The sequence below is a fragment of the Streptomyces sp. NRRL B-24484 genome, from assembly GCF_000717715.1.
In the GTDB taxonomy this organism is placed as follows: Bacteria; Actinomycetota; Actinomycetes; order Streptomycetales; family Streptomycetaceae; genus Kitasatospora.
Map to the genome: position 1 here is coordinate 1 of NZ_JOAI01000001.1, position 55,494 is coordinate 55,494.

Annotated in this window: 51 protein-coding genes (1 of these 51 only partly in view); 31 read left to right on the plus strand and 20 right to left on the minus strand. The window is 74.6% G+C overall.

Annotated features, from left to right (window positions below; translation table 11 throughout):
- Positions 1-507: 507 nt before the first annotated feature.
- Positions 508-2,133, plus strand: a complete 1,626-nt coding sequence (locus IE98_RS0100005; RefSeq protein ID WP_030261893.1) for an FAD-dependent monooxygenase — start codon at positions 508-510, stop codon at positions 2,131-2,133.
- Between the two features lie 104 nt (positions 2,134-2,237).
- Here IE98_RS0100005 and IE98_RS0100010 read toward each other — a convergent pair whose 3' ends face one another.
- The 3 genes from IE98_RS0100010 to IE98_RS0100020 all read right to left on the minus strand — a co-directional run bounded on the left by IE98_RS0100010 (position 2,238) and on the right by IE98_RS0100020 (position 4,364).
- Positions 2,238-2,915 carry a zf-HC2 domain-containing protein gene (locus IE98_RS0100010; RefSeq protein WP_234443354.1) on the minus strand — a complete coding sequence of 226 codons (678 nt, stop codon included), beginning with the start codon at positions 2,913-2,915 and terminating at the stop codon, positions 2,238-2,240.
- Positions 2,912-3,505: a sigma-70 family RNA polymerase sigma factor gene (locus tag IE98_RS0100015; protein ID WP_030261896.1), complete on the minus strand. Its 594-nt coding sequence runs from the start codon at positions 3,503-3,505 to the stop codon at positions 2,912-2,914. Before IE98_RS0100015 ends, IE98_RS0100010 begins: the two co-directional genes overlap by 4 nt.
- 289 nt (positions 3,506-3,794) lie before the next feature.
- A complete protein-coding gene (locus tag IE98_RS0100020) occupies positions 3,795-4,364 on the minus strand; it encodes a hypothetical protein (protein WP_030261897.1) in 570 nt (189 codons plus the stop codon).
- A 177-nt stretch (positions 4,365-4,541) separates the two neighbouring features.
- Between IE98_RS0100020 and trxA the strand changes: the two genes are divergently transcribed.
- Positions 4,542-4,937, plus strand: coding sequence for a thioredoxin (trxA, locus tag IE98_RS0100025; protein WP_030261900.1), 396 nt, complete (start codon positions 4,542-4,544; stop codon positions 4,935-4,937).
- A 77-nt stretch (positions 4,938-5,014) separates the two neighbouring features.
- Here trxA and IE98_RS0100030 read toward each other — a convergent pair whose 3' ends face one another.
- Entirely contained in the window at positions 5,015-5,617 is a 603-nt protein-coding gene (locus tag IE98_RS0100030) for a TetR/AcrR family transcriptional regulator (protein WP_234443355.1), read from the minus strand.
- A gap of 162 nt (positions 5,618-5,779) precedes the next feature.
- Between IE98_RS0100030 and IE98_RS0100035 the strand changes: the two genes are divergently transcribed.
- From IE98_RS0100035 to IE98_RS0100050, 4 genes are all read left to right on the plus strand, one after another.
- Positions 5,780-7,297: an APC family permease gene (locus IE98_RS0100035; RefSeq protein WP_052389943.1), complete on the plus strand. Its 1,518-nt coding sequence runs from the start codon at positions 5,780-5,782 to the stop codon at positions 7,295-7,297.
- A gap of 163 nt (positions 7,298-7,460) precedes the next feature.
- Positions 7,461-8,867, plus strand: a complete 1,407-nt coding sequence (locus IE98_RS0100040; protein ID WP_234443356.1) for a dihydrolipoyl dehydrogenase family protein — start codon at positions 7,461-7,463, stop codon at positions 8,865-8,867.
- Positions 8,868-8,969: 102 nt separating this feature from the next.
- Positions 8,970-10,058 (plus strand): WD40/YVTN/BNR-like repeat-containing protein, encoded by a 1,089-nt coding sequence (locus IE98_RS0100045; RefSeq protein ID WP_030261910.1) that lies wholly within the window; start codon positions 8,970-8,972, stop codon positions 10,056-10,058.
- Positions 10,059-10,097: 39 nt separating this feature from the next.
- A complete protein-coding gene (locus IE98_RS0100050; RefSeq protein WP_030261911.1) occupies positions 10,098-10,520 on the plus strand; it encodes a TOBE domain-containing protein in 423 nt (140 codons plus the stop codon).
- Between the two features lie 171 nt (positions 10,521-10,691).
- Here the strand turns inward: IE98_RS0100050 and IE98_RS0100055 are convergent, their stop codons facing one another.
- Positions 10,692-11,138: a molybdopterin-dependent oxidoreductase gene (locus IE98_RS0100055; RefSeq protein WP_030261914.1), complete on the minus strand. Its 447-nt coding sequence runs from the start codon at positions 11,136-11,138 to the stop codon at positions 10,692-10,694.
- Positions 11,139-11,460: 322 nt separating this feature from the next.
- Here IE98_RS0100055 and IE98_RS0100060 point away from each other — a divergent pair, with 322 nt between their 5' ends.
- Entirely contained in the window at positions 11,461-13,011 is a 1,551-nt protein-coding gene (locus IE98_RS0100060) for a PucR family transcriptional regulator (RefSeq protein ID WP_052389944.1), read from the plus strand.
- Between the two features lie 21 nt (positions 13,012-13,032).
- Here the strand turns inward: IE98_RS0100060 and IE98_RS0100065 are convergent, their stop codons facing one another.
- On the minus strand, positions 13,033-13,497 hold the full coding sequence (locus IE98_RS0100065) for a MarR family winged helix-turn-helix transcriptional regulator (RefSeq protein ID WP_030261926.1): 465 nt from the start codon (positions 13,495-13,497) through the stop codon (positions 13,033-13,035).
- 104 nt (positions 13,498-13,601) lie between these two features.
- Between IE98_RS0100065 and IE98_RS0100070 the strand changes: the two genes are divergently transcribed.
- Entirely contained in the window at positions 13,602-14,384 is a 783-nt protein-coding gene (locus IE98_RS0100070; RefSeq protein WP_030261929.1) for a dioxygenase, read from the plus strand.
- A gap of 25 nt (positions 14,385-14,409) precedes the next feature.
- Here IE98_RS0100070 and IE98_RS0100075 read toward each other — a convergent pair whose 3' ends face one another.
- A complete protein-coding gene (locus IE98_RS0100075) occupies positions 14,410-15,054 on the minus strand; it encodes an NAD(P)-dependent oxidoreductase (protein WP_030261932.1) in 645 nt (214 codons plus the stop codon).
- A 199-nt stretch (positions 15,055-15,253) separates the two neighbouring features.
- Here IE98_RS0100075 and IE98_RS0100080 point away from each other — a divergent pair, with 199 nt between their 5' ends.
- Positions 15,254-16,786, plus strand: a complete 1,533-nt coding sequence (locus IE98_RS0100080; RefSeq protein WP_030261935.1) for an AMP-binding protein — start codon at positions 15,254-15,256, stop codon at positions 16,784-16,786.
- A 22-nt stretch (positions 16,787-16,808) separates the two neighbouring features.
- On the opposite strand, the gene IE98_RS44095 is transcribed toward IE98_RS0100080, so the two are convergent.
- On the minus strand, positions 16,809-17,543 hold the full coding sequence (locus tag IE98_RS44095) for a helix-turn-helix transcriptional regulator (protein WP_052389945.1): 735 nt from the start codon (positions 17,541-17,543) through the stop codon (positions 16,809-16,811).
- Between the two features lie 96 nt (positions 17,544-17,639).
- Here IE98_RS44095 and IE98_RS0100090 point away from each other — a divergent pair, with 96 nt between their 5' ends.
- A complete protein-coding gene (locus IE98_RS0100090) occupies positions 17,640-18,425 on the plus strand; it encodes a TIGR03084 family metal-binding protein (RefSeq protein ID WP_030261940.1) in 786 nt (261 codons plus the stop codon).
- 18 nt (positions 18,426-18,443) lie between these two features.
- Here the strand turns inward: IE98_RS0100090 and IE98_RS0100095 are convergent, their stop codons facing one another.
- The gene (locus tag IE98_RS0100095; protein WP_043173166.1) at positions 18,444-19,025 is read right to left on the minus strand and encodes a GNAT family N-acetyltransferase; all 582 of its coding nucleotides are present in this window, start codon (positions 19,023-19,025) and stop codon (positions 18,444-18,446) included.
- 70 nt (positions 19,026-19,095) lie between these two features.
- On the opposite strand from IE98_RS0100095, the gene IE98_RS0100100 reads away from it, so the two are divergent.
- The 3 genes from IE98_RS0100100 (at position 19,096) to IE98_RS0100110 (ending at position 21,212) form a co-directional block, all read left to right on the plus strand.
- The gene (locus tag IE98_RS0100100; protein ID WP_030261945.1) at positions 19,096-19,893 is read left to right on the plus strand and encodes a DUF1963 domain-containing protein; all 798 of its coding nucleotides are present in this window, start codon (positions 19,096-19,098) and stop codon (positions 19,891-19,893) included.
- A 67-nt stretch (positions 19,894-19,960) separates the two neighbouring features.
- Complete coding sequence (locus IE98_RS0100105) at positions 19,961-20,650, plus strand: aspartate/glutamate racemase family protein (RefSeq protein WP_030261948.1); 690 nt, start codon at positions 19,961-19,963, stop codon at positions 20,648-20,650.
- A gap of 157 nt (positions 20,651-20,807) precedes the next feature.
- Positions 20,808-21,212 carry a VOC family protein gene (locus tag IE98_RS0100110; protein WP_030261951.1) on the plus strand — a complete coding sequence of 135 codons (405 nt, stop codon included), beginning with the start codon at positions 20,808-20,810 and terminating at the stop codon, positions 21,210-21,212.
- A 34-nt stretch (positions 21,213-21,246) separates the two neighbouring features.
- Here IE98_RS0100110 and IE98_RS0100115 read toward each other — a convergent pair whose 3' ends face one another.
- Entirely contained in the window at positions 21,247-22,368 is a 1,122-nt protein-coding gene (locus tag IE98_RS0100115; RefSeq protein ID WP_052390003.1) for a PP2C family protein-serine/threonine phosphatase, read from the minus strand.
- Between the two features lie 243 nt (positions 22,369-22,611).
- Between IE98_RS0100115 and IE98_RS0100120 the strand changes: the two genes are divergently transcribed.
- Both IE98_RS0100120 and IE98_RS0100125 read left to right on the plus strand, forming a co-directional pair.
- Positions 22,612-23,532, plus strand: coding sequence for an oxygenase MpaB family protein (locus IE98_RS0100120; RefSeq protein WP_078660707.1), 921 nt, complete (start codon positions 22,612-22,614; stop codon positions 23,530-23,532).
- Positions 23,533-23,581: 49 nt separating this feature from the next.
- Positions 23,582-24,178 carry a DinB family protein gene (locus tag IE98_RS0100125; RefSeq protein ID WP_052389946.1) on the plus strand — a complete coding sequence of 199 codons (597 nt, stop codon included), beginning with the start codon at positions 23,582-23,584 and terminating at the stop codon, positions 24,176-24,178.
- A gap of 20 nt (positions 24,179-24,198) precedes the next feature.
- Here IE98_RS0100125 and IE98_RS0100130 read toward each other — a convergent pair whose 3' ends face one another.
- Positions 24,199-26,496 carry a transglycosylase domain-containing protein gene (locus IE98_RS0100130; RefSeq protein ID WP_052389947.1) on the minus strand — a complete coding sequence of 766 codons (2,298 nt, stop codon included), beginning with the start codon at positions 26,494-26,496 and terminating at the stop codon, positions 24,199-24,201.
- 226 nt (positions 26,497-26,722) lie between these two features.
- Here IE98_RS0100130 and IE98_RS0100135 point away from each other — a divergent pair, with 226 nt between their 5' ends.
- The 4 genes from IE98_RS0100135 to IE98_RS0100150 all read left to right on the plus strand — a co-directional run bounded on the left by IE98_RS0100135 (position 26,723) and on the right by IE98_RS0100150 (position 31,242).
- The gene (locus IE98_RS0100135; protein ID WP_030261965.1) at positions 26,723-28,318 is read left to right on the plus strand and encodes an AMP-binding protein; all 1,596 of its coding nucleotides are present in this window, start codon (positions 26,723-26,725) and stop codon (positions 28,316-28,318) included.
- Between the two features lie 286 nt (positions 28,319-28,604).
- Positions 28,605-29,675, plus strand: a complete 1,071-nt coding sequence (locus tag IE98_RS0100140; protein WP_078660671.1) for an isopenicillin N synthase family dioxygenase — start codon at positions 28,605-28,607, stop codon at positions 29,673-29,675.
- 164 nt (positions 29,676-29,839) lie between these two features.
- The gene (locus tag IE98_RS0100145) at positions 29,840-30,844 is read left to right on the plus strand and encodes a hypothetical protein (protein WP_030261969.1); all 1,005 of its coding nucleotides are present in this window, start codon (positions 29,840-29,842) and stop codon (positions 30,842-30,844) included.
- The gene (locus IE98_RS0100150) at positions 30,829-31,242 is read left to right on the plus strand and encodes a GntR family transcriptional regulator (protein WP_052389948.1); all 414 of its coding nucleotides are present in this window, start codon (positions 30,829-30,831) and stop codon (positions 31,240-31,242) included. The genes IE98_RS0100145 and IE98_RS0100150 overlap by 16 nt, the downstream gene beginning before the upstream one ends.
- A 113-nt stretch (positions 31,243-31,355) precedes the next feature.
- On the opposite strand, the gene IE98_RS0100155 is transcribed toward IE98_RS0100150, so the two are convergent.
- The gene (locus tag IE98_RS0100155) at positions 31,356-31,826 is read right to left on the minus strand and encodes a PPOX class F420-dependent oxidoreductase (RefSeq protein WP_030261975.1); all 471 of its coding nucleotides are present in this window, start codon (positions 31,824-31,826) and stop codon (positions 31,356-31,358) included.
- 421 nt (positions 31,827-32,247) lie between these two features.
- On the opposite strand from IE98_RS0100155, the gene IE98_RS0100160 reads away from it, so the two are divergent.
- Both IE98_RS0100160 and IE98_RS0100165 read left to right on the plus strand, forming a co-directional pair.
- A complete protein-coding gene (locus IE98_RS0100160; protein ID WP_030261977.1) occupies positions 32,248-32,964 on the plus strand; it encodes a MerR family transcriptional regulator in 717 nt (238 codons plus the stop codon).
- Positions 32,965-33,020: 56 nt separating this feature from the next.
- Positions 33,021-33,602, plus strand: a complete 582-nt coding sequence (locus IE98_RS0100165; RefSeq protein ID WP_043173167.1) for a GNAT family N-acetyltransferase — start codon at positions 33,021-33,023, stop codon at positions 33,600-33,602.
- A 136-nt stretch (positions 33,603-33,738) separates the two neighbouring features.
- Here IE98_RS0100165 and IE98_RS0100170 read toward each other — a convergent pair whose 3' ends face one another.
- The 6 genes from IE98_RS0100170 to IE98_RS0100195 all read right to left on the minus strand — a co-directional run bounded on the left by IE98_RS0100170 (position 33,739) and on the right by IE98_RS0100195 (position 41,370).
- Positions 33,739-34,878 carry an ADP-ribosylglycohydrolase family protein gene (locus IE98_RS0100170; RefSeq protein ID WP_030261983.1) on the minus strand — a complete coding sequence of 380 codons (1,140 nt, stop codon included), beginning with the start codon at positions 34,876-34,878 and terminating at the stop codon, positions 33,739-33,741.
- A 38-nt stretch (positions 34,879-34,916) separates the two neighbouring features.
- Positions 34,917-35,426, minus strand: coding sequence for a GNAT family N-acetyltransferase (locus IE98_RS0100175; RefSeq protein WP_078660708.1), 510 nt, complete (start codon positions 35,424-35,426; stop codon positions 34,917-34,919).
- Positions 35,427-35,576: 150 nt separating this feature from the next.
- Positions 35,577-37,742, minus strand: a complete 2,166-nt coding sequence (locus IE98_RS0100180) for a 3-hydroxyacyl-CoA dehydrogenase NAD-binding domain-containing protein (protein WP_030261988.1) — start codon at positions 37,740-37,742, stop codon at positions 35,577-35,579.
- A 37-nt stretch (positions 37,743-37,779) separates the two neighbouring features.
- The gene (locus IE98_RS0100185) at positions 37,780-38,994 is read right to left on the minus strand and encodes an acetyl-CoA C-acetyltransferase (RefSeq protein ID WP_030261992.1); all 1,215 of its coding nucleotides are present in this window, start codon (positions 38,992-38,994) and stop codon (positions 37,780-37,782) included.
- A gap of 34 nt (positions 38,995-39,028) precedes the next feature.
- Positions 39,029-40,171 (minus strand): acyl-CoA dehydrogenase family protein, encoded by a 1,143-nt coding sequence (locus IE98_RS0100190; protein WP_030261995.1) that lies wholly within the window; start codon positions 40,169-40,171, stop codon positions 39,029-39,031.
- Positions 40,172-40,182: 11 nt separating this feature from the next.
- On the minus strand, positions 40,183-41,370 hold the full coding sequence (locus IE98_RS0100195; protein ID WP_030261997.1) for a CaiB/BaiF CoA transferase family protein: 1,188 nt from the start codon (positions 41,368-41,370) through the stop codon (positions 40,183-40,185).
- Between the two features lie 174 nt (positions 41,371-41,544).
- On the opposite strand from IE98_RS0100195, the gene IE98_RS0100200 reads away from it, so the two are divergent.
- The 3 genes from IE98_RS0100200 to IE98_RS0100210 all read left to right on the plus strand — a co-directional run bounded on the left by IE98_RS0100200 (position 41,545) and on the right by IE98_RS0100210 (position 44,343).
- The gene (locus IE98_RS0100200) at positions 41,545-41,808 is read left to right on the plus strand and encodes a DUF1876 domain-containing protein (RefSeq protein ID WP_030262001.1); all 264 of its coding nucleotides are present in this window, start codon (positions 41,545-41,547) and stop codon (positions 41,806-41,808) included.
- Positions 41,809-41,991: 183 nt separating this feature from the next.
- A complete protein-coding gene (locus IE98_RS0100205) occupies positions 41,992-43,464 on the plus strand; it encodes an endo-1,4-beta-xylanase (protein WP_199922846.1) in 1,473 nt (490 codons plus the stop codon).
- 201 nt (positions 43,465-43,665) lie between these two features.
- On the plus strand, positions 43,666-44,343 hold the full coding sequence (locus IE98_RS0100210; RefSeq protein WP_043173169.1) for a Pr6Pr family membrane protein: 678 nt from the start codon (positions 43,666-43,668) through the stop codon (positions 44,341-44,343).
- 106 nt (positions 44,344-44,449) lie between these two features.
- Here the strand turns inward: IE98_RS0100210 and IE98_RS0100215 are convergent, their stop codons facing one another.
- Positions 44,450-46,072 carry an ABC-F family ATP-binding cassette domain-containing protein gene (locus IE98_RS0100215; RefSeq protein WP_030262011.1) on the minus strand — a complete coding sequence of 541 codons (1,623 nt, stop codon included), beginning with the start codon at positions 46,070-46,072 and terminating at the stop codon, positions 44,450-44,452.
- A 443-nt stretch (positions 46,073-46,515) separates the two neighbouring features.
- Between IE98_RS0100215 and IE98_RS44100 the strand changes: the two genes are divergently transcribed.
- The 4 genes from IE98_RS44100 (at position 46,516) to IE98_RS0100235 (ending at position 50,154) form a co-directional block, all read left to right on the plus strand.
- Entirely contained in the window at positions 46,516-47,013 is a 498-nt protein-coding gene (locus IE98_RS44100) for a DUF4232 domain-containing protein (RefSeq protein WP_052389949.1), read from the plus strand.
- Between the two features lie 62 nt (positions 47,014-47,075).
- Entirely contained in the window at positions 47,076-48,713 is a 1,638-nt protein-coding gene (locus IE98_RS0100225; RefSeq protein WP_030262028.1) for an ABC-F family ATP-binding cassette domain-containing protein, read from the plus strand.
- A gap of 63 nt (positions 48,714-48,776) precedes the next feature.
- Positions 48,777-49,454, plus strand: coding sequence for a nitroreductase family protein (locus tag IE98_RS0100230; RefSeq protein WP_030262030.1), 678 nt, complete (start codon positions 48,777-48,779; stop codon positions 49,452-49,454).
- Positions 49,455-49,554: 100 nt separating this feature from the next.
- Entirely contained in the window at positions 49,555-50,154 is a 600-nt protein-coding gene (locus tag IE98_RS0100235; RefSeq protein ID WP_052389950.1) for a GNAT family N-acetyltransferase, read from the plus strand.
- 60 nt (positions 50,155-50,214) lie between these two features.
- Here the strand turns inward: IE98_RS0100235 and IE98_RS0100240 are convergent, their stop codons facing one another.
- Entirely contained in the window at positions 50,215-51,171 is a 957-nt protein-coding gene (locus IE98_RS0100240) for an aldo/keto reductase (protein WP_030262035.1), read from the minus strand.
- A 286-nt stretch (positions 51,172-51,457) separates the two neighbouring features.
- On the opposite strand from IE98_RS0100240, the gene IE98_RS45605 reads away from it, so the two are divergent.
- From IE98_RS45605 to IE98_RS0100255, 3 genes are all read left to right on the plus strand, one after another.
- On the plus strand, positions 51,458-52,993 hold the full coding sequence (locus IE98_RS45605; protein WP_043173170.1) for a carbohydrate binding domain-containing protein: 1,536 nt from the start codon (positions 51,458-51,460) through the stop codon (positions 52,991-52,993).
- Between the two features lie 154 nt (positions 52,994-53,147).
- On the plus strand, positions 53,148-54,044 hold the full coding sequence (locus tag IE98_RS0100250; protein ID WP_030262039.1) for an SCO6745 family protein: 897 nt from the start codon (positions 53,148-53,150) through the stop codon (positions 54,042-54,044).
- A gap of 199 nt (positions 54,045-54,243) precedes the next feature.
- Positions 54,244-55,494: the 5' portion of an SDR family oxidoreductase gene (locus IE98_RS0100255; protein ID WP_030262041.1), read on the plus strand. It continues 138 nt past the right edge of the window; the window shows 1,251 of its 1,389 coding nt (coding positions 1-1,251); it begins with the start codon at positions 54,244-54,246; the stop codon falls past the right edge of the window.

Here is a 55,494-nt window from a genome sequence, read left to right on the forward strand (position 1 = left end):
AGCGCAGCGCCGGAGACTTGCGCGACCCCTCAGCCGCACCGTCCGCGGCCGACTCCCACCCGAATCGCGATGAAGCCATTTTCCCTCCCGAAAACAACAGCCCCAGATTTGAGGCGTGCATGACCCTACCGAACACGAACGGACTGGGCAACTGAAAATCACCGCACGCTCCACCGTCACCAACTGTGCAAGATTTGTGGACTTCGGGACAAGCGGCCCACAGCAGTGACATAATCCCCCGCGGTCAAACTGCCCTAAATCGGCGCATTCTAAATCTCCCCACCCTGGCTTCGGTCACCGCATTCACGAACCACTCTCAGACGAAACGCCGCAATCGTTCGATCGGTGACAACCTGCCGCTGATGGCGTTTTCCCACCAAAAGCTCCGGAATGGCGACGGCGCACCGTGGATCCGCCGCACCGACATGCCCAGTGCGAGTGGCAGGGGACGCTGCCGGTGCGCACGCTGGTAGGCGAGGAGACGCCTGCGGCGGACGGGAGCCGGTCATGGTGGACACGGACGTGCTGGTGGTCGGGGCCGGGCCGGTCGGGCTCACCGCTGCGGCGGAGCTGCGGCGGCACGGTGCCGAGTGCCGGATCGTCGACCGGCTGGCCGCGCCGCACCGCTATGCGAAGGCCGTCGGCGTGCAGCCCCGCACCCTGGAGGTCTGGGACACCATGGGCCTGGCCCGGCAGGTGCTCGCCGAGGCCGTCCCGATGCACGGCCAGCTGAGCTGGGTCGACGGCGAGGAGAAGCCGCGGATCGAGCTGGCGCTGCCGCCGGACGTGCCGTACTCCTTCGCCGCGCTGCCGCAGTACGTCACCGAGGAGCTGCTCACCGCCCACCTGGAGACCTTCGGCACCCGGGTCGAGCGCGGCTGCGAGCTGCTCTCCTTCGTCCAGGACCCGGACGGTGTGGAGGCCGTGCTGCAGACGGCCGGCGGCACCGAGCGCGTCCGTTGCCGGTACCTGGTCGGCTGCGACGGCGCGCACAGCGCGGTGCGCAAGGGCCTCGGTCTGGACTTCGGCGGCGGTGCCTTCGGCGAGTCGTACATGCTCGGCGACGTCGAGATCGACTGGGAGATGCCCTCCGGGTACGGGGTGCGGGTGGTGCGCCACCGGCCGGACGGGGCGCCCGACGACGTGCTGGTGGCGATCCCGCTGCCGGGCCGCAACCGCTACCGGATGTCCACGGTGGCCGCACCGGAACTGGTCGGCGACGGCGCCGGCCGGGACGGGATCGCGCACGGCCTGGACGCCGGCGGCCTGCCCGGCATCGTGCACCTGCAGGCCGTCGTCGACCGGCTCTCGCCGCAGCCGGCGACCGTCTCCGCCCTGCGCTGGTCCTCCGTCTTCCGGATCAGCCACCGGCTGGCCGGCCGCTACCGGCAGGGCCGGGTGTTCATCGCCGGGGACGCCGCCCACATCCACCCGCCGACCGGTGCCCAGGGCATGAACACCGGCGTCCAGGACGCCTACAACCTCGCCTGGAAGCTCGCCCTGGTGCTGCGCGGCGCCGCCGGGGACGCCCTGCTCGACAGCTACGACGCCGAGCGGCGCCCGGTCGGCGAGGAGGTCGTGGGCCGCACCGTCCGGCACGCCCGCGGAGGCATCGGCACGGGCGGCGACAGCATGGCGACCCTGCTGCGCCGCGAGGCCCAGCTGCTGGTCGCCTACCCGGACAGCCCGCTGCTCGACCCGGCCGCCGCGGACGACGACGCCGTCGTGCCCGTCCGGCCGGGCGAGCGGGCGCCGGACTGCCGCGGTCTCGTCCAGCCCCTGGCGACCTTCCCGCAGCGGCTGTTCGACCTGCTCCGCGGCCCGCACCACACCCTGCTGATCCACCTCGGCCCGGACGCACCCGCCGACCTGGCGGCCGCCTGTGCCCGGGCCGGCCGCGAGGCGGCCCGCGGCGAGCTGGACGTCTACGCGGTGCTCGCGCCCGGATCCACGGCGGACACCCCCGGGGTCGCGGCCGTCCGCGACGGGCTGGACGAGTTCCGGGCCGCGTACGGGGCCCGCAGCCCCGAGGCCGTGCTGGTCCGCCCCGACGGCTACCTCGCCGGACGCGTCCACCCGGCCGACCCGGAGCGGATCGCGGCCCTGCTGCGGCGTACCTTCACCGCGCCCTGAGCGCGTCGCACCTTGAACGCACCGCGCCCCGATCGGCGGCGGGCACGCACGGGCCCGCCTCGGCCGGGTGGGCGCGGTACCGGCCGGGGCGGGGGCTGGGTGGTTCAGACGGTCTTCGCGGGGACGGAGACCAGCAGCTGGTTGCCGTCGATGGTGCGGACCTCGAAGTGGTCGATGTCGCCGGGGGCGAGCGCGGCGCCGCCGGTGGTCTGCAACGCGTCGGTGCCGTAGCCGGTCGGCGGCACCGACCAGGTGGTGACGGTCTGGCGCTCACCGGTGCGGGAGACCGCCACCAGGTCGCAGACCTGCGGCCCGCTCACGTGCGAGAGCGACAGGCTGATGCTGCTGCCCCACTTCTTCGGCTCGACGCCGACCTTCGCGGAGACGCCGGTGCCGGGGTCGGTGGCGGCGAACTGCGCGGTCGCGGCGGGCGGCGTGTGGGTGTCATCGCCGGTCGCGGCCAGGGTGGCCAGTGGGCCGCCGACCACCAGCACCGCCGCGGCGGCGACCAGCGCCAGTCGGCGCACGCGGTTGCGCCTCCGGGTCGCGGAGACCTCGTCGACCAGCCGGTCGAGCAGCTGCGGCGAGGGCGGTGCGGCGGCGACCGGGCCGGCCTCCGCGAGTTCCGCCAGCAGCGGTGCCACCCCGGAGAGTTCGTCGATCTCGGCGGCGCAGACCTCACAACCGGCGAGGTGCTGCTCGAAGAGTTCGAGGTCCTCCGGGTCCAGGACGCCGAGGATGTACGCGCCGACGTCGACGTGCTGCCCGTGGTGCGACGTCACGATGTCACTCCTCGCTCCTCCAGCGCGATCTTCAGGGCGCGCAGCCCGTAGAAGATGCGCGACCTGACCGTACCCGCGGGGATGCCGAGCTCCGCGGCGGCCTCGTTGACGGTACGCCCTTTGAGGTACGTCTCGACGATGACCTCGCGGTGCGCTTCGGTCAGGTCGTCGAGCGCGTCGGAGATGGTCATCAGCCGCAGTGCCTTCTCGAGTTCGTCCTCGGCGGGCAGCAGCTCCAGCGGCGCGGGGTCGACCTCGCGCGGCCGGGCCATGCTGCTGCGGTGGCCGTCGATCACGATCCGCCGCGCGACGGTGACCAGCCAGGGGCGCAACGACCCGGTGGCGGCCTCGTCGAGGCGGTGGATGTTGCGCCAGGCGCGGACCAGCGTCTCCTGCACCACGTCCTCGGCGCGCTGCCGGTCGCCGCCGACCAGGCGCAGCACGAAGCCGAACAGCGGGCCGGCGTGGTCCCGGTAGAGGGCACGCATCAGCTCTTCGTCGGGCGCCGGGGCCGGGCCGCCGGGCGGCGGACCTCCCGCGTCCGCCCTCCGTCGGTACGGATGCTCGGTCACGGCGCCATCCTTGCGCACGTGCACCTCCAGGTCGAGACGTTGCCGGGGTCGGACGGGTTGTGGGACGGGGTCGCGACCGGGCCGGGACGGCTTCGGGACACTCGGGCCCGGGGCGGGGTGTCCGCCGCGGTGTCCGGGGCCTCAAGTCGGGGCCGGATCCTGTCGATATCGGTGGTGGGTGCGGCGCGGGCGCCCGCGCCGCACCCGACCTGCGGGCCGCGCCGCCCCCAGCCGGCGCGGCGGTGCCGTCGGGCGGGGCCGCCGACGGAAGCCGGTGTCGGCGGCCCCCCGGCGGCTGCCGGACGGATCAGTAGCCGTAGCCGCCGGTGGCGGGCGAGGCGGCGGCCGCCTTGCCGCCGGTCGGGGTGACGGCCCACCACGTGCCCTTGACGCCCTGGCCCTTGGTGTCGCCGGGCTTGGTGTCGGGCGTGTAGCGGTAGAGCGGCCAGCCGTTCAGGGTGAGCTGCTTGCTCCCGTCGGCGCGGGTGACGGTGGAGACCAGCTTGGCGTCGATGCCCTTGAGCTGCGGGTTGTCGCTCGCCATCACGGGCGGCCAGAGCTTTGCGCAGTCGCCGTTGCAGTTGGACACCGGCGGCTTGGCGGTGTCCTTGTCGAAGCGGTACAGCGTGTAGCCGGTGCCGTCGGTGACGATCGTGCCGAGCGTCGCGGAGGCGGCGGTCTGCAGCCCCGTGCCGCCGCCGGCGGGTGCGGTCGGGGCGGACGAGGACGGCTCCGTCGGGTTCGCGGGCGTGCTCGCGGCGGGGGCGGTGGTGCCGCCCGCGTTGTCGGTGCCGCCGCTCGGGTCGCAGGCGGTGACCAGGGCGATCGCGGCGGCGGCCGAGGCGGCGAGCAGGGCGGTACGGCGGAAGTCGGGCATGGCTGGTTCCCCCACGGTGTGAGTCCGGTGTCGTCGGGCGCTCTCCCCGCGCCCACACCGAGGAGTACGGGCCCGGCGCCGGATCGACTCAACGCGGCGCGAAACTTTTTTTGGAATACCTCGGGGCCGGGCAGGGTTGACGCCACCGGACCACTCCCGAAGGGCAGGTAGGACACCATGAGCACGGTCGAACTGACCACGGCGAACTTCGACGAGATCGTTCCCGGCGCGGAGGGCAAGGACTTCGTGCTGATCGACTTCTGGGCGGCCTGGTGCGGTCCGTGCCGGATGTTCGGTCCGGTCTTCGAGAAGGCCTCCGAGCGGCACCCGGACCTGGTCTTCGCCAAGGTCGACACCGAGGCGCAGCAGGAGCTCGCGGCGGCGTTCGACGTGCAGTCGATCCCCACGCTGGCGATCATCCGCGAGGGTGTGCTGGTGTTCGCGCAGCCGGGCGCGCTGCCCGAGCCCGCGCTGGAGGACCTGATCGGCCAGGCCCGCGGGCTGGACATGACCGAGGTGCACGCCAAGGTCGCCAAGGCCCGCGCGGAGGCGGAGGCCGCCTCCAAGGCCTGAGTCCCCCCTCTCCGTACGACGGCTGCGCCCCCGGACCGGTGGTCCGGGGGCGCAGCCGTGTCCGTCCGGGCGGGTGCTCAGTGGGCGGCGCGGGCGGCGAGGCCGTCGAGCAGCAGGCGCAGGGCGAGGTCGAAGCCGCGGTCGTCGAGGCCGGGGCCGCGGGCGGCGGAGGCCTCCAGGGCTCCGGCGAGGGCGGGGTGGCGGGGGCGGTACTCGGCGGCGTCGCGGGTGAAGCCGGCGGTGAAGGTCTCCAGGGCGGAGCCGAGCACCAGGTAGTCGAGGGCGGCGGCGGCCTCGGCGGCGTCCGCGGGGTCGAGGCCGGCCCGGCCGAGGGCGGCGAGCAGGGCGTCGTAGGTGAGCAGCTGGCGGTCGGCCTCGACCCGGCGGCGGGCGAGCAGCGCGATGGTGTTGGGGTGGCGCAGGAAGACGGCCCGGTAGCCGTGGGCGTACTGCGCGAGGCCGCGGCGCCAGTCGGGGTCGTCGAGCGGGGCGAGGTCGATCTCGGCGTTGACGAGGGCGGCGAGGTCGTCGAGCAGGTCGTCCTTGCCGGAGACGTGGTTGTAGAGCGAGGCGGCCTTCACGCCGAGGCGGTCGGCGAGGGCGCGCATGGTGAGGCCGTCGGGGCCGGTGCTGTCGACGACGTCCAGGGCGGCCTCGGCGATCGCCTGCCTGCTGAGCATCGGCCTGGTCGGTCGCCCCACGTGTCCCGTCCCCTGTTCGCGCGTACCGGTCGACCGGCCACGTTACAGCCTGGTGTCGACCCCTTCCGTTACCGCCGGGTCGGGGCTACGGTCCATAACTAACTAAGTTAGTTTTCGGATCGCGACGGCAAGGCGGACCGCATGACGACCACTCCCCCACGGGCCGACAGACCCACCGGAACGGACCGGCCGGGCGGGCCGGCGGACGCCGACCGGCTGGCGGCGCTCGGCTACCGGCAGGAGCTGCGGCGCAGCCTCGGCGTGCTCGGCAACATCTCGATGGGCTTCGCCGTGGTCTCCCCCGTGGTCGGCCTGTACGCCGTGGCGCAGGTCGGCATCGGCGTGGCCGGCGGCGCCTGGGTGTGGGCCCTGCCGGTCTGCCTGCTGGGCCAGCTGCTGGTGGTCTGCGTGTACTCCGAGCTCGCCTCGCAGTGGCCGCTGGCCGGCGGCGCCTACCAGTGGAGCCGCCGGCTGGCCGGGCCCACCTTCGCCTGGCTGACCGGCTGGCTCTGGCAGTTCGCGGTGATGTTCGCCAACACCACCGTCGCCTACCTCGCCGCGCCCTGGTTCTTCGCCCTGTTCGGTGCCACCCCCGCACCCGCGCAACTGGTGCTGACCGCGCTCGGTTTCATGCTCTGCTGCACCCTGGTCAACGCGTACGGGATCACCCTGCTGCGGCGGTTCGTCTCGCTGGGCATCGCCGCGGAGGCGATCGCCTCGGTGCTGGTCGGGCTCGCCCTGCTGCTGTTCTTCCGCAAGCACGGGCTCGGCCTGCTCACCGACACTCTGGGCGCGCCGGCGGCCACCGGCACCGGCACGCTGATGTCCTTCCTCGCGGTGGTCGCAGTCGGCGGCTGGGCGTTCATCGGCTTCGACGCCTGCGTCTCCACCGCCGAGGAGACCAAGGACGCCGCCCGGCAGGTGCCGCGGGCGATGCGGTGGTCACTGCTCGGCGTCGGCCTGGTGGTGGTCCTCAACGCCGTGGCCGTGCCGCTGGCCCACCCCGACCCGGCGGCGGTCGTCGCCGGCACCGACCTCGACCCGGTCACCACCGCGGTCACCGCCGGCTTCGGCGACTGGTCGGCCAAGCCCTTCGTGGTGGTGGTGCTGGTGAGCTTCACCGCCTGCCTGATGGCCTCGCAGGGCGGCGCCGCCCGCGGGCTGTACTCGCTCGCCCGCGACGGGGTCTTCCCGTTCTCGGCACAGGTCCGCAAGGTCAACCGGCACCAGGCACCGATCGGCGGCCTAGTCGCGGCCACCCTGGTCAGCTGCGCGGCGCTGCCGCTCGGCCTGGAGTCGACGGCGATCGGCTCGCTGATCGCCTTCGGCACCGCCGCGACCTTCCTGCCGTTCTTCCTGCTCACGGCGGTGGCCCTGGTCGCCCGGCTGCGCGGCACCTGGCGCCCGGCCGGCGAGGTCTCGTACGGGCGCTGGGGCACCGCGCTCAATGCGCTCGCCGCACTGTGGACGGGCCTGGAGGTGGTCAACATCTGCTGGCCGCGGGCGCTGCTCGCACCGCCCGGAGCGCCCTGGTACCAGGTGTGGGCGGCCGTGCTCGGGACGGGCGTGGTGACGCTCGCCGGGCTCGGCTACCTGCTGGTGCACCGTCCGCAGCGGCTGATGCGGGAGCCCGCGGCGCCGGACGGCGCGGTGCGCTGAGCCGTCGCCCCGGGGTGTGGGCGCCGCGGGCGGGGGCAGGCGCCGGTCAGGCCGGCGCCCCCGTCCCGGGGCGCTCCGCGGTCACGTTGGTCCGGGACCGCGGGTCGCCGAGGGGGCAGGATGGGCCGGGTTCGACGGTGGCGGGTGAGAGCGAGGGGTGCAGGTGGCGACGGCGGACGAGTACGACGTGGTGGTGATCGGCGGTGGCTCCACCGGCGAGAACGTGGCCGACCGCACGGCTGCGGCCGGGCTGCGGACGATCGTGGTGGAGGGCGGCCTGGTCGGCGGCGAGTGCTCCTACTACGCGTGCATGCCGAGCAAGGCGCTGCTGCGCCCGGGCGCGGCGGCCGCGCACGCCCGGGCGGTCGCCGGGGTGACGGTCGGCGACGGGCTCGACGCGGCCGCGGTGCTGGCCCGCCGGGACTCCTTCGCCGACCACTGGAAGGACGACGACCAGGTGGCCTGGCTGGACGGGGTCGGCATCGACCTGGTCCGCGGCCACGGCCGGCTGACCGGCGAGCGGACGGTGCAGGTGGACGGCGGGCGGGTGCTGACGGCCCGCCACGCGGTCGTGCTGAGCACCGGCAGCCTGCCCGCGCTGCCCGACCTGCCGGGGCTCGCCGAGGCCCGGCCGTGGACCAGCCGGGAGGCCACCTCGGCGCATCAGGTGCCGCCGCGGCTGGCGGTGGTCGGCGGCGGGGTGGTCGCGGTCGAGATGGCCGCCGCCTGGCGGTCCCTGGGCAGCGAGGTGGTGCTGCTGGCCCGTGGGCCGCTGCTCGGCCGGATGGAGCCGTTCGCCGGGGAGCTCGTCGCGGACGGTCTGTCCGCCGCGGGCGTCGAGGTCCGGCAGGCCGAGGTCACCGGGGTGCACCGGGACGGCGAGGTGCGGATCCACCTCGCGGACGGCTCCACGGTGGTCGCCGACGAGGTGCTGTTCGCCACCGGCCGCCGGCCGAACACCGCCGAACTGGGCCTGGAGAGCGTCGGACTGACGCCCGGCTCCTGGCCCGGGGTGGACGACAGCTGCACGGTCACCGGCGTGCCCGGCGGCTGGCTGTACGCGGCGGGCGACCTCAACCACCGGGCGCTGCTGACCCACCAGGGCAAGTACCAGGCACGGATCGCCGGCGCCGCGATCGCGGCCCGGGCCCGCGGCGAGCGGATCGACGGCGGCCGCTGGGGTGCGCACAGCGCGAGCGCGGACACCGCCGGGGCACCGCAGGTGGTGTTCACCGAGCCGGAGGCCGCGTCCGTCGGGCTGACCCTGGCCGCGGCCGAGGAGGCCGGGCTGCGCGTCCGGGCCGTCGACCACGACCTCGGCGCGGTGGCCGGCGCCAAGCTGTACGCCGACGGGTACACCGGGCGCGCCCGCATCGTGGTCGACCTCGACCGGGAGGTGCTGGTCGGCGCGACCTTCGTCGGGCCGGGCGTCGCCGAACTGCTGCACGCCGCAACGGTCGCGGTGGTCGGCGAGGTACCGATCGCCCGGCTCTGGCACGCGGTGCCCGCCTACCCGACGGTCAGCGAGGTCTGGCTGCGGCTGCTGGAGGCCTGGCGCGACGGCCGGTAGCCGGCACCGGCACCGGCACCGGCACCGGCGCGGTGACGTGCGCCGGTGCCGGGCGCGGAGGAGACTGGCGCGGGGGCCGCGATCGTTCACCGGGTGGTGCGCATGACCGAGGTGCTGTTGGCCGTCGGAACGCAGAAGGGTCTGTTCCTGGGCCGCAGTTCCGACCGCGAGAAGTGGGAGTTCACCGGGCCCCACTTCCCGATGAACGCCGTCTACTCGGTCGCGGTCGACCGCCGCGGCGGCCGGGTGCGGCTGCTGGCGGGCGCCGACTCCAGCCACTGGGGGCCGTCCGTCTGGTGGTCCGACGACCTCGGCGCGACCTGGCAGGAGCCGGCCCGGCCCGCGGTGCGCTTCCCCGAGGACACCGGCACCTCGCTGGAGCGGGTCTGGCAGTTGCAGCCGGCCGGCGAGGAGGCGCCCGACGTGGTGTACGCGGGGACGCAGCCCGCCGCGCTGTTCCGCTCCGACGACCGCGGCGAGACCTTCGAACTCGTCCGCGCGCTCTGGGACCACCCGCAGCGCACCGAGTGGAACGCCGGCTTCGGCGGCCAGGGCATGCACACCGTGCTCACCGACCCGCGCGACGCCCAGGCCGTCACCGTCGCCGTCTCCACCGGCGGCGTCTACCGGACGAAGGACGGCGGCGCGAGCTGGTCGCCGTCCAACACCGGCATCCGCGCGGAGTTCCTGCCCGACCACTACCCGGAGTTCGGGCAGTGCGTGCACAAGGTCGCCCGGGACGCCGGCGAGCCGGGACGGCTGTACCTGCAGAACCACGGCGGGGTCTACCGCAGCGAGGACGACGGCGGCAGCTGGACGGACATCGGCGGCGACCTGCCCGCGGTGTTCGGCTTCGGCCTGGCCACCCACCCGCGCACCGCCGGCACCGCCTACCTCTTCCCGCTCAACGCCGACTACTCCCGGCTGCCCGTCGGCAACCGCTGCCGGGTCTTCCGCACCCGCGACGCCGGCGCGACCTGGCAGCCGCTCTCGGACGGGCTGCCGGACGAACCCCACTACGGCGTGGTGCTGCGGGACGCCCTGTGCACCGACGACGCCGACCCCGCCGGGGTGTACTTCGGCAACCGCAACGGCGAGGTGTACGGCAGCGCGGACGAGGGCGACCGCTGGTCGCTGCTCGCCTCGCACCTGCCGGACGTGCTGTGCGTCCGTGCCGCGGCCATCGGCTGATCCCGCCGACTCCCCCTCCCACCACCAGGAAGCCCGCCCATGAGCCTGAGCATCCGCAACCGCATGCCCGGCACGGTCGCCGGCATCACCACCGGTGCGGTGATGGCCACCGTCCGGATCGACGTCTCCGGCGGGCGCGAGCTCACCGCGGCCGTCACCGCCGAGGCCGTGCGGGAGCTCGGCCTGGAGACCGGCAGCCGGGTGCACGCCCTGGTGAAGGCCACCGAAGTGGCCCTGGCCACCGGCCCGGTCAGCGGGCTGAGCATCCGCAACCGGCTGCCCGGAACGGTCTCCGAGGTCTCGGCGGGCCCGGCCATGGCGAGCGTGCGGATCGCGGTCGAGGGCGGCGTGGAGCTGACCGCCGCGATCACGGCGGACGCCGCCGACGAACTGCGACTGACCGCCGGCACCCCCGTGATCGCCCTCATCAAGTCGACCGAGGTCTCCCTCGACGCCGCCTGACCGACAACACCTCGGGGGCGCGTGGGGGCACCTCCCGGCCGAAGGCCGGGGGAGAACCGTGCAATTCGGATGGGACCCACCGTACGAAACAGGGGCCGGTCCGGATCGCCAGGAGCACCCACCTCGGACTGCGCAGTTCCCCGCGCCCCTGGTGTGACCACCCCGCCGCCTCTAGTGGACCGGTTCGCCGAGCCAGACTTCGGTGATGCCGCTGACGTAGCGGGCGCCGCAGACGTCGGCCGGGACGACCAGTTGCGGGCCCGCCTCGTCGAGCGGGCTGCCGTCGATGCTGGTCGCCAGCAGCACCTGCTGGTTGCCGAACTCCGGGTCGATCTCGGCCCAGGAGAGCACGGCGCGGTGGCCGTCCGCGCCGGTCACGTCGAGCAGCAGGTGCGGCCGCTGCTTGCGGCCCCGCAGGTCGACCCGCGGGCGGGCGGCCCGGAGCACGTCCCAGAGCCTCGGCCCCTCGAAGCCGTGCCGCTGCGGGCCGCTGCTCAGGCAGTCGAAGACCACCTCCACCCGGTGGGCGGGCAGGGCCCGCAGCTCGGCCACTGTCAGCTCCAGCGGGGTGTCCAGGCGGCCGGTCAGCCGGACGGCGGGTCTGGCGGTTCGGAGCACGGTCGGTCCCTCCCGGCCGCACCGTGCGACCCGGGGTGGTGGTACCCGCCGTCCCTCGCGGTTACCCGTGTGCAGTCCGATATTCACCTGCATCTGCCAGGTATCAACGGCTTCAGCCATGGCAGCCGAGATGCCACCTGCAGAGCGTCGACCGCCGGGCAATCGGGCGGACGCCCGGACCCCGAGGCTTCCGCCAGCCGCCCGTCTGGACGATCGGACGAGAGAAGAACCGGCAGGTCAGGCTTGCATTTACGATGCTCCTGCGCTGGTCTGCCTGGCAACAGCGAGGCATCGGTCGGTGCGGAGCGACAAGGAGCGAGAGATGATCGTCGGGGACCTGCTGGAGCTGGACGGGCTGGGCATCCGGGCCGCCTGGGCCACCCCGGAACTGCTGCGCCGCACGGTCGCCGGCGTGACCTCCACCGACCTCCAGGACCCGGCCCGCTACCCGCAGCCGGGCGAGGTCGTACTGACCGGACTGGTCTGGTGGAACCCCGCAGACACCTCGGCGGCCCTGCGCTTCGCCACCTCGCTGCGCAGCGCCGGCGTGGCCGCCCTGCTCGCCGGCGAGGGCACCCACGGCACCGTCCCGGAGGCGCTGGCCGCCGCCTGCCGCACCCACCGGATCCCACTGCTGTCGGTGCCGGCGGGCACCAGCTTCCGGGCCGTCACCGACCGGATCTACCTGCGGCTCTGGGGCGATCTGCAGGCCTCCTCGCAGGGCACGGCCGCGGTGCCGGAGGGCGTCCGCCGGGAGCTCGCGGCGCTGCTGCAGGGCGACACCCCGCCGCAGCGGCTGCTCGACCTGGCGTCGGCGCGGCTCGGCCTGCCGGACTGCTCCATCACCACGGCGGGCGGCCGGGTGCTCGCCCGGTCCGGTGCGGACACCGCCGCCGAGGACGGGGACACGGCGTGGGCCGTCCCGATCGGCGCCCGCGGCGGATCACCGTACGAGGGGTGGCTGCTGCGGCCGCACGAGCGGCCCGCCCCGGCGGCGGCCACCGTGCTGCACGGGCTCGCCGACCTGCTCGGGCCGGCCGCCGCCCGGGCCGCCGCCGGGGCCGCCGCGCGCCGCGGGCACGCCGCGCGGCTCTTCGAGGCACTCGCCCAGGACGCGCCCGGCCCCGCCGACGCCCTGGCGGCCTGCGGTCTCGCCGACGCCGCGCTGACCGCCGTCACCGCCCGGATCGACGGCGCCCCCGCGGGCTGGGCCTGCGCGGCGCTGGCCGAGGCCCTGTACGGGACGGGCGCGCCGTTCGCCGCCGCACCGGACCGCCGGGGCGGCGCCTGCGCGCTCACCCCCGCCGCACCGGCCGAGGCCGCCCGGGCCCTGCGGGCCGCCCTGCCCCGGTTGCAGGCCCGGCTGTCCGGGCGACGGACGCTGCGGGCGGGCGTCGGGCCGGCGGTGCCCGCCGACGGTGCGGACGCGCTGCGCGGGGCGCTGGTCCAGGCCGTGTACGCGCTGGAGTCCGCCCCGGCCGGGACGGTCGCGAGCAGTGCGGAGACGGACTCGCTCGCGGCGCTGCTGCTCGGCACCCCGCCTGAGGTCCGGGCCGCCTTCCACCACCGGCTGCTCGCCCCGCCGGCCGCCCACGACCGGGCCAACGCGGTGTCGCTGCTGGGCACGCTGGACGCCTTCCTGGCGCACGACTGCTCGTGGACCCGTACCGCGGAGGCGCTCCACCTGCACGTCAACACGGTGCACTACCGGCTGCGCCGCATCGAGGAGCTCACCGGCCGCAGCCTCGCCCGGCTGCAGGACCGCCTCGACCTCCGCGCCGCCCTCCTCTGCGCACCCGTCCCGGCCGCCGGGCCGGCCCCGACCCCGGCACCGCGCCGCGGGGCGGCCGCGGCCGGCGCGCGGCGGCGCTGACCGCGTCCCGGCGCGGCGGCGTCAGTCGGTGCGGGGGCGCAGCCGGTCGGCGACGGCGCCGAGGCTCTCGGCGAGCGCGGTGAGCTGGGCGGGGGCGAGGACGTCGATGAGCGCCTCGCGGACGGCGGCGACGTGGCCGGGGGCGGCGGACCGCAGCGCCTCCCACCCCTGGTCGGTGATCTCGGCGAAGACGCCGCGGACGTCACTGGGGCAGGAGCGGCGGGAGACCAGGCCGCCGCGTTCGAGCTGGCCGACCTGGTAGGTGAGGCCGCTCTTGGAGGTGAGGAGGCGGTCGGCGAGGTCGGTCATCCGCAGAGAGCCGTCGGGGGCGGCGGAGAGCTGGACGAGGATCTCGTACTGGGTGTGGGAGAGTCCGGCGTCCTCCTTGAGCTGGCGTTCGAGGTGGCGGGCGACGAGGTTGGTGGCGGCGACGAAGCCGCGCCAGGCGGCCATCTCGTTCTCGTTCAGCCAACGGGGTTCGTCCATGGGTCGATCGTACCCTGGTTGTTCAAATTTGAATGAGGGTGTACCGTCGACACCAGGTGGTTAAAATTTGAACCACCGGTGACAGGCCACGGAGGACGACCACCATGAGCACCGCAGCCCCCGAGCGCATGCCCACCCTCTACCTCTCGCACGGCGCGCCGCCGCTCGCCGACGACCCGGTCTGGCCCGGTCAGCTCGCCGCGTGGTCCGCCGGCCTGCCGCGGCCCACCGCGATCCTGATGGTCTCCGCGCACTGGGAGGAGGCCCCGCTCGCGCTGGGCGCCACCACCGCCGTGCCGCTGGTCTACGACTTCTGGGGCTTCCCCGAGCACTACTACCGGGTGCGGTACGCGGCGCCCGGCGCGCCCGCCCTCGCCGACGGCGTGCGCAAGCTGCTGCGCACCGCCGGCATGCCGGTGCAGGACATCCCGGACCGCGGCCTCGACCACGGCGCGTACGTGCCGCTGGTGGAGATGTACCCGGACGCGGACGTCCCGGTGCTGCAGGTGTCGCTGCCGACCCTGGACCCGCAGCGGCTGATGGAGATCGGCCGCAGGCTCGCCCCGCTGCGCGACGAGGGCGTGCTGATCGTGGGCAGCGGCTTCTTCACCCACAACCTGCGGGCGCTCAGCACCGACGGCCGGGTCTCCTCGGTGATGGCCGAGTTCGACGACTGGGGCCGCCGCGCCCTGGAGGCGAAGGACGTGGACGCGCTGCTCGACTTCGAGCACAAGGCGCCGGCCGGCCGGTTCGCCCACCCGCGCACCGAGCACTTCGCCCCGCTGTTCGTGACCCTGGGCGCCGGCGAGGCCGAGCTCGGCACCCAGCGCAGCGTGATCGACGGCTTCTGGATGGGCCTGGCCAAGCGCTCGGTGCAGATCGGCTGAACCCGCGGCCGGCCCGACGGGCCCCTCAGTGGGCGCAGGTGAAGCGCTCGCCGAGGTGCCGGGGCTGCTCGATCTCGTCGACCAGGGCGACCGCGAAGTCCGGGATGCTGACGGCGCTGCGGCCCTCGGCGTCGATCACCAGGCGGTCGGTGTCGGTGCGGTAGTGCCCGGTCCGCTCGCCGGGCAGCAGGTCGGCCGCCGGGCTGAGCACCGTCCACTGCAGGTCCGCGACGGTGCGGAGGAAGGCGAGGGCCTCGCCGTGCGCGTGCATCATCTGCCGCACGTCGGCGGGCAGGCCGGGGGTGTCCCAGACGCGGACACCGGGTGCGGTCTCCAGGCTGCCGGCGCCGCCCACGACGATCAGCCGCGGGGCGGCCGAGCCGAGCGCGCGCAGACCGGCGACCAGGGACCGTGCGGCCGGTTCGACCAGCCGCCGGGTACCCGGGCCGTCCCCGCCGCCGACCGCGCTGACCAGCGCGTCCTGGCCCTCGGCGACCCGGGCGACGTCCTCGGCGGCGAGCACGTCGCCGCGGGCGACCTCCGGGGTGAGCCCCTGGTAGCGGCCGGGGTCGCGGACGGCCGCGGTGACCCGGTGCCCGCGCGCGAGCGCCTCGGTGACGATGCACCGGCCGATCGACCCGTTGGCGCCGAAGACCGCGATCCTCGCCATGGTGTGCCCGCCTCTCCGTCCGGCAGCCTGTCACCCCCAGCATGGGTCCGGTCCGTCCGCCGGGGCGGTGCGACGCGCGGCGGTGCGGCCGCCCGGGCGTGCGCCGTGCGCGGGGTACGCCGTGCGCGGGGTACGCCGTTGTGCGTAACACCCCCGATCGGGGGTGTCCGGGCGGCGGGGCCGCGGGCACAGTGGCCCCATGCAGACTCCACTCTCCGTGATGGACTTCCTCGACCGGGCCGAGCTGGTGTACGGCGACCGGGTCGGGATCGTCGACGAGCCGGTGCAGCCGGCCGGGTCCTGGGGCGAGGTGACCTACCGCAGGATGGCCGAACTGGCCCGAGCCCAGGCCGCCGGCCTGGACCGGCTCGGGGTCGGGCCGGGCGCGCGGGTGGCCGTCGTCTCGCAGAACTCCGCCCGCCTGATGACCTCCTTCTTCGGCGTGAGCGGCTTCGGCCGGGTGCTGGTGCCGGTGAACTTCCGGCTGAAGGCCGAGGAGGTCGCGTACATCGTCGAGCAGAGCGGCGCCTCGGTGCTGCTGACGGACCCGGAGGTGGCGGACGCACTGGCCGGGGTGCCGGTCGAGCACCGCTTCGTCCTCGGCACGGAGAGCGACCGGGAGCTGTACGCCTTCGACCGCGAGCCGGTGCGGCACCCCGTCGCCGAGTCGGACACCGCGACGATCAACTACACCAGCGGAACGACCGCGCGCCCCAAGGGAGTCCGGCTCACCCACCGCAACCTGTGGCTGAACGCGACGCTGATGGGCCTGCACTTCGGCGCGGGCGACCGGGACGTCTACCTGCACACCCTGCCGATGTTCCACGCCAACGGCTGGGGCCTGCCCTACGTGATCACCGGCGTCGGCGGCCGGCACGTGGTGCTGCGCAAGGTCGACGGCACCGAGATCCTGCGCCGGATCGAGCAGCACGGGGTGACCTTCCTGTGCGGCGCGCCCGCGGTGGTCGCCGCCGTGCTGGCCGCCGCCGAGACCTGGGAGGGCCCGGTGCCCGGCCGGGACCGGGTGCGGATGGTGGTGGCCGGCGCTCCCCCGCCGACCTCCGTGGTGCAGCGCGTCGAGGCCGAGCTGGGCTGGGAGTTCATGCAGCTCTACGGGCTGACCGAGACCTCGCCCGCGGTCACCGTCAACCGCACCCGCGCCGAGTGGGACGCCCTGCCGCCCGCCGAACGCGCCGAGAAGCTGGTGCAGGCCGGGGCGCCCGCGCTCGGCACCGCCGTGCGGGTGGACGGGCAGGGCGAGGTGCTCGTCCGCTCCAACACCGTGCTGGACGGCTACTGGGAGCGCCCCGACGAGACGGCGGCCGCACTGCAGGACGGCTGGTTCCACACCGGCGACGGCGGCACCCTCACGGACGGGTACCTGACCATCTCCGACCGCAAGAAGGACGTCATCATCACCGGCGGCGAGAACGTCTCCTCGATCGAGGTCGAGGACTGCCTGTACGGGCACCCGGCGGTCGAGGAGGTCGCGGTGATCGGCGTGCCCGACGAGAAGTGGGGCGAGACGATCAAGGCGCTGGTGGTGCTCCGCGAGGGCGCGGAGGCCGACGAGGCCGAGCTGATCGCGCACTGCAAGCAGCGGCTGGCCGGCTACAAGTCGCCCACCTCGGTGGAGTTCCGCAGCGCGCTGGCCCGCACCGCCACCGGCAAGCTGCAGAAGTTCCGGCTGCGCGAGCCGTACTGGTCCGGCCGCGAGCGCGACGTCAACTGACGGCACGCCAGTTCCCCGCGGGTCAGCCGAGGATGCCCCGCTCGCGGGCGGCGACGGCCAGTTCGACCCGGTTGCGGGCGCCGAGCTTGTGCATCGCGCTCTTCAGGTAGCCCGTCACGGTGTGGCCGCTGAGACCGAGCCGGGCGGCGATCTCCGGATTCGTCCGGCCGGTCGCCGCCCACCGCAGCACCTCGTGCTCGCGCGGGGTCAGCCCGGCCTCGGCCGAGCGTCCTGCCGGCCGGCCGCCCCAGGCCGCGGCACCCGCCAGGGCCCGGATGGCCGTCCGGGCCAGCTCGGCGACCGCGCCGATCCGGACGTCGCCGAACGGCACCACGGTGCGCAGCGCGGCGTACACCACGCCGTGCACCGCACCGTCGTGGACGAGGGGCACGCCGAGCATCGCGTACAGGTCGTCGGCGCCGACCGCCGCGTCGTAGTGGTGCGAGATGGTGGTCGCGGCCCGGTAGTCGGGCACCCACGCGGGCGCCCGTTCGGCGAGGGCCCGGCCGCCCAGGCCGGTGCCGGCGGGCACCCGGAGGTTGTGCAGCAGGTCGGCGCGGGTGCCGGCCCAGTGGCGCAGCACCATGGCGTTCGCGGCGCGCGGGCCGTCGGGGCCGTCCGGGGTGTCGGGCACGCCGACCAGGCCGACGTCCGCGCCGCAGTCGGCGACCACCCGGCGGGCCAGGTCGGCGAGGACCGCGGAGCGGACGAGCTCTGCGGCGCGGGTGTCCGGGGGTTCGGGGGCTGCGCTCCTCACCGGGCGATTCTCACACGGGCCCTCTGGTTCGGGGAGACGTGCGGCAGCAGGATGGGCCTGCCCGCACCACGGGACATCGACGAGAAGGGGAGAGGGATGGCCGACATCACCGCGCTGCTCGCGGACCTCACGGCGGAGAGCGACGGACTGGACGCCCTGGTGGCGGACCTGGACGCCGCGGGGCTGGCGGAGGCCACCCCCGCCGAGGGGTGGACGATCGCCCACCAGCTGGCCCACCTGGCCTGGACGGACCGCTGGTCGCTGCTCGCGGCGAGCGACCCGGAGCGGTTCACGGCCGAGGCGCAGCAGGCCTTCGAGACCGGGTTCGACGTGGTGGAGCGCGGCGCGGCCGAGGGGGTCGGCGAGCCGCCGCAGGTGCTGCTGGGCCGCTGGCGGGCGGGCCGGGCGGAGCTCGCTGCGGCGCTGGCGGCGGTGGCGCCGGACACCCGGCTGCCGTGGTTCGGGCCGCCGATGAAGGCGCCGTCGATGGCGACCGCGCGGCTGATGGAGACCTGGGCGCACGGGCAGGACGTCGCCGACGCGCTGGGCGCCGTCCGGCCGCCGACCGCCCGGCTGCGGCACATCGCGCACCTGGGGGTGCGCACCATGGGCTTCGCGTTCTCGGTGCACGGCCTGCCCGCGCCACAGGTGCCGGTGCGGGTCGAACTCACCGGACCGGCGGGCGAGTCGTGGACGTGGGGTGTCGAGGACGCGGCCGACCGGATCACCGGCCCCGCACTGGACTTCTGCCTGCTGGCCACCCGGCGGCGGCACCTCGACGACCTCGCGCTGACCGCGGTCGGCGACACGGCGCGGACCTGGCTGCCGATCGTCCAGGCCTTCGCCGGCCCGCCCGGCAAGGGCCGCGAGCCGCTGGGCTGACCGCCCGGGAGGGAACCCTCAGCGGGCCGGGCCGAGCAGGACGGGCTCCGGGTCGGTGGCGAGGCGGGCGTGCAGGTGCTCGTCGTGGTGCCGGCCGTCGCCGTAGCGGTGCGAGGCCCGCAGGATGCCCTCCAGGGGGAAGCCGCAGCGGTCGGCGACCCGGCAGGAGGCGGTGTTGCCGACGGCGTGGCACAGCTCGATCCGGCGGGCGCCCGCGGCGGTGAAGGCCCAGCGGGTGGCCGCCGCGGTGGCCCGGGTCGCCACGCCGCGGCCGCGGGCCTCCGGCAGCAGCCGGTAGCCGACGGCGGCCTGCCCGTCGGCGCGGTTCGGCCAGTACAGGCCGACCGTGCCGAGCAGGGCGGCGGTGGCCGTGTCCAGCACGGCGAAGCCCGCGACGTCCCCGGTGCCGCCGTCGGCGTGGCCGAGGATCCACGCCTCGGGGTCGCTCTCGTGGACCGGGTTCCACCGGGCGACCTCCTCGTCCGCGGTGATCCGGGCGACGCCCGGGGCGTACCGCAGCAGCCCGGGGCCCCACGGCAGGAGGCGGACGTCCCCGAGGTCGAGCGGGACGGGGGCGAAACCGGGTTCGGTGAGGGTCATGGCCCCCAGTGGTACCCGCCGCGGCGGCCCGCTGCCAACCGGTTTCCCCGGCCCTGGGACGATCACGGCCATGGAGTTCGACGACGACGACGCCCTGCACCTGATCTGCGCCGAACGGCTCGGCGAGGAGGCCGGCGGACGGTTCGCCGCGCTGGCCCGCCGGGGCTTCCGGCTGGAGCGCACGGCGGACGGCACCCCCGCCACCGGACGCTGCCGGCTCGGCGGCCCGGCCCTGCTGGAGCCCGGCACCCCGTGGCCCGTCCACGACGGCGTGCCGCTCTCCCTGCTCGCCGTCCTCGACACGGACGCGCTCGCCCCCTGGCTGGGCGGCCACCTGCCCGTCCGGCCCGGCCTGTTGAACTTCTTCCAGCTCGACCCGGACGTCCCGTACGAGGAGTACGCGAAGCTCGACACCTCCTCCCCCGCGATGTACCGGGTGCTCCCCGCCGATCCGGCGCGGGCCGTGGAGACGGACGCACCGGGACCGGCGACGCGCTACCCCGCGGTGCCCGTCCGCGCCGAAGGGGTCGTCATGCTCCCGGACTGCTGGGACGTCGAGGACGAGGACGTCCCCTTCGACCGGGACGTGCACTGGGGCGCCCCCTCGCTGCTCCTCGACGCCATGGAGGGCCTGAACGGCAACACCGCCGACCGGCACCGCGCCTTCGGCTGGCCGGACACCTCCTACAGCTCCCGGGTGACCGTCCGGGACGCCGACGGGCCCGCCGTCCACCTGCTGCAGCTCGCCGGTGACGCCGAACTGAACTGGGGCTGGGGCGACGCCGGTTCGCTCTACTTCACGATCCCCGCCGGGGCCCTCGCGGCCGGCGACTTCACCCGGGCCGGCGGCGAGGGGCGGTGCTGCTGAACCCCCGTCCGAAGCCCCGTCCGAACCCCCGGCGGGACCCGGCCGTGCGGTGTGCGAGAGTGGCGCGATGAGGACGATCGGACTGATCGGCGGAATGAGCTGGGAGTCGACCGCCGAGTACTACCGGCTGCTGAACGAGCTCACCAAGGAGCGGCTCGGCGGGCTGCACTCGGCGAAGTGCGTGCTGTACTCGGTGGACTTCGCCGAGATCGAGCGGCTGCAGACCGCCGGCCGCTGGGACGAGGCGGGCGAGGTCCTGGCCGGGGCCGCGCGCTCGCTGGCCGCGGCCGGCGCCGAGCTGCTGCTGATCTGCACCAACACCATGCACAAGGTGGCCGACCGGGTCGCGGCGGCGGTGGACGTACCGCTGCTGCACCTCGCCGACACCACGGCGGGCGCCGTCCGGGGGGCGGGGCTGCGCCGGATCGGCCTGCTGGGCACCGCCTTCACCATGGAGCAGGACTTCTACCGCGGCCGCCTCGCCGGCCACGGTCTGGAGGTGCTGGTGCCGGACGCCGCCGGGCGGGCCGAGGTGCACCGGGTGATCTACGAGGAACTGTGCCTCGGCGTGGTCCGCGAGGAGTCCCGGGCCGCGTACCGCGCGGTGATCGCCGACCTGGTGGCCCGCGGCGCCGAGGGCGTGGTGCTGGGCTGCACCGAGATCGAGCTGCTGGTCGGGCCGGAGGACAGCCAGGTGCCGGTCTTCCCGACCACCCGGCTGCACGCCGAGGCGGCCGTGGCGGCGGCCCTGGCCTGACCGGGACGTTCTCCCGGCCGGAGGTCTCGGGGAGGCTCCCGGCCCGCGACCCTGCGTGTCGGCCGGGACGCGGGGTGTCCCGTCGAGCACAGTGGGTGGGACCGGGTCGGGCGGTCGGACGGCCGCCCGGCCGGACGACGGGCGGAGGAGCCGGACGGTGGACTGGAAGCTCGAAGTGGTGGTCGTCCCGGTGTCCGACGTGGACCGGGCCAAGCGGTTCTACGCCGACCGGGTCGGCTTCGTGGTCGACACCGACACCCGGATCGGCGCGGAGGCGCGGATCGTCCAGCTGACCCCGCCGGGCTCGGCCTGTTCGATCGTCATCGGCACCGGTGTCAGCGACTCGCTGCCCGGTTCGCTGCAGGGCCTGCAACTGGTGGTGGACGACGTCGAGGCGGCCCGGGCGGCCCTGGTCGCGGGCGGCGTCGAGGTCGGCCCGGTGCAGCACTTCGAGGACGGGGTGCGGGCCGAGGGCAAGGGCGGGGACTGGAACTCCTTCGTCTTCTTCACCGACCCGGACGGCAACGGCTGGGCCGTCCAGGAGCGCCCGGCCGGCGCCTGAGCCGTCGGCCCCGGTACCGTCCGGCACCTTCCCGTCAGGCCCGCTCTATGGCCACCGCGGCGGCGTCGTCCTTGAGCCGCCCGCCGACGTGCGCCAGCAGGTCGCGGCGGAGCCGGTCGACCAGCGCGGACGGCTCGGCGCCGCCCCAGTCCGCGGCGCGTTCGGAGAGCGGGTAGAAGGCCCGCTCTCCGTCGCGGGCCTCGGTGACCCCGTCGGTGTACAGCAGCAGCGTCTCGCCGGAGCGCACGTCGTAGCTCTCCTGCCGGTAGTGCGCGCCGGGCAGGGTGCCGAGCCCGATCGGCGGGGCGGAGTGGACCGCCTCCAGGGTCCGGACGGGCTTCCCCTCGGCCAGCAGCAGCGGCGGCGGGTGCCCGCAGTTGGCGATCCGGACCGGTTCCACCGGGTCGTCCGGCAGGTCGGCGAGCAGCACGGTGACGAAGCGCTCCACGGCATCGTCCTCGCCGGCCGCCCCGGCAGACCCGGCCGCGCTCCCGGCGTCCCGGTCTCCGTCCCCGGCGGCCCCGGCGGCCCCGGTGCTCCCCGCGGTCTCGGCCAGGTGCCGGGCGAAGCCGGCGTCGAGGGCGGCGGCGAGCCCGGGCAGCCCGGTGTGGTGGTGGGCGAGCTCGCGGAAGGCGCCGAGCACCTGGGCGGCGTCCTCGATCGCGGTGAGGCCCTTGCCCCGGACGTCGCCGATCAGCACCCGGGTGGCACCGGGAACCCGGGTCGCGGCGTACAGGTCCCCGCCGAGCAGCGCCTCGTCCTCGGCGGGCAGGTAGAGGGCGGCGAGCCGCAGTGGCCCCAGCCGGTCGGGCAGCGGCCGCAGCAGCACCCGCTGGACGGTCTCCGAGACGGAGCGCACCCGGGTGAGTTCGCGCCCGCGTCTCTCCCGGACGCGGCAGTAGAGCACGATCAGCGTGGAGACCAGGATCAGCGCGATGATCTGCGTCTCGTGGTTGGTGGTGAACAGGCCGCCGTGGAAGATCCCGATGACCACCTGCGCGGTCACCGCCAGGGCGCCGATCAGGCCGGTCAGCCAGGCGCCGGCGAAGGAGGCGGTGATCGCGGGGGCGACCACCAGCAGCGGGCCGAGGTGCACGTCGGTCGGCGAGGCCAGGTCGACCACGGAGATCAGCACGATGAATCCCAGCGGGATCATCACCAGCGCATGGGCTCGCCGCCACGCCCCGCGCAGGGCAGCCGGGCGCCGCCGTCCGTGCACCGTCACCCCTCCACCCTGCACCCGGGACGGGTCGCCCACCTCCGCGACACGGCCCCCGGTGCGGCGGCGGCCCGGGCGCGCGTCCGGGCGGGCGGCGGCCAGCCGGCGCCGTTGACCGTGATCTTGGACAGCCCCTACAGTCGGGACCGCTCCCGCCCCCGGTCCGTCGGAAGGTCCATGATGAAGCGTCACGGCTGGCTGGACCGGATCCGGCAGCTCGATCCGGAGACCGACTACGCGGAGATCTACCGGATCAGCAGCTGGTACGAGTTCCCGTGGGACACCAACCAGTCGCTCGGCTTCGCCCTCTACCGCACCTACGCGGTGCCGTCCATCGGCCGGCTGCTGGCCCGGACGGGAGAGTTCACCGGCCGCGCGCAGAAGCGGTACGACGACACCGTGCTGATCCTGGAGGCCGTGCTGGAGCACGGCTTCGGCTCGGAGCAGGGGCGTGAGGCGATCCGCCGGATGAACGGGATGCACCGGCGGTACGAGATCTCCAACGAGGACTTCGTCTACGTCCTCGCCACCTTCGTGGTGGTGCCCAAGCGCTGGCTGGACGACTACGGCTGGCGCCCGTACTCCGCGCACGAGGTCCGCGCCGCCGTCAACTACTACCGCGAGCTCGGCCGGCACATGGGGCTGCGGGACGTCCCGGAGACGTACGAGGGGTTCGAGCAGCTGCTGGACGCCTACGAGGAGGCCAACTTCGCCTTCGACGAGGGCGGCCGGGCGGTCTCCGACGCCACCCTCGACCTCACCGCGAGCTGGTACCCGCGCCCGCTCGGTGCCCAGATGCGGCGCTCCTCGATCTGCCTGCTGGACGACCCGCTGCGGGAGGCCTTCGGCTACCCGCGGCCGCCGGCCGTGCTCACCGCACTGGTCCGCGGCGGGATGCGGCTGCGGGGCCGGCTGGTCCGGCTGCTGCCGCCGCGCCGCAGGCCGCACCTGGCCCGGGACGGCCGACAGGTGCGCGGCTACCCCGACGGCTACCGCATCTCCGAGCTCGGGACGTTCGAGGCACCGGCCGCCGGGCCCGCAGAGGGGTCCGCCGCGGGCCGGAGCGGCGGGGGCTGCCCCTTCGGCGCCGGGGCGTCCTGACGCGCCGCCGCTCCCGGGCGCTGTCGGTGGCCCGTGCCAGGCTGGCGGGATGACCGAGAACCCCGAGAAGTCCGACGGCCCGGCGACGGAGAACCCCGTGCCCGCGATCCCGCCGCAGAACTACTCCCAGACCTGGGACGACGGCGGCGCCCGGCCGGCCCTCCCGCTGGTCGGCGACGAGCGGGAGATCCTCACCGCCTACCTGGAGCACCACCGCGAGACGCTGGCCCTCAAGTGCGCCGGGCTGACGCCCGCGCAGCTGTCCGAGCACGCCGTGCCGCCGTCCCGGCTGACCCTGCACGGGCTGCTCCGGCACCTCGCCGGGGTCGAACGCTGGTGGCTGCACCTGCAGTTCGCCGGGCTGCCGACGGAGATGCTCTACTACTCCGACGACGACCCGGACCAGGACTTCGAGAGCCTGGACGGCGACCCGGCCCAGGCACTGGCCGTCTGGCGGGCCGAGTGCGAGCGCTCCCGGGAGATCGTCGCCGCCGCCCCCTCCCTGGACGTCACCGGCGTGCACCGGGCCACCGGGCAGCCTGTGTCGCTGCGCCGCATCCTGGTCCACATGATCGCCGAGTACGCCCGTCACGACGGCCACGCCGACCTGCTGCGCGAGCGCCTCGACGGCGCGACCGGCTACTGACCGGCCCGGCTCCGGAACGGCTACTGACCGGCGCCCTGGCTGGGCTGCGCCGTACCGGTGCCCGGGATCGGCACCACGGTGCCGTGGGACGGGCGTCCGGTGCCCGGACCCGGGCTCGGCCGGCCCGGTCCGGGGGACGTCTGGTCCCCGCCCCGGGTGGGCCGCCCGCCCTGGGTCGGCCGTCCGGTGGCCGGCTGTCCTCCGCCCGGGGTCGGCCGGCCGGTCTCCGTGGCCTGCCCGTCGGGGTCGGACGGCTCCGGGTCCGCCGACGGCAGCCGCACGGCGGTGAACTCCCCCGCCGGGACGCCGTCCAGCGCGTCCTCCACCGCCTGCCGCCAGATCGGACCGGCGACCGCGCCGCCGAAGGCCGCGTCGATCCGCTCGCCGCCCATCCGCTGGCCCTCCAGCGGAGCCGGGTCCGTGGTGTCGCTGACGACCGTCGCGGCGGCCAGCTCCGGCGTGTAGCCGACGAACCAGACCTGCCGGCCCTCGTTGGTGGTACCGGTCTTGCCGGCCGTCGCCCGGTCGGACAGGCCGGCGGTGGCGCCGGTGCCGCCGTCCTCGACCACGCCGCGCAGCATCGCGGTGACGGTGTCCGCGGTCGTCCGCGACATCGCCCCGGTGCAGGAGGCCTTCGGCACCCCGAGGGCCTTGCCGTCCGGACCGGTCACCGAGGTGATCGCGGTCGGCGCGCAGTAGGTGCCGTGGGCGGCGAACGCCGCGTACACGCTCGCCATCTCCAGCGGCGTCAGGTCGTTGCTGCCGAGGGTCATCGACGGCACCACGCTGAGCTTCTCGCCGCCGGCCTGCTGGGTGATGCCCAGCCTGGCGGCGGTCTTCGCCACCTCGCACAGGCCGGTCTCGGCCTCCAGGTTGGCGAAGTAGGTGTTGACCGACTGCTTCATCGCGGCCGGCATGGCGAAGCTGCCGACCAGGCTGCGGCTGTCGTTGTGCACCTCGCCGCTCTCGGGGAAGCGGCCGCCCGAGCAGTCCCGCATGGCGGGCCACGGCATGCTGTAGCCGGAGGTGTAGGTGCGGCTCGCCGGGATGCCGTTCTCCAGCGCCGCGGCGGCCACGATCGGCTTGAAGGTGGAGCCGGTCGGGAATCCGAGACCGCCGCCCACCCGCTTGGGCACGTTCAGGTTGATCGTGGTCTGGTCCTTGCCGAGCCCGTACGGGCGGCTCTGCGCCATCGCCAGCACCTTGCCGGTGCCCGGCTGGACGACCGTCATCACCGCGGCCGGCCGGTCCGACGGCGCGGCGTGCGCGGTGACGGCCTGCTGCACCGCCTTCTGCGCCTTGGGGTCGAGGGTGGTGCGGATCTGCAGTCCGCCGCGCTTCCACAGCGCCTTCCGCTCCTCCGGGGTCTTCCCGAAGGCCGGGTCGGACAGCACCACCCGCTGCACGTAGTCGCAGAAGAAGCCCTCGCCCGTCCCCGCGGTGATGCAGCCCTGGTGCGGCCGGGTCACCTTCAGCTCGACCGGCGAGGCGATCGCCTGCGCCGCCTGCACCGCGGTGATGTGCCCGAGCTCGGCCATCCGGCGCAGCACGGTGTCGCGGCGCGTCTTCGCCGCCGCCTGGTTGACGATCGGGTCGTAGGCGGACGGCGACTGCACCAGGCCGGCCAGCAGCGCCGCCTGAGGGAGCGTCAGATCCTTGGCGTGCACGCTGAAGTACCGCTGGGCGGCCGTCTCTATGCCGTACGCCTTCTCGCCGAAGAAGGTGATGTTGAGGTAGTTGGCGAGGATCTGGTCCTTGGTCAGGGTCTCCTCGACCTTGATGGCGTACTTGAGTTCGCGGACCTTGCGGTCCAGGGTCTGGCGCTGCGCCTCCTGGACCTTCTGCACGTCGTCGCCGGCCTGGTCGACGAAGACGTTCTTGACGTACTGCTGGGTGAGCGTGGACGCGCCCTGCGCGGTGGTGCCGGAGGCCGCGTTGGAGTTGACGGCGCGCAGCACGCCCTTCAGGTCGACGGCGCCGTGCTGGTAGTAGCGGCTGTCCTCGATGTCCACCAGGGCGGTCTTGACCAGCGGCGACATGGCGTCGGAGCCGATGACCGTGCGGTCCCGGCTGTAGACGGTGGCGATCGTGCCGCCGTCCGCGTCGTAGACGGTGGTCGCCTGGGACAGCGGCGGTGTCCTGAAGTCGTCCGGCAGGCTGTCGAAGTCCTCCACCGCCGACTGCGCACCCAGCCCGGCGGCCCCCACGGCGGGGAGGGCGATGCCTGCGACGAGGACGCCGCCCAGGGCGCTCGCGCCGACCAGACGGGCTGCCAGAACGGCCTTCTTGCGGTATCCGATGGAGTTGTGACGCGCCATGGGATCGACCCTAGGCGAACCATCGGCCGTCGCGAACCGGTTTTCTTCCCGCTTTCGTCACAACTCCGTGACAGCGCCCGCCCGGTCCTCCCCCGCGCCTCCCCTGCGCCTCCCCCGGGGCGGCCGGCGGCGCGCCGGGGCCGTGTGCTCTTGACGCGGCGGCGCCCGGTGGCAAGCCTTGGTCCCGGCCGGTCCCCCCGGCCGTGACCGGCCCAGGAGGTCAACGGTGACCGCACAGGCGTCCCACACGCACGGCCGCACCGACGTGCCGCTGCTGGACGAGACGATCGGGCAGTGCCTGGACCGGGCGGTCGCCGCCCATCCGGACCGCGAGGCGCTGGTGGACGTGCCGAGCGGCCGCCGCTGGACGTACGCCGAACTCGGCCGGGACGTGGACCGGGTGGCCCGCGGCCTGCAGGCGCACGGGGTCGGCCGCGGCGACCGGGTCGGCATCTGGGCGCTCAACTGCCCGGAGTGGGTGCTGGTGCAGTACGCCACCGCCCGCCTCGGCGCGATCCTGGTGAACATCAACCCGGCCTACCGGACGCACGAGCTGGCGTACGCGCTGAACCAGTCCGGGGTGGGCCTGCTGGTCGCCCAGCCCGCGTACCGCACCAGCGACTACCGGGCGATGGTGGCCGAGGTCCGCGAGGAGTGCCCGGGTCTGCGGGAGACGCTGTGGATCGGCGACCCGGAGTTCCTGGAGCTCGACGGGGACGGGGAGTTCCCGGCCGACCTGGCGCCCGACGACCCGATCAACATCCAGTACACCTCGGGCACCACCGGCTTCCCGAAGGGCGCCACCCTCTCGCACCGCAACATCCTCAACAACGGTTTCTGGGTGGGCGAGCTGGTCGGGTACACCGAGCAGGACCGGATCTGCCTGCCGGTGCCCTTCTACCACTGCTTCGGCATGGTGATGGGCAACCTCGCGGCGGTCAGCCACGGCGCCTGCGTGGTGATCCCCGGGCAGGGCTTCGACCCGGCCGCCACCCTGCACGCGGTGCAGGCCGAGCGGGCGACCTCGCTGTACGGCGTGCCGACGATGTTCATCGCCGAGCTGGGCCTCGCCGACTTCGCGACCTACGACCTCGCCTCGCTGCGCACCGGCATCATGGCGGGCTCGCCGTGTCCGGTGGAGGTGATGAAGCGCGTCCAGACCGAGATGCACATGGCCGAGGTGGCCATCGCGTACGGGATGACCGAGACCTCGCCGGTCTCCACCCAGACCCGCCGCGACGACGATCTGGAGCACCGCACGGGCACGGTCGGCCGGGTGCTGCCGCACCTGGAGGTGAAGGTCGTCGAGCCGGAGACCGGGCGGACGGTCGGCCGCGGCGAGCCCGGCGAGCTGTGCACCCGCGGCTACTCGGTGATGATCGGCTACTGGAACGAGCCGGAGCGCACCGCCGAGGCGATCGACGACGAGGGCTGGATGCACACCGGCGACCTCGCGGTGATGCACGAGGACGGCTACCTGGCGGTCGTCGGCCGGATCAAGGACATGATCATCCGGGGCGGCGAGAACGTGTACCCGCGCGAGATCGAGGAGTTCCTGCACACCCATCCGGCGATCGCCGACGTCCAGGTGGTCGGCGTGCCGGACGAGCACTACGGCGAGGAGATCTGCGCCTTCGTGGTGCTGCGCGACCCGGCCGGCACGCTGGGCGCCGAGGAGGTGGCCGCGTTCTGCCGCGGCCGGCTCGCGCACTACAAGACGCCGCGGCACGTGCACGTGGTCGAGGGCTTCCCGATGACGGTCAGCGGCAAGGTGAGAAAGAACGAGCTGAGGGAAAGGGCGGCCCGCGCACTCGCCGGGTGAGCCCCCGGCCCGGGCGGCGGGCGGGCCGGGCGAGGGCCCGGCCACCACCGGGTCGCGGTCCGTTACGCTGGTTGCGTGATCCTTCTCGTCAGCCGTCGCCACGTGGACCTGCTCCGCGTCACGAGCATGTCCTGTCGACGCTCCGGCTGATCCCGCTCGTCCTCCGCCCTTCGGGCACACACCCTCCCCCGGCCCCGCTGCACCGGCCACACCCGGCGCGGCAGCGGCAGCGTCCCCGGCGACCGCCGGGCCCGCCGGGGCATTCGACACCCAGGTGATGTCACCCATGACCCAGCAGTCCCGTCCCACCGGTTCCACCGGACCCTTCGACGTCCGCGCCGGCGACCGCGCCGAGAACCTCCCGGTCATCGACCTCTCGCTCGCCGACGGCAGTGCCGGGGACCGCGCGCGGCTCCACGCGGCACTCCGCGCCGCCGCCACCGACGTCGGCTTCTTCCAGCTCGTCGGCCACGGCGTGACCCCGGCCGAGACCGTCGCGCTGACCGAGGCGATGCACGCCTTCTTCGCCCTCCCCGAGGCCGACCGGCTGGCCGTGAGCAACCTGAACTCCCCGCACTTCCGCGGCTACACCCGGACGGGCGACGAGCGCACCGGCGGCAACCGGGACTGGCGCGACCAGCTCGACATCGGCGCCGAACTGCCCCCGCACGTGCCCGGCACCGGCGAGCCGCCGTACTGGTGGCTGGAGGGCCCGAACCAGTGGCCCGACGCGCTGCCCGAGCTGCGCGAGGCCTCGCTGCACTGGATCGACCGGCTCGGCGGCGTCGCCCGCCGGCTGCTGCACGAGCTGCTCACCTCGATCGGCGCCCGGCCGGACTTCTACGACGACGCCTTCGCCGGCCACCCGCACCTGCGGCTGAAGCTGGTCCGCTACCCCGGCACCGCGCCGGACGGCGCCGCGCAGGGCGTCGGCTCGCACAAGGACTACGGCTTCATCACCCTGCTGCTGCAGGACACCGTCGGCGGTCTGCAGGTCGAGCGCTCGGACGGCTCCTTCCTGGAGGTACCGCCGATGGAGGGCGCCTTCGTGGTCAACCTCGGCGAGCTGCTGGAGGTCGCCACCGACGGCTACCTGAAGGCCACCAGCCACCGGGTGGTCAGCCCGCCCGGCGCCCGCGAGCGGTTCTCGGTGCCGTTCTTCTACAACCCGCGGCTGGACGCGCACATCGAGCCGCTCGAATTCCCGCAGGCGCACCACGCCCCCGGCGCCACCCAGGACCCGGCGAACCCGCTGTTCGCCGAATTCGGCCGGAACGAGCTCAAGGGGTACCTGCGGGCGCACCCCGAGGTCACCCGCCGCCACCACGCGGACCTGCTGCCACTGACCGCCGCCTGACGGCGGCCCCGGGCCCGTCCGGACGGGCGGGACCGTTCCGGCGGGCCCGGGGCGCGGGCGTACGGAGGTCGGCACCGACGATCGCGGATCCTTCCACCACTGCTTCGGCATTGTTCTAGCATGGTGCGAACAATCCGCGATCGTTCGCGTCTCCGGAGGATCCCGTGTCCGCCCTGCCCTTACCCCGGCCGTCCCGGCCGTCCCGCGCCGCGCTCGCCGTCACCGCCCTGCCGCCCACGGCCGCCGCCGGGGCGCTGCTGCTGGTGTACGCCCGGCTGCGGCCGCGGCTGCCCGAACCGCTCGCCGTGCACTTCTCGGCGGACGGCGCCGACGGCACCCTGCCCGCCTGGCGCTTCCTCGCCGCCGCCCTCGGCCTGATCGCGCTCACCGGTGTCGCCCTGGCCCGGCCGGCACTCGCCGGAGGCCTGCCCGCCCGGGCCCGTCGTGCCCTGATCGCCGGCGGCTGGGCAGCCGCCGCCCTGCTCGGCTCGCTCTGCTGCGCGGTGCTCGCCGCCGGCGCGCACACCGCCCGCGCGGCCGACGCCCGCCTGTCGGGCACCGCCGTGGCCGTCTGCGGCTGCGGTGCCGTTCTCGCGGCGGCCGTCGGCCTGCTGCTGGGCGGCACGGTCGTCCGCCCGGGGCCCGCCGGCCGGACCGCTCCCCCGGCGCCCGTCCCGGTCGAGCTCGCCGAGGGGGAGGCCGTCTCCTGGTCCCGCACCGTCGGCTCGCCGCTGCTGCGCACCCTCGGGCCCGCCCTGTTGGCGCTCACCGCCGTCCTGCTGGTCGCCGGGGCCGGCGCCGGGGCGCTGCCGGTCGCCCTGATCGGCGCGACCGCCACGGCCACCGGCCGGGTGCGGGTCACCGTCGACCGGCACGGCCTGGCTGTGCGGCTGCCGTTCGCCCGCCGGCCGTGGATGCAGCTTCCGCTGGAGCGGATCGCCGCCGCCGACTGCCGCGAGGTGCGGTGGACGGGGGTCTTCGGCGACGAGGGGTACCGCTCCGGGCCCGGGCGCAGCGGCCTGGTGCTGCGGCCGGGCGAGGCCGTCGCCGTCCTGCTCACCGACGGACGGGAGTTCGTCGTCTCCGTCCCCGACGCCGCCACTGCCGCCGGACTGCTCACCGCCCTCGTCCGGCGACCACGGGAGGAGCGCCCGTGCTCTTCCGCGTGAACCCCGCCTCTCCGCAGCCGCTCGCCGAGCAGATCGCGGCCTGCGTCCGCCGCGCCGTCGCCGAGGGCACGGCGCGGGCCGGCGACCGGCTGCCGCCCGCACGCGCCCTCGCCGACTCGCTCGACGTCAACATGCACACCGTGCTGCGCGGCTACCAGATCCTCCGCGAGGAGGGGCTGGTCGACCTGCGCCGCGGCCGCGGGGCACAGCTCACCGACGCCGCGTCACCCGGCCGGGCCCGGCTCGGTGCGGCCGCCGGGGAACTGGTCGCCGAAGCCCGCGCCCAGGGCCTGGCGGACGAGGAGGTCCTCGACCTCGTCCGGGCCGCGCTCGGGCCGCCGACCGGGCCGCCGACCGGGCCCGGCGGCAGCAACGTCCGCGACACGCAGAATGATTGATGTCGAGTCAGGCCGTCGTCGGGCGCGGAGATGCATGGCCACGGCGTGAGGTCCGATGCACCGCTCTCGGGCGTGACCGCGGGGGGCGCGCCCGCCGGGCGCGGGGGCCGGCCCTAGCGGTCCTGGACCAGGTGGGCCGGGAAGCCTCCGGTGGCGATCGGGCCCCAGCGGCGCGGGGTGATCCGGATCAGCGACTTGCCCTGCCGGCGCATCGCCTCGCGGTACTCGTCCCAGTCCGGGTGCTCACCGGCGATGTTCCGGTAGTACTCCACCAGCGGCTCCACGGCCGCCGGCATGTCCAGTACCTCGGCCTCGCCGTCCACCTGCACCCAGGGGCCGTCCCACTCGTCGGAGAGCACGACCACGCTGACGGCGGAGTCCCGCCGGGCGTTGCGGGCCTTCGCCCGCTCCGGGTACGTGGAGACCACGATGCGGCCGCTGTCGTCCACCCCGCAGGTCAGCGGGGACGCCTGCGGGGTGCCGTCGGCGCGGCGGGTGAGCAGCAGCGCCCGGTGGCGCGGACGGACGAAGTCCAGCAACTCGGCCAGCTCCACCCGGGTGTTGGTGGCGATCGAAGGGCTCATGGCGCCAGCCTAGGCCGTGTCGCCCGAAGCGCGCGGGTGCGATCTCGGGGCACTCGGGTGACGGCGGCTCAGGAGCAGGCCCGGAGGAACCGGCCGGAGGAGCCGCCGGGGCGTCGACCCGCGTGGCGGTCGGCCAGCAGGGTGCACCGCCGGATCCACCGGTCGGGCCGGCCCGGAGATCGGACCTTCCGGGAGTCGGAGAACCGTCCGCCGGCGCTGCCGGAAGGCCGCGCCGCACGGCCCGTCCCCGCTCCCGGCGGGACGGGTGATCACGGGGATGCCCCGGGGTGTGCCGCCGACGGTCCCGGGCGGTGGCCGGGCGGGCGTGGTGGACCGGCAGGTCGCGGCACTGTCACACTGGTGCTGTCACAGCAGGACTGCCGCACCCGGCGGGGCGAACGGGCGGAAGAGGTTGCACCGGATGACAGCAGGCACACCGCAGCTCACCGTCGACGAACTGGCGGCCCGGGCCGGGGTGACCGTCCGCACGCTGCGCTTCTACGCCGCGAAGGGCCTGCTGCCGCCGCCGGAGCTGGGCCCGCGCCGGGTCGGCCGCTACGGGCCGGAGCACCTCGGCCGGCTGGAGCTCATCGAGGAACTCCAGCGGCAGGGCCTCACGCTGGCCGCGATCGAACGCTACCTCGCCCAACTCCCCGAGGACATCGGCTCACTGGACCTCGCCATCCACCGGGCGCTGGTCGCGTCCTGGACGCCGGAGACGGCCGAGGAGGCCGACCGCGGGCAGCTCGCCCGGCGGATCGGCCGCGACCCCTCCGAGGCCGACCTGGACCGGCTCGCCGCCATGGGCGCCCTGCACCGCACCGAGGACCCGGACGTCTTCAAGACCGACCCCGGTCTCCTGCCGCTCGGCGTGCGGATCCTGGACGTGCCGATCCCGCTGGAGACCCTGCTCGCGGCCCGCGCGGTCGTCCGGCTGCACAGCCAGGCCACCGCGCACGACCTGCACCGGCTGTTCCGCGACACGGTGTGGAAGCCCTACCGGGAGAGCGGGCCCGCCCCGGCCGACCTGGACCGGATGAAGAGCCTCACCGACCGCATCCAGCCGCTGGTGGTGCAGGCGATCGTCACGGCCTTCCAGCGCTCGCTGGCCGAGGAGCTGACCGGCAGCCCCGAGTAGCGCCGGCCCCGGGAAATCCGGTCGACAGGGCGGGCGGCCCGGGGTTGGCTCGGGCCATGACCGAACTGCGCACCGCACGCCTCACCCTGCGCCCCTGGCGGGAGTCCGACCTGGCCCCCTGGGCGGCGATGAACGCCGACCCCGCGGTGCGCGAACACCTCGGGGAGCTGCTCACCCGGGAGCAGTGCGACGCCGGGGTGGCCGCCTTCCGCGCCGACCTGGAACGGCGCGGGTACGGCTGGTGGGCGCTGGAGTGCACGGCCACCGGGGAGTTCCTCGGCTTCGCCGGTCTCGACGACGTGGACGAGGACATGCCCTTCACCGGGGTCGAGGTCGGCTGGCGGCTCGCCCGCGGCGCCTGGGGCCACGGCTACGCCACCGAGGCGGGACGGGCCTGCCTGGACTTCGCCTTCGACACCCTCGGCCTGCCGGAGGTGCTCGCCGTCACCACCGCCGCCAACCACCGCTCGCAGGCGGTGATGCAGCGCCTCGGCATGGTCCGCGACCCCGCCGAGGACTTCGACGACCCCTACGTCCCCGCAGGCAGCCCGCTCCGCCCGAGCGTCGTCTACCGCCTCGTCCGCCCCGCTGACGCCCCGCGCCAGGACGTGTCTTCGGAGGCGACGGGTACTGCATAGGGGCGCGTGGGGGCACCTCCCCGCCGAAGGCCGGGGGGAACTGCGCAATTCGGATGCGGGCCGCCGTACGGGTCGCGGCTCGGCGCGTGCTCCCCGATCCCTCTGTGGATGCACTCGTGCAAGGGGGACGCCGCCTTCAGGCCGAGTAGACCCAGGGGCGCTTCTCGCCCGGGTGGACGACGGCGGCGAAGTCGTCGGCGACGACGGCGATCGCCGCGCGGCCTTCGATCCGGGCGAGCCAGTCCGGCGGGAGCATGGCGTCGCCGTGGTGGGCGCCGAGCAGGTTGCCGCAGATCGAGCCGGTGGAGTCGCTGTCGCCGGAGTGGTTGACGGCCAGCAGGAGGGCCGACTCGATCGGGGTGCGGTGCTTCCAGAACTCGGTGCGGGCGAGGGCGGCGTACACGCCCATGGCGAGCGCCTCCTCGGCCGTCCAGCCGCCGCCGAGGCTCTCCATCGCCAGCGGGGTGGCCGGGCCGGCCTCGGCGAGGGCGACGGCCCGCTGCAGGGCGGCGTGCGTCTCCTGGTGGCCGGGGTAGCGGGTGAGCAGCTCCATGGCGTTGCGGACGGCGTCCGGCAGGGACGCGCCGTCGACCAGGCGGCTGATCATGGCGGCGAAGGCGCCAGAGGCGAGCTGGGCGGTCGGGTGGCCGTGGGTGATCCGGGAGCAGCGGGCGGCGAGTTCGAAGGCGTGCCGGTCGCCGTCGCCGCTGATGCCCGCGCCGGTGAAGCCGAAGGGGGCGGAGCGCATGACGGATCCGCAGCCCTTGGAGTCCGGGTTCACCGGGCCCGGGCTGCCGTCGACCGGTGCGTGCGCGTCGGGGGTGTGGTCCTCCTGGAGACCGAACTCGCAGGCGCGGCCGGGGGCGCGGCGGGCGTACAGCCAGAGCTGTTCGCGCAGGTCGCCGATGCGGTGCCGGAGGCCCTCGTGGGGCAGCGGGGCGGGGTGCCGCTGGGTCTCCAGCCAGCGCAGGTAGGCGTCCTTGATCAGGGCGGTCTCGGCGCCGCCGATGCCCTTGGTCTGGATGCGGCGGTAGCCGTACATCCAGCCCTCGGCGGAGAAGAGGGTCATCTGGGTGTCGTCGGTGATCCGGCCGATCACGCCGTCGCGGTCGGGGACGAGTCCGGTGATGCCGGTCGGTCCGTGCTCCGCCTCGACGGTGACCATGGACTTCATCTCGATCGGGTTGCCGAGCGCGTCGCCGATCGCGCCGCCGAGCAGGCAGCCGCGGAGCCTCGCCCGGTACGCCGCCGTTTCCTGCCAGGTCAGCCGGCCCATCCCGTCCCCCTCCTCCGGATGATCACTACCGGTCCAGGCTAGCCGGGCCCACCGACGCCGTGGACCTCGGCCTCCGGTCGCGGCGGTCGGCCGAGCCTGCGGGCGAGGACCTGTCCGGGCCAGCTGCCGTCCAGGAAGCGGTCGGTGCGGGTGAAGCCGTTGCGCTCGTAGAAGGCGACCAGCGCGCCGTCGCCGCCGGCCCAGCAGTCGACCCGCAGCAGCGTGGCGCCGGCCCGCCGGGTCTCCTCGGCGGCGTGGGCCAGCAGGGCCGCCCCGATGCCGAGGCCGGCGTGCCGGCGGTCGGAGACCAACAGCCGGACGTAGCGCTCGGGTTCGCCGGCCGGGGCGATCGGCAGCTGCGGGCTGGGGCCGGTGTCGAGCACCAGGGCGCCGACGGGTGTGCCGTCGTGCTCGGCGAGGTACGGCTCGTTCTCGGTGGTGTACCGCTCGACCCGGGCCGGCCCGCCGGGCCGCTGCGAGTACGGGACGGTGCCCCACTGCTCGGTGTTGCCGCGCTCGTTCATCCAGCGGACGGCCGAGTCCAGCATCCCGAGGACGGCGGGCGCGTCGGCCGGGCCGCCGGGCCTGATCCGCAGGCCGGGTGTCGCCGGGCCGGGTACGACGTCGTTCACGGAGGAAGCCTGTGCGGGCGCCGCCCCCGCCCGGGGTGGGCGGGGGCGGCGCGGGTGTCGCGGGTGTCAGTCCCGGAAGGTGCGGCCGTCGGCGGCCATCGCGTCCAGGAGGGCGGGCGGGGTGAAGCGGTCGCCGTAGGCGGCGGCCAACTCGCGGGCGCGGGCGGTGAATCCGGCGAGCCCGCCCTCGTAGCCGTTGATGTACTGGAGGACGCCGCCCGTCCAGGCGGGGAAGCCGATGCCGAGGATGGAGCCGATGTTGGCGTCGGCGACCGAGGTGAGGACGGACTCCTCCAGGCAGCGGACGGAGTCCAGGGCCTCGGCGAAGAGCATCCGCTCCTTCATGTCCTCGAACGGGATCTCCTTGCCGGGCTGCGTGAAGTGCTCGCGCAGGCCGGGCCAGATCCGGGCGCGCTGCCCGTTCTCGTACTCGTAGAAGCCGGCGCCGCCGCTGCGGCCCTCGCGGCCGAACTCGTCGACCATGCGGTCGATGACGGTGTCGGCGGGGTGCGGCTGCCAGCTGCCGCCGGCCTCCTCGACGGCCCGCCGGGACTCGTTGCGGATCTTGCGCGGCAGGGTGAGGGTGAGCTCGTCCATCAGCGAGAGGACCTTGGCGGGGTAGCCGGCCTGGGCGGCGGCCTGCTCGACGGAGACCGGGTCGAGGCCCTCGCCGACCATCGCCACGCCCTCGTTGATGAACTGCCCGATCACCCGGGAGGTGAAGAACCCGCGGGAGTCGTTGACCACGATCGGCGTCTTGCGGATCTGCCGGACGAGGTCGAAGGCACGGGCGAGCGCCTCGTCGCCGGTCTGCGCGCCGCGGATGATCTCGACCAGCGGCATCTTGTCGACCGGCGAGAAGAAGTGCAGGCCGATGAAGTCGGCGGTGCGGTCGACGCCTTCGGCGAGCAGCCCGATCGGCAGGGTGGAGGTGTTGGAGCAGAGCAGGGCGTCGGGGGCGACGACGTCCTGGACCTCCTGGAAGACCTTGTGCTTGAGCTCGGGGTTCTCGAAGACGGCCTCGATGACGGCGTCGCAGCCGGCCAGGTCGGCCGCCTCGGCGGTCGGGGTGATCCGGGCGAGGAACTCGGCCCGCTCGGCCTCGGTGCTGCGGCCGCGGGCGACCGCCTTGTCCAGCAGCGCGGCGGAGTAGGCCTTGCCGCGCTCGGCGGCCTCGACGGTGACGTCCTTGAGGAGGACCTCGATGCCGGCCTTGGCGCAGGAGTACGCGATGCCGGCGCCCATCATGCCGGCGCCGAGCACGGCGACCTTCTCGACCTTCCGGGCGGGGACGCCCTTGGGGCGGCCGGCACCGGAGTTGACGGCCTGCATGTCGAAGAAGAAGGCCTGGATCATGTTCTTGGCGGTCTGTCCGGTGACCAGCTCGGTGAAGTACCGGGCCTCGATGGCCATCGCGGTGTCGACGTCGACCTGGGCGCTCTCCACGGCCGCGGCGAGGATGTTGCGCGGCGCCGGATAGGGCGCGCCGGCGAGCTGCTTGCGCAGGTTGGCCGGGAAGGCGGGCAGGTTGGCGGCGAGCGCGGGGCTGGCCGGGGTGCCGCCGGGGATCCGGTAGCCCTTGACGTCGAAGCGCTGCACGGACTCCGGGTGGGCGTCGACGAAGGCGCGGGCCTTGGCGAGCATCTCCTCGGGGGTGGCGGCGAGCTCGTCGACCAGTCCGTGCTGGAGGGCCTGCGCCGGACGGTACTGCTGGCCCTGCAGGAGGACCTTGAGCAGGGCGTCGGTGATGCCGAGCAGCCGCACGGTGCGGACGACTCCGCCGCCGCCGGGCAGCAGGCCGAGGGTGACCTCGGGCAGGCCGATCTTGGTGGCCGGGGTGTCCAGGGCGATCCGGTGGTGGCAGGCGAGCGCGATCTCCAGGCCGCCGCCGAGGGCGGCGCCGTTGATCGCGGCGACGACCGGCTTGCCGAGGGTCTCCAGGGCGCGCAGGGCGCGCTTGATCCGCATGCCGTGCTCGAAGGTCTCCTCGGCCTGGTCCGGGCCGACGGAGGAGAGCAGGTGGAGGTCGCCGCCGGCGAAGAAGGTCTTCTTCGCGGAGGTGACGATGACGCCGCGCACGTCGTCGGCGGCCTTCAGCCGGGCGACGGTCTCGTCGAGCGCCTCGGTGAAGGCGGCGTTCATGGTGTTGACGGACTGGGCGGGGTCGTCGAGGACGAGGGTGACCACGCCGTCCTGGTCCTGCTCCCAGCGGATGGCGGATGCTGCAGTCATGGGGAAGTCTCTCCAGGGAGTGGCGGGGAGGGGGTGGTCAGATGCGCTCGATCACGGTGGCGACGCCCATGCCGCCGCCCACGCAGAGGGTGGCCAGGCCGTAGCGGAGGTCGCGGCGCTCCAGTTCGTCGACGAGGGTGCCGATGAGCATGGCGCCGGTGGCACCGAGCGGGTGGCCGAGGGCGATGGCGCCGCCGTTGACGTTGACCTTCTCGTGGCCGAAGCCGAGTTCGCGCATGAAGCGCAGGGCGACGGCGGCGAAGGCCTCGTTGATCTCGACCAGGTCGATGTCGTCCGCGGTGAGCCCGGCCTTGGCGAGGGCCTTGCGGGTGGCCGGGGCCGGGCCGGTGAGCATGATGGTGGGCTCGGAGCCGGAGACGGCGGCGGAGACGATCCGGGCGCGCGGGGTGAGCCCGTACCGCTCGCCGATCTCGCGGGAGCCGATGGCGACCAGGGCGGCGCCGTCGACGATGCCGGAGGAGTTGCCGGCGTGGTGGACGTGGTCGATCTTCTCCACCCAGTGGTACTTCTGCAGGGCGACGGCGTCGAAGCCGCCGGCCTCGCCGATGCCGGCGAAGGAGGGCTTGAGGCCGGCCAGCGTCTCGACGGTGGTGCCGGGGCGGATGAACTCGTCGCGGTCCAGCACGACCAGGCCGTTGCGGTCGCGGACGGGCACCACCGAGCGGTCGAAGTGGCCGTCGGCCTGGGCCTTGGCGGCGCGGGCCTGCGACTCGGCGGCGAAGGCGTCCACGTCGGTGCGGCTGAGACCCTCGACGGTGGCGATCAGGTCGGCGCCGATGCCCTGCGGGACGAAGCCCGTCTCGTACGAGGTCATCGGGTCCATCGCCCAGGCACCGCCGTCGGAGCCCATCTTGACCCGGGACATCGACTCGACGCCGCCGGCCAGGATGAGGTCCTCCCAGCCCGAACGGACCTTCGCGGCGGCCAGGTTGACGGCCTCCAGGCCGGAGGCGCAGAAGCGGTTCTCCTGGACGCCGGCCACCGTGTCCGGCAGGCCGGCCGCGATGGCGGCGATCCGGGCGATGTCGGAGCCCTGGTCGCCGATCGGGCTGACCACGCCGAGCACGATGTCGTCGATCGCGGCCGGGTCCAGGGTCGGGAAGCGGGCCTGGAGTTCGTGGATCAGGCCGACCACCAGGTCGATCGGCTTGGTGCCGTGCAGGGAGCCGTTGGCCTTGCCGCGCCCGCGCGGGGTGCGGATCGCGTCGTAGACGAACGCTTCAGTGGTCACGGTGAGTGCCTTTCGGGGGTAGGTGACCGGGCGGTCAGCCGAGGAGGGAGCGGCCGATGATCTCTTTCATGATCTCGGTGGTGCCGCCGTAGATCGTCTGGATGCGGCCGTCGGTGAACGCCTTCGCCACCGGGTATTCCGTCATGTAGCCGTAGCCGCCGTGCAGTTGCAGGCAGCGGTCGGCGGTGCGCTTCTGCAGTTCGGTGGCCCACCACTTCGCCATCGAGGCGTCGACCGGGGTGAGCGCGTACCGGTTGTGCTCGGTGATGCAGCGGTCGACGAAGGTCCGGGTGACGGCGCACTCGGTGGCGAGCTCGGCGACCTCGAAGCGGACGTGCTGCAGCTTGGCGAGCGGCTTGCCGAAGGCGGTCCGCTGCTGCACGTACCGGGTGGTCAGCTCCAGCAGGTGCTCGGCGCCGGCGATCGCGGAGACCGCGATGGTCAGACGCTCCTGCGCGAGGTTCTGCATCAGGTGGACGAAGCCGCCGTTGAGCTCGCCGAGCAGGTTCTCCTTGGGGACGCGGACGTCGTCGAAGAACAGCTCGGCGGTGTCCTGGGACTTCTGGCCGATCTTGTCGAGGTTGCGGCCGCGCCGGAAGCCCGGCATGCCGCGCTCGACGACCAGCAGGCTCAGCCCGTGCGCACCGCCCTCGGGGGTGGTGCGGGCCACCACGATCACCAGGTCGGAGATGATCCCGTTGGAGATGAAGGTCTTGCTGCCGTTGAGGAGGTAGTGGTCGCCCTCGTCCACGGCGGTGGTGCGGATGCCCTGCAGGTCGGATCCGGCGCCGGGCTCGGTCATCGCGATCGCGGTGACCGTCCCGCCGCTGCAGAAGCCGGGCAGCCAGCGCCGCTTCTGCTCCTCGGTCGCCAGCGAGGTCAGGTACGGACCGATGATGTCGTTGTGCAGGCCGAGCGCCAGCCCGCTCACCCCGGCCCGGGTGAACTCCTCGGCGAGGACGGCCGGGAAGCGGAAGTCGGGGGTGCCGCCGCCGCCGTACTCCTCGGGGACGGCGAGGCCGAGCAGCCCGTGCCGGCCGGCGGCGAGCCAGGCCTCCCGGTCGACGATGCCGGCCTGCTCCCAGCGCTCCTGGTGCGGCAGCACCTCCTTGGCGAGGAACGCCCGGACGGTCTCCCGGAAGGCCTCGTGCTCCTCGGTGTAGATCTCGCGCTGCACCTTGCTGCTCCTCAGTGGTGTGGACGGTCGGTGCTGGACTGCGGCGGTTGCTGCGGTGGTGACTGCGTACCGGCGAGGGCGGGGACGTCCCAGTCCCGGGCGACCTCCGCGGTGTGCGCGCCCGGCAGGGCGGGCGGCCGGCGCAGCGCGCCGGGGGTGGCCGAGAACCGCGGCGCCGGGGCCGGCTGGACGACGCCGTCCCGCTCGGTGTAGCTGCCGCGGGCCTTGAGCTGGGGGTGGTCCACGGCCTCGTCCAGGGTGAGGACGGGGGCGGTGCAGGCGTCGGCGCCCTCGAAGACGGCCGTCCAGTCGGCCCGGGTGCGGGTGGCGAAGCGGTCGGCGATCAGGGTGCGCAGCTCGGGCCAGCGGGCGATGTCGTGCTGGCCGGGGGCATCCGCGCCGAGGCCGAGCAGCCGGGCGAACTCGGCGTAGAACTGCGGCTCCAGCGCGCCGACGGCCATGTGCCCGCCGTCGGCGGTGCGGTAGAGCGCGTAGTAGGGGGCGCCGCCGTCGAGCATGTTGGCGCCGCGGGTGTCGTGCCAGTGACCGGCCGCCTTGAGGCCCCAGAGCATGCTGGTGAGGTGGGCGGATCCGTCGACGACGGCGGCGTCGACGACCTGGCCGGTGCCGGTGGCGCGGGCGTGGTGCAGGGCGGCGAGCAGGCCGACGGCCAGGTAGAGCGAGCCGCCGGCGTAGTCGCCGAGCAGGTTGGCGGGGACGCCGGGAGGCCCGCCGGGTTCGCCGGCGACCAGGCCGAGCACGCCGGCGGTGGCGATGTAGCCGATGTCGTGGCCGGCCCGGTCGGCGAGCGGGCCGTCCTGGCCCCAGCCGGTCATCCGGCCGTAGACGAGGGCGGGGTTGCGGGCGAGGCAGTCGGCGGGCCCGACGCCGAGGCGTTCGGCGACGCCGGGGCGGTAGCCCTCGATCAGCAGGTCGGCGCGGGCGACGAGGTCGAGCACGGCGGCGGGTCCGTCCGGCGCCTTGAGGTCGACCAGGACGGAGCGCTTGTTGCGGTTGGTGAGGTCGAGGGCGGGCCCGGGGCCGAGCGGCGGCGGCCCGGGACGGTCGACGCGCACCACGTCGGCGCCGAGGTCGGCGAGCAGCATCGCGGCGAACGGGCCGGGTCCGAGGCCGGCCAGTTCGACCACGCGCACGCCGGCCAGCGGGCCGTCGGCGGCGGGGCCGACGAGTACGGTCACGGCCGTTCTCCCTTGTTTGACAGTTCAGCTGTCACAGTCGCGATGATAGACATGTGACCCGCCGGTAACAAGGGTCCGCCCGCGCCCGCCCGGCCGCGCCCGCGCCACGCTTGCACGGCTCGCCCGGCAGGCGGATTCTGGGGCTGACGACCGCCGTCCGAGAAGGTGATCCGCATGCACAACCACTGGATCGTCGACCTGAACTTCGAGGAGGACGAGAGCCGGACGAGCTGCACCGCCTCGCTCAGCGGGTTCAGCGCGCCCGGCGTGCGCGGCATCGGCATCGCCCGCCGCAATCCCGACGACTCCCCCGACTCCACCATCGGCGAGGAGCTCGCCGCGGCGCGCGCCTGCTCCAACCTCGCGCACCAGCTCATCGACAAGGCCGCCGCCGGCATCGAGACCCGCACCCAGGAATCCACCCGGCTGACCTTCTGACCGCCCGCCGGCCCCGGGGCCGGCGGCCGCCCCACGGGTCCGGCGCAACCGCGCCGGACCCGTTGACGTGCCCGCGCCCCACCCGTAGCGTCGGCACCAACCCTCGGAGGCACCACCGACCCCTCCGGGACTCTGCGTGTCGCAGTACCCCGGGTACACACTTCACGCAGAAGGGACGCCCCCGTGGCCTCCACTCCGCGCCGCAGCAGCCTGGTCGCGATCCTCGCCGCCCTGCTGGCCGCCGTGCTCCTCCCGTTGTCCTCGCTCAGCGCCCACGGCGCCGACACCCCGTTGCGGACCCTCGCATCGGCGGACGGCCGCCAGATCGGCGTCGCCGTCGCGGACAACCGCCTCACCGGCTCCACCGCCTACAGCTCGCTCGTCTCGGGGCAGTTCAACTCCGTCACGGCCGAGAACGCGATGAAGTGGGACGCCGTCGAACCGAGTCAGGGCAACCTCAACTGGGCCGCCGCCGACCGGCTGGTCGCGTTCGCCCGGGCCAACGGCCAGGTCGTCCGCGGCCACACCCTCGCCTGGCACAGCCAGGTGCCCGGCTGGATCACCAACGGCGGCTTCACCGCCGCCCAGCTGCGCACCCTGCTGCAGCAGCACATCACCACCGAGGCCGGCCGCTACGCCGGGCAGGTCTACGCCTGGGACGTCGCCAACGAGGCCTTCAACGACAACGGCACCCGCCGCAGCAGCATCTGGCAGGACAACCTCGGCGACGGCTGGATCGCCGACGCGCTGACCTGGGCCCACCAGGCCGACCCGGCCGCCCGGCTGTACATCAACGACTACAGCGTCGAGGGCGTCAACGCGAAGAGCACCGCGCTCTACACCCTCGTCAAGTCGCTGAAGCAGCAGGGCGTTCCGATCGACGGCGTCGGCTTCCAGGCGCACCTGGTCCTCGGCCAGGTGCCGTCCGACCTCAAGGCCAACCTGCAGCGCTTCGCCGACCTGGGCGTGGACGTCGCGATCACCGAGCTGGACGTCCGGATGCAGACGCCGTCCAACGCCACCACCCTCGCCTCGCAGGCCGAGGACTACCGCAAGGTGATCACCGCCTGCCGGGCCGTCGCCCGCTGCGTCGGCGTGACCGTCTGGGGCCTGGACGACGCCGACTCCTGGGTGCCGGGCGTCTTCTCCGGCTACGGCGCAGCCACCCTGTACGACGAGAACCTGCAGGCCAAGCCCGCCTGGGCGGCGGTGGCCGCGGCCTTCGGCGGCTCCACGGCCAGCCCGTCGCCGTCCGGTTCCGGCTCCCCGTCCTCGTCGGCCTCGCCCTCGCCGTCCGCCCCGCCCAGCTCCTCGCCCAGCCCCTCGCCGCTGCCGGGCGGGTGCACCGTCGCGTACCGGGTGGCCAACCAGTGGACGGGCGGCTTCACCGCCGACGTCACCGTGACCAACACGGGGACCTCGGCGATCGGCCCGTGGCAGGTCGGCTGGCAGTTCGGCGCCGGCCAGCAGGTCACCCAGGGCTGGAGCGCGGGGTTCAGCCAGTCCGGATCGGCCGTGACCGCGGCCAACCCGTCCTGGGCCACCGGCCTCGCCCCCGGCGCGTCCTACGGGTTCGGCTTCAACGGCAGTTGGGGCACGAGCAACCCGGTGCCCGCCTCGTTCACCCTGAACGGGACGGTCTGCACCGCCGTCTGATCCCTGCACGAACGGCGGGCCGGCTCCCCCTCGGGGGTCGGCCCGCTCCGCATCTCCGCAGGACAGCCGTAGTGCGGGGACGCCGGCAGGCGGCTTCCACAGCTTCCCTACCGGCGGGTAGAGTGCGGCGACCGGTCCGCCCTCCGACCCATCCGGCCGGCGTCGGGCCGCGTCCGCACTCCGACGAGAACTGGTGAACCCATGACAGTCCGGACCAAGCCCGCCCTCTGGTGGCGGCTGGCCATCGTGCTCTCGGCCGGCCTGGGGCTGGTCCTCAGCAACAGCTCGCTGGTGTACTTCACCCTCGAGAGCAACGTCGTCGTGCTCGGCTACTTCATCTCCGCCGTGTACTGGATGGTCAAGCGCAACACCGTCGACGCACCCGCGCCCCGGCTGCGCGGCGCCGCCACGCTGTACATCGTGATCACCGGCCTGGTCTCGCACATCCTGCTCCAGCACGGCGAGAGCCCGCTGCCCGGCCTGGTCTCCGGCCCCGACCGGCTGCAGCACTGGTCCAGCTTCTTCCTGCACTACACGACGCCGCTGATGGTCGTCGCCGACTGGCTGCTGCTGAGGCCCCGCAACGCCTCCCGCTGGAAGGACATCCCGCTCTGGCTGGCCTTCCCGCTCGGCTACGCGCTGGTCACCGAGGCCCGGGCGATCCTCTTCCCGTCCTTCCCGCTGAAGTACCCCTACTTCTTCCTCGACCCCACCACGGACGGCTACGGCTGGGTGGCCGGCCAGATCGGCCGGCTGACCGTCGAGTTCGTCGTCCTCGCGGTCGTCGTGGTCGGCCTCGACCGGCTCGGCACCAAGCTCGTCGGCGGCCGCGCCCCCACCCCGACGGCCGAGGCGGCCGGGGTGCCCGCCGAGGGCTGACCGCCGAGGGCCGGCCCGGCAGCGCCGCCGGCCACCGAGAGCCCGCCGGGGAGGGACGACCGCAGGGGGTCGGCCCTCCCCGGCGCCTTTTCCGGCCCGGGACGGCCTACAGCGGGTCGACCGTGCGCAGACTGCCGCCGTCCAGCTCCAGCCAGCGGGTGATGCCGATCGACCGCAGGAACGGCACGTCGTGGCTGACCACCACCAGTGCCCCCTGGTAGCCGGCCAGCGCCTGGGTGAGCTGGCGGACGCTCGCCAGGTCCAGGTTGTTGGTCGGCTCGTCCAGCAGCAGCAGCTGCGGCGGCGGCTCGGAGAGCAGCAGCGCCGCCAGCGTCGCCCGGAACCGCTCCCCGCCGGAGAGCGTGCCGGCCGGCCGGTCGGCCCGCTCGCCGCGGAACAGGAACCGGGCAAGCCGCGCCCGGATCGCGTTGTTCCCCGCCGAAGGGGCGAACTGCCGCACGTTGCCGACCACGCTCAGCTCGTCGTCCAGCAGGTCGAGTCGCTGCGGGAGGTACCGCATCGGCACCGGCGTGCCCACCTCGCCCGCCGCCGGGGCGAGTTCGCCCGCGACGGTGCGCAGCAGGGTGGTCTTGCCGGAGCCGTTCCGCCCGACCAGGGCCACCCGCTCCGGGCCGCGCAGCTCCAGGTCGATCGGTGCGGCACCGACCGGCCCGTGCGCCGGACGCACCCGGTCGAGGACGAGCACCGTACGGCCCGCCGGGACGCCGGTGTGCGGCAGGTCGATCCGGATCTCCGCGTCGTCGCGGACGGCCTCCTCCGCCGCGGTCAGCCGCTCCTTCGCGTCGGCCAGCCGCTCGGCGTGCATGCCGCGCAGCCGCCCGGAGGTCTCCTCCGCCCGGCGCTTGAACGCCCCGGCCAGGATCTTCGGGTCGTTGCGCTGGATCGACTTCGCCTTCCCGTACGCGGCACTGCGCTCCAGCCGGGCCCGGGCGTCGATCAGGTCGCGCTTCTGCCGCTGCACGTCGGCCGCGGCGTTGCGCACCAGCCGCTCGGCGGTCTCCTGCTCGGCGGCCAGCGTCCGCTCGTAGTCCGCGAAGTTGCCGCCGTACCAGGTCACCGAGCCGTCCCTGAGGTCGGCGATCTGGTCGACGTGCTGCAGCAGTTCGCGGTCGTGGCTGACGATCACCATGACGCCGCGCCAGGCGGCCACCGCCTCGTACAGCCGCGCGCGGGCGGACCGGTCGAGGTTGTTGGTGGGCTCGTCCAGCAGCAGGACGTCCGGGCGGCGCAGCAGCAGCGCCGCGAGGTGCAGCAGCACGCCCTCGCCGCCGGAGAGTTCGCCGGTGGTGCGGTCCAGGTCGAGCCGGCCGAGGCCGAGCCGGCCCAGGGTCTCCCGGGCGCGCTCCTCGACGTCCCAGTCGTCGCCGACCGCGGTGAAGTGCCGCTCGTCGGTGTCGCCGGACTCGATGGCGTGCAGGGCCTCGCGGGCCGCCCGGATGCCGAGCGCCTCGTCGACCCGCTCGCCCTGCCGCAGGGTGAGGCCCTGCGGCAGGTAGCCGAGCTCGCCGCCGACCCGGACGGTGCCCGAGGTCGGCGTCAGCTCACCGGCGATCAGCCGGAGCAGGGTGGACTTGCCGGCCCCGTTGAGACCGATCAGGCCGGTGCGGCCGGGACCGACGGCGAGGTGGAAGCCCTCCAGGACGGGCGCGCCGTCGGGCCACTCGAAGGACAGGTCCGAGCAGAGGACGGACGTGGTGGGTTGAGCCATGGATGGCCTCCTGCGGTTGCTTCGGATGAATGAGGGAGCAACACGGGAGACACCGCGGGAGCGGCAGGACGGCACAGGGAGGCGGCACGGACACCACGCAGGGGCCGGCTCTCGTCCGAGGTCGCACGCTCACGCGCTCCACCGCCGACGATCGGTCGGGCGGGAGCTGTCGAGCGGTGTCTCGTGACCTCAGAAGAGCAAGGGCCTTCTCCAGACGTGCGGGGCTGTCGTGCGAACACCCACCACCGTACGGACCGCTCCCCCGCGGAGCAACGGATTAAGTCGAGGGGCCCCAGGGACGGCGCACCTGAAGGATGCGGGAATCCCACATCAGGGGCGCCTGGGGGCACCTACGGGTAGAACCGTCCCCGTACGGTTCTGCGTCTCCTGGGGTGTGGGCAGGTCTGCAGGTAGTGCCTGCCCGGTCCCGGACGGGGGACGTCATGATTCGATTCGGCAAGCGCACCCTGGCCCTCGGTTCCGCCGCCGCCCTGCTCGCCGCAGGCGGGGCGGTCGCCGCCGCGCAGAGCGTCCAGGCCGCACCCGCGACCCCCACCTGCCAGGCCGGCGACCTGTACCTGGCCGTCGGCAGCCCGCAGGGCGCCGCGGGGTCCTTCCTCTACCCGGTGGAGTTCACCAACACCTCCACCCACTCCTGTGCGCTGCGCGGTTACCCCGGTGTCAGCGTGCTCACGACCGGCCACGCCATGATCGGTGCGCCGGCCACCCGCAACGGCGTCCCGGTGAGCACGGTGGTGCTCCCACCGGCCGGCACCGCGGCGGCGACGATCCGTACCAACGACCCGGGTGTCGTCCCGAACTGCCGGACGACCTCGACCTACCTCGGCGTGTACCCGCCGGCCAGCACCCAGCAGATGCTGGTCCCGTACCACCTGCGGGTGTGCGGGCTCTTCGAGATCAGCCCGGTGCAGAGCTCCTGACCGCGGCGGTCACGGCCGCCCGGGCCGGGGCCGCGGCCCGGGCGGCCTAGAATCGGCGCATCATGAGCGCCACTCTCGTAGTCAAGGACCTCGCTGCCGGCCACGGCGAGCGCACCCTCTTCGCCGGGCTCGACCTGGTCGTCGCGCCCGGCGACGTGATCGGCCTGGTCGGGGTGAACGGGGCGGGCAAGTCGACGCTGCTGCGCCTGCTGGCCGGCCTGGACACCCCGGAGGGCGGTGCGTTGCGGCTGAGCCCGCCGACCGCGAACGTCGGGCACCTGCCGCAGGAGCCGGAGCGCCGCCCCGGCGAGTCGGTCCGGGACTTCCTGGCCCGGCGGACGGGGGTGGCGGCCGCGCAGGCCGCCCTGGACGAGGCCACCGAGGGCCTGGTGGAGAGCCGTCCCGGCGCGGACGACGAGTACGCGGTGGCCCTGGACCGCTGGCTGGACCTGGGCGGCGCGGACCTGGAGGAGCGCGCCGAGGAGGTCGCCGACCAGCTCGGTCTGAAGGTCTCGCTGGACCTGCCGATGACGGCGCTCTCCGGCGGCCAGGCGGCCCGCGCGGGCCTGGCATCGCTGCTGCTGTCGCGCTACGACGTCTTCCTGCTGGACGAGCCGACCAACGACCTCGACCTGGACGGCCTGGAGCGGCTGGAGTCCTTCGTCAAGGGCCTGCGCGCGGGCACCGTGCTGATCAGCCACGACCGCGAGTTCCTGGCCCGGACGGTGACCCGGGTGCTGGAGCTCGACCTGCACCAGCAGCAGGTCAACCTGTACGGCGGCGGGTACGAGGCGTACCTGGAGGAGCGGGCGGTGGCCCGCCGGCACGCCCGCGAGCAGTACGAGGACTACGCGGACACCAAGGCCTCGCTGGAGGCCCGCGCGCAGATGCAGCGCAACTGGATGGAGCACGGCGTCCGCAACGCCCGCCGCAAGGGCGGCGACAACGACAAGAAGGCGCGGGCGACCCGCGCGGAGTCGACGGAGAAGCAGGCTTCCAAGGCCCGGCAGACGCAGCGCATGATCGAGCGGCTTGACGTGGTCGACGAGCCGCGCAAGGAGTGGGAGCTGCGGATGGAGATCGCCACCGCGCCGCGCTCCGGCGCCGTGGTGGCCACCCTGCGCGGTGCGACCGCGCGGCGCGGCGACTTCTCCTTCGGGCCGGTGGACCTGCAGGTCGACTGGGCGGACCGGGTGGCGATCACCGGGGCGAACGGTGCGGGCAAGTCCACGCTGCTGGCCGCCCTGCTGGGCCGGCTCGACCTGGACGGCGGCAGTGCCGCGCTGGGTTCGGGCGTGGTGGTCGGCGAGGTCGACCAGGCCCGCGGGCTGTTCCTCGGGGACGAGCCGCTGTCGGACGCGTTCGCGGCGGCGGTTCCGGAGCTCACCGAGGAGGAGGTGCGCACGCTGCTGGCCAAGTTCGGGCTGAAGGCGGTGCACGTGCTGCGTCCGGCGGGCACCCTGTCGCCGGGCGAGCGGACCAGGGCGGCGCTGGCGCTGCTGCAGGCCCGCGGGGTGAACCTGCTGGTGCTGGACGAGCCGACCAACCACCTGGACCTGCCGGCGATCGAGCAGTTGGAGTCGGCGCTGGCCTCGTACACCGGGACGCTGCTGCTGGTGACGCACGACCGCCGGATGCTGGAGGCGGTCACGGTGAACCGGCGGCTGGCGGTCGAGGGCGGCCGGGTCCGCGAGCTCTGACGGCCCGGGCCGCACCCGCCGGAGGTCTGTACCACTGGGCGGCCGTGTGCTGTGCTGGCGGGCATGGTTGACGAATCATCAGCACAGGGCGCGGTCCACCCGGCCGTGCCGCTGGTCCCGATGGCGGTGCCGGCCCACCAGGCCGAGGACCGCTGCAGGTCGTTCCACGACGTGATGGCGCAGCGGCGCACCGTCCGCGACTTCTCCACCCGGCCGCTGCCGGACGGGGTGGTGGAGTGGGCGGTGCGCACCGCGGCGACGGCGCCGAGCGGGGCGCACGTCCAGCCGTGGCGCTTCGTGGTGGTCACCGATCCGGCGCGCAAGCGGCGGTTGCGGGAGGCCGCGGAGGCGGAGGAGCGCGAGTTCTACGCCCGCCGGGCCTCGCCGGAGTGGCTGGCGGCGCTGGCCCCGCTGGGCACCGACTGGCGCAAGCCGTTCCTGGAGGACGCGCCGGCGGTGATCGTCGTCTTCGAGGTGCACAAGGGCCCGGACACGCCGCGGCCGTACTACACCAAGGAGTCGGTGGGGATCGCCGTCGGGCTGCTGCTGGCGGCCCTGCACCAGGCCGGTCTGGCGACGCTGACGCACACGCCGAGTCCGATGCGCTTCCTGAACGAGGTGTGCGAGCGGCCGGCCGAGGAGCGGGCGGCGTACGTGATCCCGGTCGGCTACCCGGCGGACGGCGCCCAGGTGCCGGACCTGCGACGCAAGGGGCTGGAGGAAGTCCTGGTGCGGATGTGACGCCAGTGGCGGGCGCCGGCCGCGAACCGGTGCCCGCCCGTCCCCGGCGCGCCGCGAAAGCCGTTGAAGGCGCTGCTGGCCTGCGCCGATAATCCTTGTCATGAACCACACTGCCGACGTTCCTGACACCGGCCCGCGTCCGGTGTCCGCCGCCCGTCCGCCGGAGCTGCTGCCGCTCCCGCTCGGCGCGACGCTGCGCCGCCGCCGGGTCGCGGACGCGGCCGCGCTCAACGAGGCCGTCCGCACCAACCTGGAGCACCTGCGCCCGTGGATGCCGTGGGCGAAGGCCGCGCCGAGCATGGAGCACAGCATCGAGATGTCCCGCGCCGGCGAGGAGGTCTGGGACACCGGCACCGACTTCATGTACGTGCTCGTGCCGGACGCCGAGCCGGGCGAGGTGATCGGCGCGTTCGGCCTGCACGGGCGGATCGGGCCGGGCGCGCTGGAGATCGGCTACTGGGTGGGCGTCGGGCACACCGGCCGCGGCCTGGCCACGGAGGGCGCGCGGGCGCTCGCCGGGGCCGCGCTGGCGCTGCCGGGCGTCGAGCGGGTGGAGATCCACTGCGACGAGGCGAACACCGCCAGCGCGGCCGTCCCGCGCAAGCTCGGCTTCCGGCTGGACCGGGTGGACGACGCCCTGGTCACCGCCCCCTCCGAGACCGGCCGGAAACTGATCTGGGTGATGGACGGAGCAGACTGAGGCAGGCGGGCAGAGACGACAGGGGCGCTGGGGGCACCTGAGGTGCCTCAGGCCCGATTCTCAGTAGCGGTCGCCGACCGGGGCGGGCAGGGCGTCGAGTTCGGCGAGGTCCTCGGCGGTGAGCCGGACCTCGGCCGAAGCGGCGTTGTCCGCCAGGTACTTCGGCGTCTTGGTGCCGGGGATCGGGATGACCAGCCGGCCCTGGGCGAGCACCCAGGCGAGCGCCACCTGGGCGGTCGTGGCGCCCGTCCGCCCGGCGATCTCCTTGACCTTCGCGACCAGCGCCAGGTTGGCCTCCAGCGCCTCGGCCTGGAACCGCGGCAGGGTGGCCCGCCAGTCGTCCGCCGGCAGGTCGCCCGCGGAGGAGAACCGGCCGGCGAGGAAGCCGCGGCCGAGCGGCGAGAACGGCAGGAAGGCGATGCCGTTGGCCTCGGTGTAGGGCAGTACCTCGGCGAGGGCGTCGCGCGTCCAGAGCGAGAGCTCGGACTGCACGGACGCCACCGGGTGGACGGCCTGGGCCCGCCGGATCTGTTCGACGGTGACCTCGGACAGGCCGATCTGCCGCGCCTTGCCGGCCGTGACGGCCTCGGCGAGCGCGCCCCAGGTCTCCTCGATCGGCACCTGCGGGTCGACCCGGTGCAGCTGGTAGAGGTCGACGTGGTCGGTGCCGAGCCGGCGGAGGCTGTCGTCGATCGCCTTCCGCACGTGCTCGGGGCGTCCGTCGTTGCCGACCCGCGCGCCGCCGGTGCCGGGCACCAGGCCGACCTTGGTGGCCAGCACGGCGCGCTCCCGGTACGGGCCGGCGAGTGCACGGCCGACCAGTTCCTCGTTGTCGTACGGGCCGTAGATGTCGGCGGTGTCGATCAGGGTGACCCCGAGGTCCAGTGCGCCGCGGACGACCTCGACGGAGGTCTCGTCGTCGCGGCCGTTGGGGTCGTATGCCCAGGTCATGCCCATGCAGCCCAGGCCGACCACGCCGACCTCGGGGCCGCCGGTGCCGAGCACGGTGGTACGCATCTGTTCCTCCTGCGGTGGTGGTTCGGTGGTGATCCGGTCGCGGTGCAAGCCTGCCGGTTGGAGTGCACTCGAGGTCAAGCCGACACCCGACTGACCGTCAGCAGCGAAGGCTCAGACGGACCTTAAGCGTGCCGTAAACCTTTCCCGGGCGCCGCCGGGAGGGTTGACGCGCCCAGATGGTCTAGTCCATTTTGTGAGCGGCGCCGCCCCTCGACCCCCGGCCCCCGCCCCGCGCTCCCCCACGATCCGCGCGGGCGGCGGGCCACGTCCCGAAAGGCCCTCCCCCATGCCACGCGCGCTCCACCGCCACGCCGCCCGCCGCACGAGCCGCATCGCCGCAGCCGCCTGCGCGGCCGCCCTCGCCGCGGGCGGCCTGACCGTCCTCGCCTCGGGCGCCGACGCCGCCGCGGCCAACCTGCTCGCCAACCCCGGTCTGGAGAGCGGCTCGGCGAGCCCCTGGACCTGCTCCGCCGGCACCGGCTCGGTGGTCAACACCGGTGCGCACAGCGGCACCTACGCACTGCGCGGGGCCGCCTCCAACAGCGACACCGCGCAGTGCACCCAGACCGTCTCCGTCCAGCCCAACACCACCTACAGCCTCTCCGCCTGGGTGCAGGGCCAGTACGTCTACCTGGGCGCCACCGGCAACGGCGTCACCGACCCGGCCACCTGGACGCCCGGCGGCAGCAGCTGGCAGCAGCTCAGCACCACGTTCACCACCGGCGCCGCGACCACCAGCGTCACGGTCTACCTGCACGGCTGGTACGGCCAGGGCGCCTACCTCGCCGACGACGTCGTCCTCTCCGGCCCCGGCGGCAACCCGACGCCGACCCCGACCGGCACCACCACGCCCACACCCACCCCGACGCCCACGCCCACCCCGACGCCCACGCCCACCCCGACACCGACGGCCACACCGACCTCGACCCCGACCGGCCCCGCGGTGGCCGTCCCGGTCGCCCCGTACGTCGACATGGGCGCCTGGCCGACCCCGTCGCTCACCGCGATGGCGAGCGCCGGCAACCTCAAGTCCTTCACCCTCGCCTTCGTGACCTCGGTCGGCTGCAAGGCCAGCTGGTTCAACGCCTACGACCCGCGCACCGGCTGGGGCAAGGACCAGATCGACGCGATCCGCGCGGCCGGCGGCGACGTCAAGGTCTCCTTCGGCGGCGCCTCCGGCACCGAACTCGCCCAGGCCTGCTCGACGGTGGACTCGCTCTTCGCCGAGTACGACGCCGTGGTCAAGGCCTACGGCCTCACCTACGTCGACTTCGACATCGAGGGCGCGGCCGTGCCCGACACCGCCGCCAACGCCCGCCGCGGCGCCGCCCTGGCCAAGCTGCAGCAGGCCCACCCGGGCCTGAAGGTCTCCTTCACCCTGCCGGTGCTGCCCGAGGGCCTCACCGCCGAGGGCGTCTCCGTGGTCCGCGCGGCCCGCGACGCCGGGGTGGCCGTGGACCTGGTGAACGTCATGGCGATGGACTACAACCGGCCCGCCACCGATTACGGCACCGACGCCGTGCAGGCCGCCCAGTCCACCCGCGACCAGCTCGCCGGCCTGTACCCGGGCAAGTCGGACGCCCAGCTGTGGGCGATGACCGGCGTCACCCCGATGCTCGGCGAGAACGACGACCACGGCATCTACAACCAGGACGACGCACGGCAGTTGGTGGCCTTCGCCCAGCAGCACCACCTCGGCATGCTGTCCTTCTGGGAGACGGGCCGCGACGCCAACGCATGCACCGGTGCGCTCTACAAGTGCACCAACATCAGCCAGAGCCCCTACGAGTTCTCCAAGATCTTCGCGCAGTACCGGGGCTGACCCCCGCCCCGGCGGACCCGGCGGGGCCTCCACGGCCCGCCGGGTCCGCCCGCCGTCGCCGCGCGAACGCCATCTGACGGAACCTCAACCCCCTGGGGCATCATGGGCCGGTCCCGGACCACCGGCCGCACCACGTCCCAGGGAGACCTCGCGCATGCCCCTCGACCGCGCCCTGCCGCGCCGCGCCTGGCACCACCTCGAACCGCTGCACGCCGTCCTCTACTACGCCCCCGAGGCCTTCGCCGAGGCCGCGGCGCTGGGCTACGACACGGCGACCCGCTGGCCGAGCTACTTCGCCTGGCGCACGGCCCCGTTCGGCGCCGCCAGTGCCGAACTCGCCGCCGCGGTCTGCTACAGCTTCAGCCCGGCCGCGGTCGCCGAGCACGTGCCCGCCGCCTGGTCGGTCGCCGCACCCGAGGAGGTGCTCGCCGCCCGGCTGCGCGGGGTGGACGCCTTCTACCGCGGCCTGCTCGACGGCGCCGCGCTGCTCGACGGTACCGGCCTGACCGACCTCCGCGAGGCCGCGGAACTCGCCCGCGCCGCGGCCGGGTCGGCCGTCACGGCGGGCCGCCCGCTGGCCGCCGCCAACGCCGCGCTCCCCTGGCCGGACGAGCCGCACCTGGCGATCTGGCACGCCGCCACCGTGCTCCGCGAGCACCGCGGCGACGGCCACCTCACCGCCCTGCAGGCGGCGGGCCTGGACCCGTGCGAGTCCCTGGTCTCGCTCGCCGCCACCGGGGCGGTCGCCGTGCCGGACTTCGCCGGGCGCGGCTGGACGGGCGAGGAGTGGGCGGCCGCCACCGAGCGGCTGGCCGCCCGCGGCTGGGTGGACGCCGGGGGCCGCGCCACGGAGACCGGCCGGGCCGGCCGCAACGAGGTGGAACGGCTCACCGACGAACTCGCCGCCGCCCCCTGGGAGGCCCTCGGCGCCGAGCGCACCGAGCGGCTGCTCGGCCTGCTCGGGCCGCTCTTCCTCACCGTCGTCCGGGCCGGGCTCTTCCCACCCGGCGGCACGCTCGGCATCATGACCGTTCCCGCACCCACCTGGTGACGGGAGGCGGGCCGCCGGGGCCGGCCGCCGTGCGCGGGCCCGGCGCCGCCGGTTATTCGATTCCGGGCTGACAGAGGTGCTCGCTAGGCTCCGAGCACCGCCGGGGCGGCCGGAACACCGGCGGCCGGGTGGTGTCCACACGAGCCCGCCTCCACCGCCGGGCTGCCGACCTAGCCCGAACGGAGGGGCCGTGCCAACGCTGACCACCGAGCTTTCCGAGGATGATCTCGCGGCCTGGGAACACACCGTGACGCGGCTGCGACGGCTGCCCGCGGACCACCCCGTACGGGTCCGGGCCGAGAAGACCGCCAGCGAGATGATCCGCGAGGGCCGCCGCCGTCGCCGTCAGCACGCCCTGGACGCCGCCCGGCTCGCCGACGGCGCGCTGGTGGCCCGCACCGCCACCGGCGCCCCCGACCGCCGCGAGGACGCCCCGCTGCCCCTCCCGGAGATCACCGGCCCGATCGGCGACCTGGCCCGCTCCCACCACTGCTACGTCTGCAAGTCTTCGTATCGACAAATGGATGCCTTCTACCACCGGCTCTGCCCGGGCTGCGCGGCCGACAACACCGCCCGCCGCGCCCTGAGCACCGACCTGCGCGGGCGCCGCGTCCTGCTCACCGGCGGCCGGGTGAAGATCGGCTTCCAGCTCGCCCTGATGATGCTCCGCGACGGCGCCGACCTCACCGTCACCAGCCGCTTCCCCGGCGACACCCTGCGCCGCTTCCGCTCCGCCGCCGACAGCGCCGACTGGTTCGACCGGCTGCGGGTGGTCGGCATCGACCTGCGCGACCCGCGCCAGGTCCTCGGCCTCTGCGAGCAGCTCCACACGGAGGGCCGGCCGCTGGACATCCTGGTCAACAACGCCGCGCAGACCATACGGCGGCCCCCGGAGGCGTACGCGCTGCTCACCGCCGGCGAGCAGGCCGCGCTGCCGGAGGGGGCCCGTGTGCTGCACGCCCCGGGCTTCAGCCCGATGCCGGCGCTCGCCCCGGCCTGGCCCACCGCCGAGCTGGAGTCCGCCGGCGGACCCGCCCGCCCGGGCCCGCTCCCGGCGATCCCGGCGCAGCGGGCCGACGAGGCCGGGCTGCTGCCGGACACCTCGGAGCACAACTCCTGGTCGGCGAAGCTCGGTTCGCTCGACCCGGCGGAGCTGCTGGAGGTCCAGCTGGTCAACGCGGTCGCCCCGGCGCTGCTCTGCGACCGGCTGCTGCCGCTGCTGCTCGCCTCGCCGCACCGCAACCGCTACATCGTCAACGTCACCGCCGTGGAGGGCCGGTTCGCCGTCCGCAACAAGACGCCCGACCATCCGCACACCAACATGGCCAAGGCCGCGCTCAACATGCTGACCCGCACCAGTGCGGCGGAACTCGCCAAGCAGGGCGTCCACCTGTGCGCCGTCGACACCGGCTGGATCACCGACGAGACGCCCGCGCCGGTCAAGGCCCGC

Excerpts from the sequence above, each read along its gene's own strand:
- IE98_RS44100 (WP_052389949.1), top strand. The coding sequence starts at position 46,516 with ATGATTCGATTCGGCAAGCGCACCCTGGCCCTCGGTTCCGCCGCCGCC.
- IE98_RS0100180 (WP_030261988.1), bottom strand. The coding sequence starts at position 37,742 with ATGACTGCAGCATCCGCCATCCGCTGGGAGCAGGACCAGGACGGCGTG.
- IE98_RS0100225 (WP_030262028.1), top strand. The coding sequence starts at position 47,076 with ATGAGCGCCACTCTCGTAGTCAAGGACCTCGCTGCCGGCCACGGCGAG.
- IE98_RS0100115 (WP_052390003.1), bottom strand. The coding sequence starts at position 22,368 with ATGATCCCGCTGGGATTCATCGTGCTGATCTCCGTGGTCGACCTGGCC.
- trxA (WP_030261900.1), top strand. The coding sequence starts at position 4,542 with ATGAGCACGGTCGAACTGACCACGGCGAACTTCGACGAGATCGTTCCC.
- IE98_RS0100175 (WP_078660708.1), bottom strand. The coding sequence starts at position 35,426 with ATGCTGGACTCGGCCGTCCGCTGGATGAACGAGCGCGGCAACACCGAG.
- IE98_RS0100005 (WP_030261893.1), top strand. The coding sequence starts at position 508 with ATGGTGGACACGGACGTGCTGGTGGTCGGGGCCGGGCCGGTCGGGCTC.
- IE98_RS0100090 (WP_030261940.1), top strand. The coding sequence starts at position 17,640 with ATGGCCGACATCACCGCGCTGCTCGCGGACCTCACGGCGGAGAGCGAC.
- IE98_RS45605 (WP_043173170.1), top strand. The coding sequence starts at position 51,458 with ATGCCACGCGCGCTCCACCGCCACGCCGCCCGCCGCACGAGCCGCATC.
- IE98_RS0100160 (WP_030261977.1), top strand. The coding sequence starts at position 32,248 with ATGACAGCAGGCACACCGCAGCTCACCGTCGACGAACTGGCGGCCCGG.
- IE98_RS0100140 (WP_078660671.1), top strand. The coding sequence starts at position 28,605 with ATGACCCAGCAGTCCCGTCCCACCGGTTCCACCGGACCCTTCGACGTC.
- IE98_RS0100080 (WP_030261935.1), top strand. The coding sequence starts at position 15,254 with ATGCAGACTCCACTCTCCGTGATGGACTTCCTCGACCGGGCCGAGCTG.
- IE98_RS0100230 (WP_030262030.1), top strand. The coding sequence starts at position 48,777 with ATGGTTGACGAATCATCAGCACAGGGCGCGGTCCACCCGGCCGTGCCG.
- IE98_RS0100215 (WP_030262011.1), bottom strand. The coding sequence starts at position 46,072 with ATGGCTCAACCCACCACGTCCGTCCTCTGCTCGGACCTGTCCTTCGAG.
- IE98_RS0100095 (WP_043173166.1), bottom strand. The coding sequence starts at position 19,025 with ATGACCCTCACCGAACCCGGTTTCGCCCCCGTCCCGCTCGACCTCGGG.
- IE98_RS0100125 (WP_052389946.1), top strand. The coding sequence starts at position 23,582 with ATGACCGAGAACCCCGAGAAGTCCGACGGCCCGGCGACGGAGAACCCC.
- IE98_RS0100020 (WP_030261897.1), bottom strand. The coding sequence starts at position 4,364 with ATGCCCGACTTCCGCCGTACCGCCCTGCTCGCCGCCTCGGCCGCCGCC.
- IE98_RS0100165 (WP_043173167.1), top strand. The coding sequence starts at position 33,021 with ATGACCGAACTGCGCACCGCACGCCTCACCCTGCGCCCCTGGCGGGAG.
- IE98_RS0100210 (WP_043173169.1), top strand. The coding sequence starts at position 43,666 with ATGACAGTCCGGACCAAGCCCGCCCTCTGGTGGCGGCTGGCCATCGTG.
- IE98_RS0100235 (WP_052389950.1), top strand. The coding sequence starts at position 49,555 with ATGAACCACACTGCCGACGTTCCTGACACCGGCCCGCGTCCGGTGTCC.
- IE98_RS0100045 (WP_030261910.1), top strand. The coding sequence starts at position 8,970 with ATGACCGAGGTGCTGTTGGCCGTCGGAACGCAGAAGGGTCTGTTCCTG.
- IE98_RS0100100 (WP_030261945.1), top strand. The coding sequence starts at position 19,096 with ATGGAGTTCGACGACGACGACGCCCTGCACCTGATCTGCGCCGAACGG.
- IE98_RS0100105 (WP_030261948.1), top strand. The coding sequence starts at position 19,961 with ATGAGGACGATCGGACTGATCGGCGGAATGAGCTGGGAGTCGACCGCC.
- IE98_RS0100240 (WP_030262035.1), bottom strand. The coding sequence starts at position 51,171 with ATGCGTACCACCGTGCTCGGCACCGGCGGCCCCGAGGTCGGCGTGGTC.
- IE98_RS0100060 (WP_052389944.1), top strand. The coding sequence starts at position 11,461 with ATGATCGTCGGGGACCTGCTGGAGCTGGACGGGCTGGGCATCCGGGCC.
- IE98_RS0100035 (WP_052389943.1), top strand. The coding sequence starts at position 5,780 with ATGACGACCACTCCCCCACGGGCCGACAGACCCACCGGAACGGACCGG.
- IE98_RS0100075 (WP_030261932.1), bottom strand. The coding sequence starts at position 15,054 with ATGGCGAGGATCGCGGTCTTCGGCGCCAACGGGTCGATCGGCCGGTGC.
- IE98_RS0100250 (WP_030262039.1), top strand. The coding sequence starts at position 53,148 with ATGCCCCTCGACCGCGCCCTGCCGCGCCGCGCCTGGCACCACCTCGAA.
- IE98_RS0100050 (WP_030261911.1), top strand. The coding sequence starts at position 10,098 with ATGAGCCTGAGCATCCGCAACCGCATGCCCGGCACGGTCGCCGGCATC.
- IE98_RS0100030 (WP_234443355.1), bottom strand. The coding sequence starts at position 5,617 with ATGCTCAGCAGGCAGGCGATCGCCGAGGCCGCCCTGGACGTCGTCGAC.
- IE98_RS0100070 (WP_030261929.1), top strand. The coding sequence starts at position 13,602 with ATGAGCACCGCAGCCCCCGAGCGCATGCCCACCCTCTACCTCTCGCAC.
- IE98_RS0100155 (WP_030261975.1), bottom strand. The coding sequence starts at position 31,826 with ATGAGCCCTTCGATCGCCACCAACACCCGGGTGGAGCTGGCCGAGTTG.
- IE98_RS0100130 (WP_052389947.1), bottom strand. The coding sequence starts at position 26,496 with ATGGCGCGTCACAACTCCATCGGATACCGCAAGAAGGCCGTTCTGGCA.
- IE98_RS0100170 (WP_030261983.1), bottom strand. The coding sequence starts at position 34,878 with ATGGGCCGGCTGACCTGGCAGGAAACGGCGGCGTACCGGGCGAGGCTC.
- IE98_RS0100120 (WP_078660707.1), top strand. The coding sequence starts at position 22,612 with ATGAAGCGTCACGGCTGGCTGGACCGGATCCGGCAGCTCGATCCGGAG.
- IE98_RS0100065 (WP_030261926.1), bottom strand. The coding sequence starts at position 13,497 with ATGGACGAACCCCGTTGGCTGAACGAGAACGAGATGGCCGCCTGGCGC.
- IE98_RS0100200 (WP_030262001.1), top strand. The coding sequence starts at position 41,545 with ATGCACAACCACTGGATCGTCGACCTGAACTTCGAGGAGGACGAGAGC.